Genomic DNA, 44,086 nt, shown 5'->3' with positions numbered 1-44,086 from the left:
CCCCTCGCGCGAGGGGCGGGGCCGCGGTGCGTCCCGGCGCTCTACGCCAGCCGCACCGGCAGCCGTTCCCAGCCGCGCAGCACCCGCGTGGTGGTGCGCCGCGCCCCGGGCGCGAGGCGCAGGTGGGGGAACCGCTCGAACAGCGCGCGCAGCCCCACCTGCCCCTCGAGCCGGGCCAGCGCCGCCCCCAGGCAGAAGTGCCGGCCGCCGGAGAAGGCGACGTGCTCGCGGGCGTTGGCGCGGCGCACGTCGAAGCGGGCGGGGTCGCGGAAGACGTCCGGGTCGCGGTTGGCCGCGCCCAGCAGCAGCACCACCCGGGCTCCCGCCCGCACCTCGCAGCCGGCGACGCGGGTGGTGCGCAGCGCGCGGCGGGAGGTCAGCTGCACCGGCGTCTCCACCCGCAGGGCCTCCTCCACCGCGCCCGGCCACAGCGCGGGGTCGGCGCGCAGGAGGTCGAGCTGGCCGGGTTCGTCCAGCAGCAGGCGGGTCGCGGAGCCGAGGAGGTTCACGGTCGTCTCGAACCCGGCGGCCAGCAGCAGCCCGGCGGTGGACCGCAGCTCCCGCTCGCTCAGGCGCGCCCCGCTGCCGTCGCCGTCGTCGTCGGTGGCGGCCACCAGCCTGCTGAGCAGGTCGTCGCCGGGGCGGCGGCGCAGCTGCTGCAGGTGCTCGCCGATCCAGGTGTCGAAACCGCGCAGGGCCGCGTCGACGGCCCGCACGTCGCGCCACGGGGCGGCGACCTCCAGGCTGCCGGCCAGGCCCGCGTCGAAGGCGCGCAGCTCCTCGCGCCGGTGCGGCGGCACGCCGAGGATCTCGGCGATGACGGCGACGGGCAGCCGCAGCGCGTAGTCGCGCACGGCGTCGACCAGCGGCCCGCGCCGGGCGAGCTCCTCGAGCAGCTCGTCGGCGATCTCCTGCACGCGCGGGCGCAGGCCCTCCACGGCGCGGGCGGTGAAGACCCCGGAGACCAGGCGGCGGTAGCGGGTGTGCTCGGGCGGGTCGACGGCGAGCATCGAGGGCGGCTCCACGGGGTGCGTGGGCCGGTCCCGGCCGGCCCACGCCAGCAGCGGCCGCAGGCGCGGCAGGGGGGCGTCGTGCAGGGCGCCCACGCCGAAGTCGGTGCCGGCGAGCACCTCGCGCACCACGGCGTGCGAGGCGCTCATGCAGGTGAAGCGGCCGGTCAGCAGCGGCCCGGCGGCGCGGACCCGCTCGTGGAAGGCGTACGGCTCGCGCCAGGTGGGCGGGTCGGCCAGCAGCAGGGACTGCAGGTCCCCGGTGCGCGCGCCGCGGCGCACCGCCAGGCGGGGCATGCCGTGCTGCACGCCCCAGCGCACCGTCCCGCGCACCTCCCGCACCACCGGGGACGTCAGCGAGGTCAGCGCCGCCCGCGCGCCGGCGGCGGTCACGGTGCCGCCTCCGGCGGGGCCCCCGGCGCGTCGACGGCGCCGCCGTAGCGGCGGTCGCGCTCGGCGTAGGTCTGGATCGCCGCCCACAGGGCGCGGCGGTCCACGTCCGGCCACAGCACGTCGGAGAAGACCATCTCGGCGTACGCGGACTGCCAGGGCAGGAACCCGGAGGTGCGCTGCTCCCCGGAGGAGCGCCAGAACAGGTCCACGTCGGGCATGTCGGGCTCGTCGAGGAAGCGCGCCACCGTGCGCTCGTCCACCCGGTCGGGGTTGATGCGGCCGGCAGCGACCTCGCGGGCGATGGCGCGCGCGGCGTCGGCGATCTCGGCGCGGCCGCCGTAGTTCACGCACATCGTCAGGGTGCAGACGGTGTTGTCCCTCGTCAGCTCCTCGGCGGCCTCCAGCTCGTCGATGACGCTGCGCCACAGGCGCGGTCGGCGCCCGGCCCAGCGCACCCGCACGCCCCAGGAGTGCATCTCGTCGCGTCGGCGCCGGATGACGTCGCGGTTGAAGCCCATGAGGAAGCGCACCTCCTCGGGGCTGCGCTTCCAGTTCTCCGTGGAGAACGCCCACGCCGAGACGTGGGTGACCCCGATCTCGATGGCACCGGCGACGACGTCCAGCAGCGACGCCTCGCCGCGCTTGTGGCCCTCGTTGCGCGGCAGCCCGCGCGCGTTGGCCCAGCGGCCGTTGCCGTCCATGACGATCGCCACGTGCCGGGGCACCAGCTCCGGCGGCAGCTGCGGGGGGCGGGCGCCTGAGGGGTGCGGCGGGGGCGCCTGGACGGCGCGGGGGGCGGGTGCCGCGGCGCGGCGCCCGAGGGTGCGTCGTGCGGGGGTGCTCACGAGGCCCGAGCTTCGCACGGGTGCGCCGGTGCGCTCGCTCAGACCCGCTCGACGTGCTCCAGGGAGCGGATGCCCCGCTCCAGGTGCCACTGCAGGAACGCGGCCACCAGCCCGCTGCCCTCGTCGCGGCAGCGCTGGTCGCTGGCGTCGGCGGTGTCCCAGTCGCCCGTCAGCAGCGCGGCCAGCAGTTCCAGGGTGCGCGGGTCGGGGGCGGCTGAGCCGGGCGGGCGGCACGCCGGGCACACCGCCCCGCCGGCGGCCACGTTGAACGCGCGGTGCGGGCCCGGATCGCCGCAGCGCGCGCAGTCGGCGAAGCTGGCGGCGTAGCCGGCCACGGCGAGGGACCGCAGGAGGAAGGCGTCCAGGACCATGGTGGCGGCGTGCTCGCCGCGGGCCAGGGTGCGCAGCGCCCCCACCAGCAGCAGGTACTGCTGGGTGTTGCTCTCCCCCTCCACCTCGGTGAACCGCTCGGCCGTCTCCAGCAGGGCGTGCCCGGCGGTGTAGAGGCCGTAGTCGGCGGCGATGACCGCACCCAGGGGGGCGAGGACGTCCACCTGCGTGACGATGTCGAGGGAGCGGCCGCGGTGCAGCTGCGCGTCCACGCAGGTGAACGGCTCCAGGCGGGCGCCGAAGCGCGAGGAGGTGCGGCGCACCCCCTTGGCCACGGCCCGGACCCGGCCGTGGTGGCGGGTCAGCAGGGTGATGACGCGGTCGGCCTCGCCGAGCTTGGCGGTGCGCAGCACGACGGCGTCGTCGCGGTAGCTGCGCGGCCCCCCGATCCCACTCACCCGGGCAGCGTAGGCCCCGGCACCGACACGGCGGCGCGGCGCCGGTGCCCGCGCGTCAGGCGAGCTCGATGCGGTCGCCGCCGGCGCGCCGGGCGCGCGTGCACGCCGCGTCGGCGGCCGCCAGGGCCTCGGCCGCCGGGGCGGGCCCGGCCACCCCCACGGACGCGCTCATCCGCAGCCCGGGGGCGAGGTGCGCCCACGGTTCCTGCCGCACCGCCGCCAGCAGCCGCTCGGCGACGAGGACGGGCGCCGGCCCCGGGCGGTCGGCGGGCAGCAGCACGACGAACTCGTCGCCCCCGTAGCGCACCAGCACGTCGTCCTCGCGGCAGCTCTCCACCAGCAGCGCGGCCACGCGCCGCAGCACCGCGTCCCCGGCCTCCGGGCCGTGCTCGTCGTTGGCCGCGCGCAACCCGTCCAGGTCGACGAGCACGGCGCTGTAGCGCTGGTCGGGCCGCTCCAGGACCTGCTGCAGGCGCCGCCGGTTGCCCAGGCCGGTCATGGGGTCGGTCAGGGCGGCGCGGCCCTGCCGCTCGTTCTGCTCGGCCATCTCGTGCTGGCGGATGCGGTCCTGCAGCGCCTCGAACCGGCTCTCGCGGTCCTCCCACAGCCGCGACAGGGAGATGCGCGCCAGTTCGGCGAGCGCGTCGGCGGCCTCGTGGCCGCCGTGGTGGCGCACGGCGTTGTCGGCGCGCACCTTCAGGGCGGTCAGGCCCCACACGTCCAGCTGGGTGCTGGAGGAGGTGCGCTGCACGGCCAGCAGCAGTTCCCGGGCCCCGTCCAGGTCGCCCTCGGCGGACAGCGACATCGCCAGGCCCACGCGCGCGATCTGGGTCTCCACCAGCTCCTCGCGCTGGCGGAAGGCGGCGGCGGCCACGCGCAGGCGCGCGGCGGCCAGGGCGGGCTCACCGGTGCGGTGCAGCACGAACCCCTCGATGGCGTCGGCGCGGGCGCGCATCTCCGGGTAGCCGACCTCCTGCGCCAGCGAGCGCATCCGGGCGGCGTGCCCGAGGGCCCGCGCGTAGTGCGGCCCGGTCTCGCCCGAGCGGCCGACGACGTCGAGCATCGCGCCCCAGGACACCTCCAGGACGGCGGCCTCCTGCACGACGTTCAGGCGCACCCGGGCCGGGGGGAAGGTCAGCGAGAGCATCAGCTCGGTCAGCTCGTCGGCCGGCTCGAACAGCGCCAGCGCGCGCAGCGCCAGGGCCACCGACATGGTGGCCGACAGGTGGTCGTAGGTGCGCACGGGCTGGGCGGTGACGATGAGCTGCGCCTCGGCCAGGTGGTCCATCGCCAGGGCCGTCATGCCCAGGTCCACGCGGGCCTCGGCCAGCAGCGACAGGGCCTTGGCGCGCCAGACCGGGTCGGCGCGCGGGCCCAGGCGCTGCAGCAGGTGACCGGCCTCCGCGGCGGCCTCGGCGGCGCGGCCGAGCTGCTGCAGGGCGACGCAGCAGATGAACTGCAGGTACCGCGCGGTGCGCTCGTCGCCGGCGGCCTCGCAGAGCACCAGGCCCTCGCGCGCGGCCTGTACGGCCCGCTCGCCGTAGCCGTCCAGGTAGAGGCGGTGCGCCTCCTCGGCGAGGGCGTCGAACGGCCCGAACGGCCCGGACGGCTCCAGCTCCCGCCCGGCCGGCCCGGCCGCGGCTGCAGCGCTGCCCACGTCGATCGCCCCCTGTCCCCCGCGCGGTCGAGCACGGATGGTGACTGATCCTAACCGTGAGCGGGCGCCGCGCAGCCGGAAGGGCCGGACGGTGCGCGCTCGACGACCCCCGGGGGGCGCTCCCCGGCCCGCCGCGCGCAGCGGCGGGCCGGGCGCCTCAGCGCAGGGCCCGGTTCACGGCCGACACGATCGCCTTCAGCGAGGCGGTGGTGATGTTGGCGTCGATGCCGACCCCCCACAGGACGCGCTGGCCCACGGCGCACTCGACGTACGCCGCGGCGCGCGCGTCGCCGCCGGCGGACAGGGCGTGCTCGGCGTAGTCCAGGACGCGCACGTCCACCGGCCCGGCGGGCAGCCCGGCCAGCGCGGCGCAGAACGCGGCGATGGGCCCGTTGCCGGTGCCGGCGACCGTGGTGGTCGTCCCCGCGTCCAGCAGGTCGACCTCCAGCGCGTCGACGCCGTCGACCTCGGAGACCGAGCGGGTGGCGCGCAGCGCCAGCCGGCCCCAGTCGGGCGTGCCGGAGGGCGAGGGCAGGTACTCGTCGGAGAAGATCTCGAAGATTTCCGCGGCCGAGACCTCCCCGCCGGCCGCGTCCGTGCGCTCCTGCACGACGCGGCTGAACTCGATCTGCAGCCGCCGCGGCAGGTCCAGCTGGTGCTCGCTCTTGAGCAGGTAGGCCACGCCGCCCTTGCCGGACTGCGAGTTGACCCGGATGACGGCCTCGTAGCTGCGGCCGACGTCCTTGGGGTCGATGGGCAGGTACGGCACCGCCCACTCGTGCTCGTCGACGCTCCTGCCGGCGGCGGCCGCGTCGCGCTCCATCGCCTCCAGGCCCTTCTTGATGGCGTCCTGGTGCGACCCGGAGAACGCGGTGAAGACCAGGTCCCCGCCGTAGGGGGCGCGCTCGCCCACGGGCAGCTGGTTGCAGTGCTCCACCGTGCGGCGGATCCGGTCGATGTCGGAGAAGTCGATCTCCGGGTCGACGCCCTGGCTGAAGAGGTTCAGCCCCAGGGTGACCAGGTCGACGTTGCCGGTGCGCTCGCCGTTGCCGAACAGGCAGCCCTCGATGCGGTCCGCGCCGGCCAGGTAGCCCAGCTCGGCCGCGGCCACGCCGGTGCCGCGGTCGTTGTGCGGGTGCAGGGACAGGACCACGTTCTCGCGCTGCGCCAGGTTGCGCGACATCCACTCGATGGAGTCCGCGTACACGTTCGGGGTGGCCATCTCCACCGTCGCGGGCAGGTTGACGATCACCTTGCGCTCGGGCGTGGGCTCGAACACCTCCACCACCGCGTCGCAGATGCGCCGGGCGAACTCCAGCTCGGTGCCGGTGTAGGACTCCGGGGAGTACTCGTAGTAGACGGTCGTGCCCGGGATCGTCTCCTCGTACTTGCGGCACAGCCGCGCGCCCTGCAGGGCCAGGTCGACGATGCCGTCCTCGTCCATCCCGAACACCACGCGCCGCTGCAGCACGGAGGTGGAGTTGTACAGGTGCACGATCGCCTGCTTCGCCCCGCGCAGGGACTCGTAGGTGCGCTCGATGAGGTGCTCGCGCGCCTGGGTCAGGACCTGGATGCGCACGTCGTCGGGGATCAGGTCCTGCTCGATCAGGGTGCGCACGAAGTCGAAGTCGGTCTGGCTGGCCGAGGGGAAGCCCACCTCGACGTCCTTGTAGCCCATCTCCACCAGCAGCTGGAACATCCGCAGCTTGCGCTCGGAGTTCATGGGGTCGATCAGGGCCTGGTTGCCGTCGCGCAGGTCCACCGCGCACCAGCGGGGCGCCTTCGTGATCCGCTTGCCGGGCCACGTGCGGTCGGGCAGGTCCACGGCGATCTGCTCGTGGAAGGGGCGGTACCGGTGGTACGGCATCGACGACGGCTTCTGGGTGTTCTCCACAGCTCAAGCTCCTCTACGCGGGACCGGATGTGCTCGGCCGGCGCGCACGACGAGGTCCCGCGACGGGGAGACCGGCCTAGCTGGCCCCGCCGCGGCGGCGAAGGAGGAGGGTCTCCCAGCGAGCCACGGCAGCACCGTACGCGCCCGGCCCCCGGCTCGTCCACGCGGGGGGGCGGGACGAGCCGGCGGCGCCGCACCGCCCGGGCCGGTGGCCGGCCCGGGCGGTGCGGGGCGTCAGCGGTCGTCGCGGGGGTTGAGCTGCTGCGGGTCGCCGTCGGGGTCGTCCTCGGCACCGGGGTCCTGCGCGGCCCCGTCGCCGGTCTGCACGCCCCGCAGGTCGCGCGGGTTCAGCTCACCCGGGTCGCCGTCGGGGTCGATGGGGTTGGTGGTCGGTTCGCTCATGCCTCCACAGTGCACCGGCCCCCCTCCCCCGGCACCCCGAGGCCACCGCGGCCGGCCTCACTTGACCGCCCCGCGGGTGACCCCGCTCATCACCCAGCGCTGGGCGAACACGTAGACGAGGATCGTGGGGGCCATCGCCATCAGGTAGGAGGCGAAGGCCACGTTGTAGTCGGTGGAGAACGCCAGCTGGAAGATCTTCTGGACGACGGGGATCGTCTGCAGCGTCTGGTCGGCGGTGATGAGCGAGGGCATCATGAAGTCGTTCCAGCTGGCCAGGAAGGCGAAGATGCCGACCGTGGCGTTCATGGGGGCCAGCAGCGGGAAGACGACCCGCCAGAACACCTGCCAGGTGCTCGCCCCGTCCATGCGGGCGCTCTCCTCCAGCTCCAGGGGGATGGAGCGCAGGAACGCCGAGTACAGCAGCACGCTGAAGGACAGCTGGAACATCACGTGCAGCAGCGCGACGCCGACGGGGTTGTCCAGCGCGAGCACCGCGGTGAGCTTGACCTGCGGCAGCGCCACCACGGGGAAGGGGATGAACATGGCGGCCAGCAGGTAGAAGTAGGAGTACCGGAACAGCCGGCGGTCCCAGTTGCGCACGATCGCGTAGGAGGCCCACGACGCCAGCAGCAGGCACCCGGCGACGCTGACGACGCTGACCAGCACCGAGACGGCGAAGGCCCGGGGGAAACCCGTCAGCGTCCAGGCGTCGGCGAAGCTGGCCCAGTTCAGCGGCCACGGCGGGGCGAAGCCGGTGCCGGCGACGGCCTGCTCGGGCGTCTTGAACGCCATGACGACGGCGAAGTACAGGGGCACCAGGACCGCCAGGGACGTCAGGGCCAGCAGCGCGGTCAGGCCCCAGCCGCGCCCGCGCAGGGGGGTGGAGCCGCGGCGGTTCCCGCGGGAGACCGCGGCGACGGTGGCGGGGTCGGCGGTGACCATCAGAGCGACACTCCTCGGCGGCGGATGATCTGCAGCTGCAGGACGGAGATGACCACGGCGAGGACGAAGAAGACCACCGCGTTGGCCATCTGGTAGGCGTAGTCGCCGTTGGTGAAGCCGGTGAAGATGGTCATGGCCACGCTGCGGGTCGCCGTCCCCGGGCCGCCGTCGGTCAGGCCCACGATGATGTCGTAGGCGTTGAGGAAGTTCTTGAACCCCAGCACGGTGTTGATGACGACGTACCCGGCGACCAGCGGCAGGGTGATCGAGGCGAACCGGCGCCAGGCGCCGGCACCGTCCAGGGCGGCGGCCTCGTAGACCTCCTCCGGCACCGCCAGCAGGCCGGCCAGGTAGATGATCAGCGCGCTGGGCACGGCCTGCCAGGCGGTCACCACCACGACGCCCACCCACGCCAGGTCGGGGTTGGCCAGGACGCTCTCCCGCAGCCACCCGATGCCCAGCGCGCCGCCCAGCGCGGGCAGGGAAGTGGACAGGAGGTGGTTGAAGACGAAGGCGATGACGATGCCGGAGACCACCATGGGGATGAAGAACACCGCGCGCAGCGCCGTCTTCAGCTTGATCTTCGCGCTCAGGCCCAGCGCCAGGGCCAGGGCCAGGACGTTGACCAGGAGCACCGTGACGACCGAGAAGCCCAGGGTGAAGCCGTAGGCGTGCAGGACGTTCGGGTCGGTGAACAGCACGGCGTAGTTGGCGAGCCCGATGAACTCCCACTCGCCGTACCCGACGTAGTCGGTGAGGCTGATGACCGCGCCGACCAGGGCGGGCAGCACGATGAACAGGGTGAACAGGGCCAGCGCCGGCAGCAGGAACAGGTAGGACACGGCGTCGACGCGGCGGCGCGGGGCGCGGCTCCGCACGACGGCGACGTCGGAGTGCGCGCCGCCGGCGGCGCGGCGCCCGCTCCGGGAGCGGTGCGGTGAGGTGGTGGCCACGAGATCTCCTTCGCTCTGCGGCGGCGCTCAGGCGGCCGAGCGGGTCGCCAGCCGCGCCCAGTCCTCGTCGATGCGGCGCAGCAGGCGCTCGCCGTCCCCGGAGCGCACGGCCTCCTGCAGGTAGTTGCCGACCGGGATCGTCAGCGGGATGTAGGTGTTGGCGCCCTGGTAGATGCGCCCGGCGTCCAGCGCGGGCTGCAGGCCGACCAGGCGCGGGTCCTGCAGGGGGGCGGCGCCCAGCAGCGGTGAGGTCGCCAGGTTGTCGGCGTTGTAGCGGGCGATGACCTCGTCGCGCATGAGCCACTGCAGGAACTCGCGCGCCGCGGTCTGGTGCCCGGAGGCCTCGGGGATCCACAGGGCCAGGTCGAGGTTGACCCGGGCGGCGGCCTGGCCTGGCTCGTCGCCCATCGGCAGCGGGAACGTGCCCACCGGCAGGTCGGGGTTCACCTTGGCGATCTCGCCCAGCGCCCACGGGCCCTGCAGGTACATGGCCGCCTGACCGCGGCCGAACGCCAGGTTGCCGTCGGCGTAGGCGCGGCTGGCCGCGTCGGGGTTGGAGTAGGAGGCCAGCTGCAGCATCTTCTCGACCGGCTCGGCGAAGACGTTCGAGAACGACACCTCCTCCTCGGGGCCGGCGTCCGCCCCCAGGGCGCGCAGGTCGGCGAAGAAGGCGGCCACGTCCAGGGCGCTGCCGGTGCAGTAGTCGAACAGGCCCTGCTGGATGGTCCACACCTCCTGGAAGGTGCTGTAGACGGGCGTGACCCCTGCGGCCCGGAAGGTCTCGCACGCCTGCACGAGCTCGCTCCAGGTCTGCGGCACGGCCACGCCGTTCTGCTCGAACAGCCGCGCGTTGTAGATCACCCCCGCGGAGGCGACGGAGTAGGGCAGCACGTTCGTCTCCCCCTCGTTGGTGGCGAACTGGTCGACCAGCACCTGGTACTTGGGGTCGACGCGCTGCGCCTCGGGCAGGTCCGACAGGTCCGTGAGCACCCCGGTCGAGACGTAGCCGCCGACCTCGAGGGTGTAGTTCCACGCAGCCAGGTCCGGCGGTGCGCCGCGCACGAACTGGGGCACCAGCGCCGTCTGGGAGGAGTCGTGGACGGCGAGCACCCCGGACTGCGAGGCGTTGAACTCCGCCACGAGGTCCCCGAAGTAGGCGATGACCTCCGGCTTGTTCTGGAAGAAGCGGACCTCCTCGCGCCCGCCGGTGCCGGCGGAGGACCCGCAGCCGGCTGCCCCGAGCGCGAGGGCGCCGCCCCGGCGGTCAGCAGCGAGCGCCGGCTCAGGGGCCCGGCGGCCCGCAGGGCGGGCGGCGCGGTGGGTGGCGGGGTGCGTGGCGGGGTGCGTGGCGGGGTGTGTGGCACGGTGGGTGGCACGTCGTCGTCCCTCCTCCTGGCTGCCGCGGGCACCGTCGCCTGCGGGTCCTGCGGGGCCGCGCGGGGGGTCTGCCCGCACGGCCCGGTCCGCCCGCCGGATCCGCGGGTGGCGCCTGCCTCGTCATCGAGCCGGACCGTGGTCTCGCCGTCCAGCAGCGTCTCCCCGATCGGGCCGCTGGACAAGACGACACGAGCGGCGAGCGCACCACACGGTGTGGCGCCCCCCCACCGCGGGTAGGGACCGGGCATGGCACCCGACCAGAGCACCCCCACCGACCCGACGACCCAGCACCCGCGGTCCCAGCCGGAGCAGTCGATCCCGCACCCCGGCCTGGAGGGGCAGATGGACCCGCCGCCGGACTACGGGCAGGACACGTACCGCGGCAGCGGCCGGCTCACCGGCAAGCGCGCGCTCATCACCGGCGGCGACTCCGGCATCGGCCGCGCGGTCGCCCTCGCCTACGCCCGCGAGGGCGCCGACGTCGTGATCGTCCACCTGCCCGAGGAGCAGGCCGACGCCGACGAGACCGTCGCGCTGGTCGAAGCCGCCGGGCGCAAGGGCGTCAGCGTGCCCGGCGACCTGCGCGAGGAGGAGTTCTGCCGGCAGGTCGTCCAGCGCACCGTCGACGAGCTCGGCGGTCTCGACGTGCTGGTGAACAACGCCGCCTACCAGATGGCCGTCGGCGGCATCGAGGACCTGAGCACCGAGCAGCTGCTGCGCACCTACACGACCAACGTGTTCGCGACGTTCTGGCTGTGCAAGGCCGCGGTGCCGCACCTGCAGCCCGGTTCCAGCATCATCAACACCGTCTCGATCCAGGCGTACCAGCCCTCGCCGTCGCTGCTGGACTACGCCTCCACGAAGGCGGCGCTGGTGAACTTCACCAAGAACCTGGCGCAGGAGCTGGGCGAGAAGGGCGTCCGCGTCAACTGCGTCGCCCCGGGACCGATCTGGACCCCGCTCATCCCGGCCACGATGCCCGCCGAGCAGGTCGGCTCCTTCGGCAGCGAGACCCCCCTGGGCCGCGCCGGCCAGCCCGCGGAGCTGGCGCCCGCCTACGTGTTCCTGGCCTCGCAGGAGTCCAGCTACATCACCGGCGAGCGCATCGGCGTCACCGGCGGGATGCCGATGCCCTGACGTGAGTCGATCCCCCCGGCGGGGGCCGCCCGGACCACCGGCCCGGGCGGTCGCTCACGAGGTGGCGGGCGAGCCCGTGCGCACGAGCTCGCCCGCCAGCAGCGAGCCGATCCAGCCGTCCAAGCGCTCACCGCGGTGCACGAGCAGCCCGCGCACCTCGCCCTCCCGCCGGAAGCCGCACTTCTGCGCGACCCGCCAGGAGGCGGTGTTGCCGACGACGGCCTGCCAGTGCACGCCGGCCAGGTGCAGCTCGTCGAAGCCCCACGCCAGGGCCAGTCGCACCGCGCGGGTCGTGACGCCGCGGCCCCGCGCCCAGGGCGCCAGGCCGAACCCGATCTCCGCCCAGCCGGCCGGGCGGTGGCGCAGGTCCACGGTCCCCGCGAAGCGGTCACCGGCCTGGACCGCCCACCCGGCGACCTCGCCGCGCTCCCACGCGGCGGCGAGCCCGGCGACGAAACCCTCCGCGTCCGCGCGCCCGTAGGGCGCGGGCACCGTGGTGAAGCGCACGGTGTCCGCGTCGCGGCACTGCTCGACGACGGCGTCGAGGTCGGCGGCGGTGTGCCGGCGCAGCAGCACGTCGCCGTCGCGCAGCTCCGGGTGCTCGGGCAGGTCCCAGGTCTCGTCCACGCACCGAGGCAACCGCAACGCGCCGGGGGCCGTCCACCGGGTTCCCGGTGGGCGGCCCCGGATCGCTCAGCTGCGGTTGCGCTTGACCCGCTGCTCCACCAGGCCCAGCAGCACGTCGGAGAGCTTGCCCAGGAGCGCCAGCAGCAGGATCGCCAGCAGCACCTGGTCGGTGCGGCCGACGTTCTGCCCGTTCGTCATCTGGAACCCCAGGCCCATCGCGCCGTTGAGGAACTCGGCCGCCACGAGGAACAGCCACGCCTGCGCCAGCGCCAGGCGCAACCCCGAGAGCAGCGACGGCGCGGTCGCCGGCAGCAGGATCTCGGTGAACAGCCGCACCCCGCTGCGGCCGTAGGCGCGGCCCACCTCCACCAGGGCGGGGTCCAGGTGGCTCAGCGCGGAGTGCACCGTGGTGTAGACGGGGAAGAACGCGCCGATCGCGATGAGCACGATCTTCGGGGTCTCCCCGATGCCGATCCACAGGCCCAGCAGCGGCACCCAGGCCAGCGAGGGCACCGCGCGCAGCGCCCCGATCGTCGGGCTCAGCAGCGCCGAGACGGAGCGCAGCAGACCGGTCAGCCCACCCAGCACGACCCCCAGGCCCGCACCCCACAGGAACCCCAGCAGGACGCGCTGCGTGCTGATGGCGATGTTCCGCTGCAGCTCCCCGGTGCCCCACATCTCCACCGCGGCGCGCAGCACGTCCGCCGGCGGCGGCAGCTGCACGCGCGAGAACACCTCCAGGGTCGAGCACAGCTGCCACGCCGCCAGCAGCGCCAGCGGGACCAGCACCCCCAGCAGCCACCGCCCGGAACCGGCGCGGCGGGCCGGCGCCTCCACCGCCGCCGGCCGCTCCGGCGCGCTCACGCTCACGCCGAGGCCGCCTGCTCGGCGAACTGCGGCGCGAACAGCCCGTCCAGGGCCGTGAGCGCCTCCTCCTCCGAGCGCACGTCGCCGTTGGCGGCCATCAGCGGGATGACGCCCTCCAGCACGGTGCGCTGCGCGTCGCCCGGCACCGGGTCGATGTCCAGGCCGGTGCGCTCGGTCAGCACCAGCGAGGCGACCTCGGGGTCCAGCTGCGCCTGCTCGGCGTACAGCGCCACGAGCTCGTCGGGGTTCGCCAGCGCCCAGGCGCGCGCCTGCTCGTAGGCGTCGACGACCTGCTGCACGAGCTCCGGGGAGCTCTCGATGAACTCCTCGCGGGCGTTGAGCACGCCGTAGGTGTTGAAGTCCACGTTGCGGTACAGCAGGCGCGAGCCGGCGCTGAGCTGGGTGGCGGCCATGTTCGGGTCCAGGCCCGCCCAGGCGTCCACGTCGCCGCGCTCCAGCGCCGCGCGGCCGTCGGGGTGCTGCAGGTTGACGATCTCCACGTCGGAGGCCGCCAGCCCCGCCTGGTCCAGCGCCTGGCGCAGGAAGAAGTACGGGTCGGTGCCGGTCGTGGCGGCGATGCGCTTGCCGCGCAGGCCCGCCACGTCGCTCACCGTGGAGTCGGCGCCGACGACCAGGGCGGTCCACTCCGGCTGGGAGTAGACGTCGACGGTCTGCACGGCCTGGCCGTTGGAGCGGGCCTGCAGCACGGCCGCCCCGGCGGTGGAGGCCAGGTCCAGGTTGTCGTTGCGCAGGAACTCGTTGGCCTTGTTGCTGCCGAGGGACTGCTCCCACTGCACCGTCAGGCCCGCGTCCTCGAGGATCCGCTGCTGGCGCACCACCAGGCTCAGCGGGTTGTAGTACGCGTAGTCGAGGCGGACGGTGTCCCCGCCACCGGACGCGGAACCGGCGGACGGCGCCGTTCCGGTGGAGGACTCCCCCTGCACGCAGCCGGCGGCACCGAGGGCGACGCCGCCGAACAGGGCACCCAGGGCGGTGCGGCGCGCGAGGGGGCGGGGGAAGTGGGACACGGTTCTCTCCAGGGGCAGGGTCGCCCGCACGAGCGGCGGACGACGGGGTTCGCAGGGGTCAGCAGGCGTGCCGCGGGGTTCGCGGGTGCAGCGGTGCCCGGGCCGGGGGCCGGGCGCTCAGGCGTGCGCGCGCGGCACGCCGAGCAGTTCGAGCAGTTCCACGCGCAGGTGGGCGAGGTCGGCGTCGCCCCGGTCGCGCGGGCGCGGCGGCCCCACGGCCAGGTCGCGCACGACGTGGGCGCCGGCACGGCCCTCGGTGGTTCCCAGCACCAGCACGCGGTCGGCCAGGTGCAGCGCCTCGTCGACGTCGTGGGTGACGAGCAGGACGGTCGCACCGGTACCGCGCTGCACGTCGTCCAGCAGGTCCTGCATCTTCAGGCGGGTCAGGGCGTCGAGCGCGGCGAACGGCTCGTCCAGCAGCAGGACACCGGGGCGGCGCACCAGGGCGCGGGCCAGCGCGGCGCGCTGGGCCATGCCGCCGGACACCCGGCGCGGGCGGTGACCGGCGAACCCGGCCAGGCCCACGGTCTCCAGCTGGTGCAGCACCTGCGCGCGCCCCTCGGCGCGGGGGGTGCCCAGCGGCAGCCCCAGGGCGACGTTGCCGGCCAGGTCCCGCCACGGCAGCAGCCGCGGCTCCTGGAACACCACGGCCGTGCGCCCGCCCACCCCGCGCACCGGCTCGCCGCCGACCTCCACGGTGCCGGAGGTGGGGGTGTCCAGCCCGGCGACCAGGCGCAGCAGGGTGGACTTGCCGGAGCCGGACGCGCCCAGCAGCGCCACGGTGCTGCCGGGCGCCACGTCCACGTCCACCCCGGCCAGGACGTCGTGCCTGCCGGAGCCGGTGGTGAACGAGCGCCCCACCCCCCGCAGGGCGACGCCGGCGGCCTCGACGCGCTGCGCCGCGGGCGCACCGCCGGGTGCTGCCACGGCGGGGCCGGGCACAGCGGGGCCGGGCACGGCGGCGCCGGACGTGGCTGGACTGGACGCGGGACGCGTGGGTACGGCCGACACTGCTCCTCCATCGCTCCTGGCGTGAGCACCGCACCGCCCGCTCCGGCCAGGGAGCTGATGGAGGTTGCTGCGGCGTCGTCGAGCCAGGTCTCTCGGCCGCTCTGGATGGTGGCGTCATCAAACGCGAGGACGCCCGCACCTGTCAAAACGGGTGGCCCCCGAGAGGGTGACGTGCGTTTTCACCACGGGGCGCACGCGCGCGACTACGGTGGACGAGCCATGCCGTTCTCCCGGACAGCCCCCCACCCCGCCCCCCGCACCGCGGCGCCGGGCGTGGCGGAACCGTGGACGACGACGGCGAACGCGGTCACCGCGGTGCGCACCGCGGTCGCGGTCGCGCTCGGGTGCGCGGCGGCCGCCACCGGCTCACCGGCGCTGCTGCTGGTGGCGTACCTGGCGTACTGGGTGGGCGACGTGCTCGACGGCGCCGTGGCGCGCCTGATGGACCAGGAGACGCGCCAGGGGGCGGTGCTGGACATCCTCAGCGACCGCGCCTGCACCGCCGTGCTGCTGACGACCTACCTCGGCTGGCACCCCTCCATCGCCGTGCCCGCAGCGGTGTTCCTGCTGCAGTTCATGGTCGTGGACTGCCTGCTGTCGCTGGCCTTCCTGCGCTGGCCGCTGGTCAGCCCCAACCACTTCCACCTCGTCGACCGGCGGGTCTGGCTGTGGAACTGGTCGAAGCCGGCGAAGGCGCTGAACACCTCGGGCGTGGTGGCGTGCCTCGTGCTGGGCTTCGAGGGGGCGGCGACGGCGGTCGCCGTGGCGGTGCTGGCCGTCAAGTGCCTCTCCGCCGTCCGGGTGGCCCGCCTGAGCCGGGCCCCGCGGTGACGCGCCCGTGGAGGACCTGAGGGCCACCGGTGTCGCGCTGGAGGTCCTCGCCGCGATCGCCGTGGGGGCCGTCTCGGCCGTCCTGCCCGTCGTCAACGCCGAGGCGGTGGTGCTCGCCGCGGCCGTCGGCAGGCCCCGCACGGCCGTTCCCGTGGTCCTCGGCGTGGCGCTGGGCCAGACGCTCGGCAAGGTGGCGCTGATGCTCGGCGCGCGCCACGGCGCCCACCGGCTGGTGGGTCTGCTGCACCGCCCCCGCGGCCGGGGGCGCACCGGCTCGGCGGCCGCGGGCGCCGAGCCCCCCGGCGCGGCGGCCCCGCGGACGGCGTGGTGGGCGCGGGCGGTGCGCCGCTGGGGCGAGCGCTGCCTGACGGCGCTGGACTCGGGGCGCTGGGCCGGCCCGGTCGTGCTGCTGAGCGCGACCACGGGCGTGCCCCCGCTGGCGGTGACGAGCATCGCGGCGGGCCTGCGCCGGACCCCGGTGCCCGTGTTCACCGCCTGCTGCCTCGCCGGGCGCTCGGCGCGGTTCCTCGCCCTGGGCCTGCCCGCGCTGGCGGTCGCGTGAGCGGCACCGGCTCGCGCGGCCGGGCCCCTCACCGGGCCGCCGGCACCCGCAGCAGCCCCGCACCGTCCAGGTCGAGCGCACCGCCGGGTGCCAGCAGCACCGCCCGGGAGGCGCCACCGGCCGCGACCGCCCGCGCGAACCGGCGCCCGGGGGCCGTCCACCGGTCCCCCATGGCCCGGGCCAGGCCCAGCGGCGCGAGCGTGCCCCAGTGCACCGGCACCGCCACGGCCGGTCCCACCGCGGTCACCTCCGCGGCCGCCTCCTCCGGGTCCAGGTGGTGCGGGCCCAGCGTGCGCCACCACCCGCCGACCGGCACCAGCGCCACGTCCGGGCACCGGCCGGCGGCGGCCAGCACGGCCGTGGCCAGCCCGTCGAAGGGACCGGTGTCGCCCAGCGCCCACAGCAGCAGGTCGGGCCCGCCGTCGGACCGCGCCCGCTCGGGGAACACCCCGGGCAGCCGCACCAGGTGACCGACGGCCACCGAGTCCACCGGTGCGCCGGTCACCCGCCCCAGGGTGCGCCCCCCGTCGTGGTGGGCGGGCAGCGCCGTCACCGCGACCGGACCCGACGGGCCGGGCAGGTCCAGCCACCGGCCCACGGCGGTCTCCACCACCGCGCTGCCGGTGCCGCGCAGCCGGTCCTGCAGCCACGCGGCGGCACCGGGCGGGGCCACCACCCAGCGCGGGCGCAGCCGCCGCAGGGAGGGCAGGTCCAGGTGGTCGTGGTGCAGGTGCGAGACCAGCACCAGGGCCGGGTCGGCGGAGTGCTCCGGGTCCGGCAGCGGCGGGCGCCGGCGCAGGTGCACCAGGCCGGGGCGCAGCACCGGGTCGGTGACCACTCGCACGCCCACCGCGTCGAGCACGGCTGTGGAGTGCCCCAGCCAGCGCAACCGCGCCCCGCCGCTCACCGGGCCTGCTCCCGCGGGCACGGCGCGCACACCCCTAGAAGCCCAGGCGCTGCAGCTGCTTGGGGTCGCGCTGCCAGTCCTTGGCGACCTTCACCCGCAGGTCCAGGTGGCAGCGCTCGCCGAGCAGCGCCTCGATGGAGCGGCGCGCACGGGTGCCGACGTCCTTCAGGCGCGCACCGCCGCGGCCGATGATGATGCCCTTCTGGCTCTCCCGCTCCACGTACAGCCACACGTGGACCTCCAGCAGGCCGCTCTCCCGGCGGGTCTTCTCCTCCACGACCACCGCCAGGGAGTGGGGCATCTCGTCGCGCACGCCCTCCAGCGCCGCCTCGCGCACCAGCTCGGCGACCATGACGTCCTCCGGCTCGTCGGTCAGCTCGCCGTCGGGGTACATCCGGGGCCCGGGCGGCAGGTGCGAGAGCAGCACGTCGGCCACCACGTCGACCTGCTCGCCGGTGACGGCGGAGGCGGGCACGACGTCGGCGAAACCGCCCAGCAGCTCCTCCCCCAGGGCGCTGACGGCGAGCAGCTGCTCGGCCACCCGCTCCGGGCGCACCTTGTCGGTCTTGGTGACCAGGGCGACCTTCACCGAGCGGGGGGCGGCGGCCAGCGCCTCGGCGATGAAGCGGTCGCCGGGGCCGATGCGCTCGTCGGCGGGCACGCACAGCGCGACCACGTCGACCTCGGCGAGCGTCTCGTGCACGAGGTCGTTCAGCCGCTGGCCCAGCAGCGTGCGGGGGCGGTGCAGGCCGGGGGTGTCCACGAGCACCAGCTGCGCGTCCGGGCGGTGCAGGACGCCGCGCACGGTGTGCCGCGTGGTCTGCGGCCGGCTGGAGGTGATGGCGACCTTCTGCCCCACCAGGGCGTTGGTCAGGGTGGACTTGCCGGCGTTCGGCCGGCCCACCAGGCAGGCGAACCCGGAGCGGTGCTCCGGGGCCCGCTCCTCCCCGCGCCCCTGGTCCCGCTGCTCACTCACGCCGACCTCCCGCACCGCTCACCAGTTCCCCCTCCTGCTCGTCCGCGCCGCCGTCCTCGCGCGCGGGCGCGTCGGCGCGGTGCACCAGGACCGTGCGGACCTGGTTGCGCCGGCCGCCGCGGCGCTCGGCCTCCAGGTGCAGCCCGTGCACCTGCGCCGCCGAGCCGGGCACGACGACCTCCCCGAGGGTCTTGGCGAGCAGCCCGCCGACGGTGTCGACCTCCTCGTCGTCGATCTCGATGCCGAACAGCTCACCGACCTCGTCCACGGCCAGGCGCGCCGAGACCCGGTAGCCGCCGTCGCCCAGCTCCTCCACGTCGGGGGCGCCGCGGTCGTACTCGTCGGCGATGTCGCCGACGATCTCCTCGATGGCGTCCTCGATGGTCACCAGCCCCGCCGTGCCGCCGTACTCGTCGACGACGACCGCCACGTGCGTGGTGTCGTGCTGCATCCGCTTGAGCAGGTCGTCCACCGGCAGGCTGTCGGGCACGAACGCGGCCGGGCGGGCGACGTCCTCCACGGGGGTGCGGCGCGCGGCGGCGGGGTCGTCGTGGAAGCGGCGGGCGACGTCCTTGAGGTAGAGCACGCCGAGCACCTCGTCGGCGTCCTCGCCCACGACGGGCGCGCGCGAGAACCCCGAGCGCAGCAGCAGCTCCTCGGCCTCGTGCAGGCCGGTGCCGCGGCGCAGCGAGACGACGTCGGTGCGCGGGACCATGACCTCGCGCACGCGCGTGTCGCCCAGCTCGAAGACCGAGTGGATCATGCGGTGCTCGCCGGCCTCGATGACGGCCGTCTCGCCCGCCAGCTCGACGATCTCTCGCAGCTCCGCCTCGGTGCCGAACGGGCCGTGCGGGGTGCCGCGGCCGGGCGTCACGGCGTTGCCGACGAGCACCAGCGCGTGCGCCACCGGGCCCAGCACCCGGCTCAGCGGCGCGAGCACGGGCGCGGCCAGCAGGCCCACGGTCTCGGCGTGCAACCGGCCCAGGGTGCGCGGGCCCACGCCCACGAGCACGAAGTCCAGGGCGGACATGCCCAGGCCCGCTGCGAGCAGGACCACCCACCAGGCGTCGGACCAGCTGGCGACCACGACGGTGACGCACACCGCCGCCAGGGTCTCGAGGACGACGCGGACCAGGGTGCAGACGGTCAGCACCGGTGCGGCCGACTCCAGCACCCGCAGCAGCGCACCGGCACCGCGCCGGCCGTCGGCCTCCAGCTCCCGGGCCCGGCGCCGGGACGTGCCCGCGACGGCGGACTCGGCGGCGGCGACCAGACCGGCGGCCACGACGAGGACGAGCGCCAGCAGCAGCAGCGGGACGGCGGGGGCCCCCACGGCGTCGGCCCTCAGCCCTCGGAGCCGGAGCCGGGCAGCGCGCGGTGCCCCACCGTGGGCGTCGGGTCGCCGGGACGGCCGATGCGGGCCAGGAACCCCAGCACCAGCCGGCGCTGCAGGGTGAACATCTCCCGCTCCTCCTCCGGCTCGGCGTGGTCGTAGCCCAGCAGGTGCAGGATGCCGTGGGTCACCAGCAGCAGGACCTCGTCGGCGGTTGCGTGCCCGGAGGCCGCGGCCTGCGCGGCGGCGACCTCCGGGCAGACCACGACGTCGCCCAGCAGGCCCGGCTCGGAGGTCTGCCCCTCGCGGCCGGGGCGCAGCTGGTCCATCGGGAAGGACATGACGTCGGTGGGGCCGGGCTCGTCCATCCACTGCTCGTGCAACCGGGACATGGCCTCGCCGTCCACCATGAGCACGGACAGGTCGGCCAGGGGGTGCACCCGCATCTCGTCCAGCACGTGCCGGGCGAGCGCGGCCACCTCCACGGTGTCCACACCGCGGCCGGCCGCGAAGCTGCTCTCGTCGACGACGTCGATGCTCACGCGGACCTCACCGGCGCCCGCGCTGCTGCGGCTGCTGCGCACGGGCCGGCCGGGCGTCCTCCCAGCGGCCGTACGCGTCGACGATCTCCGAGACCAGCCGGTGGCGCACGACGTCGGTGCTGGTCAGCCGGGAGAAGTGCACGTCCTCGATGCCCTCGAGGATGTCCTGCACCACGCGCAGGCCGGACTCGGTGCCGCTGGGCAGGTCGACCTGCGTCACGTCGCCGGTGACGACGACCTTCGAGCCGAACCCGAGGCGGGTGAGGAACATCTTCATCTGCTCGGGCGAGGTGTTCTGCGCCTCGTCGAGGATGATGAAGGCGTCGTTCAGGGTGCGCCCGCGCATGTACGCCAGCGGGGCCACCTCGATCGTGCCCGCCGCCATGAGCCGGGGGATGGAGTCCGGGTCGAGCATGTCGTGCAGCGCGTCGTACAGCGGGCGCAGGTACGGGTCGATCTTGTCCGTCAGCGTGCCCGGCAGGAAGCCGAGGCGCTCACCGGCCTCGACGGCCGGGCGGGTGAGCACGATCCGGTTGACCTGCTTGGCCTGCAGCGCCTGCACGGCCTTGGCCATCGCCAGGTACGTCTTGCCGGTGCCGGCCGGGCCGATGCCGAAGACGACGGTGTGGTCGTCGATGGCGTCGACGTAGTGCTTCTGGTTGACCGTCTTGGGGCGGATCGTGCGCCCGCGGCTGGACAGGATGTTCAGCGTCAGCACGTCGGCCGGGCGCTCGCTGCCGGTGCCGGCGGCCTGGGCGCGCAGCATCGCCACGGAGCGCTCCACGGCGTCCGGGGACAGCGGCTGGCCGGCGGCGAGCACGGCGAGCATCTGGTCGACGAGGCGCTCGACGAGGGCGACCTCGCCGGCGGACCCGGTGACGGTGATCTCGTTGCCGCGCACGTGGACGTCGGCGCGGGTGAAGGCCCGCTCCAGCACGCGCAGGAGCTCGTCGCGCGGGCCCAGGAGCGAGACCATAGAGACGTCGGCGGGCACGACGACGACGTGGCGGGCGGTCGCCGCCGGTTCGACGCCGGGCACGCCCTCGGCGGGGGTGGTGGGGTCGTTGCTGGCCATGGTCGGCCCGGTGGGCCGTTCGCCTCCGTTGTGGGGAGCTGCTGTCGCCCCGATCCTACCGAGCGGGCCCGACACCGCCCGTCCGCGCGCTGCGCCAGACTCCCCGGGGTGAGCAGCGCCCCTCCCCCCGCCGGACCCGTGCGGGCGCGCACCGCGGTGCTGGGCGGCGCGGAAGTGCCCTGGGACGCGCCGGTCGCCGCGGCCGACGACGCCGGCCCGGCCCGCGGGGACGGCGTCTTCGAGACCGTCCTGGTGCTCGGCGGGCCGCCGGTGCGGGTGGTCCACCTGGACGCGCACCTGGACCGCCTCACCCGCTCGGCGCTCGCCCTGGACCTGCCGGAGCCCGAGCGCCGAGCGTGGGAGGAGCTGGCCGCCCGGCTCACCGGGGAGGTGCCCGCCGGTGCCGAGGCGGTGCTGCGCCTGACCCTGACGCGGGGCGTGCCCGGCCGCGGGCCGACCGGGCTGGCGACGCTGCGCCCGGTGCCCGCCGGGGTGCTGCGCGCCCGCACCGAGGGGGTGCGGGTGGTGTCGCTGACGCGCGGCACCCCGGCGCGGGCGCACGCCGCGGCGCCGTGGCTGCTGGGCGGTGCGAAGGTCCTCTCGTACGCGCTGCACACCGCCGCGCTGCGCGAGGCCGCCCGGCGCGGCGCTGACGACGCGCTGCTGACCTCCGCGGAGGGCCTGGTCCTGGAGGGGGCCACGTCCAGCGTCGTGTGGGCGAGCGGGGGCCGGCTGCTCACCGCGCCCGTGGACGGCACCGGCGTGCTGCCCGGCACCACGCAGGCGGCGGTGTTCGCCGGCGCCGCGGCGGCCGGGGTGCCCACCGGCGCCGAGCTCGTGCCGCCGCGGCGGCTGCGGGCGGCGGACGCGGTGTGGCTGACCTCCAGCGTGCGGGGGGTGGTGGAGGTCACCCACCTGGACGGCGAGCCGGTGGCCCGGCGGCCGGAGCTGACGACCCGGCTGCGCGCCTGGGCGCTGGGCTGACGCGCGGCGCCGGGTCCCGGCGGGCCCGTGGCGGTGCGCGTCAGCAGTGGGCCTGGCCGTCGGCGTGGGCGTGGCCGTCGGCGTGGGCGTGGCCGTCGGCGTGGGCGTGGCCGTCGGCGTCGGCGTGGCCGTCGGCGTCGGCGTGGGCGTCGGCGTGGGCGTGGCCGTCGGCGTGGGCGTGGCCGTCGGCGTCGGCGTCGGCGTGGGCGTGGCCGTCGGCGTGGGCGTGGCCGTCGGCGTGGGCGTGGGCGTGGCCGTCGGCGTCGGCGTGGCCGTCGGCGTCGGCGTCGGCGTGGGCGTGGCCGTCGGCGTCGGCGTGGGCGTGGCCGTCGGCGTCGGCGTGGGCGTGGCCGTCGGCGTCGGCGTGGGCGTGGCCGTCGGCGTGGGCGTGACGGTCGGCGTGGGCGTGGCCGTGGCCGTCGGCGTCGGCGTCGGCGTGACGGTCGGCGTCACCGTCGCACTGGTCGGGGCGGCGGTCGGTGCGCTGGTCGAGGGGGTCGACGCCCGACGGGGCGTGGACGTGCGCGCCGGGTTCTGGCTCGAGGCGAGGGCACGCACCGCCGAACCGGTGGCGGTGGGCGAGCCGGTGGGGGTGGGGGTCCCCGTGGCCGCGGGCTCGGCCGCTGCCGGCGTCGGCAGGGCGGAGGGCTCGACGGGGGTGGGGGTGGCGCTCGCGGTCGCGCTCGGCCCTGGGGTGCGCGGCACGGGCGCGCTGGTCACGTCGGCCACGTCGGTGGTGTCCACGGGCTGCGCGACGGCGGCCACGTCCGCGGGAGCGGCGGCCAGCGCCGCCGCGGCCGTCACGCCCGCACCCACCCCGACCCCGGCGGAGAGCACGGCAGCCAGCACCTGCCCGCCGGCGGTCTGCGCGACCGTGGAGGCGGCCGACAGGGCCTGGGCGGGGGCGATCCCCACCCCGGGCAGGGCTGCCAGCAGGGTCGCCGGACCGGCGACCAGCCGCAGCCGGCCGATGCCGACGGAGAGGAACGCGCGGACGACGTCGGGGTCGAACTGGGCGCCGGCGCAGCGGGTGATCTCCGCCCGGGCCTGCTCGGCCGTCATCGGCTTCTTGTAGGCGCGGGCCGAGGTGATCACGTCGTAGGTGTCCGCGACGGCGATGACGCGCGCCGCGAGGGAGACGTCCTCGCCGGCCAGGCCCCGCGGGTACCCGCCGCCGTCCCACCGCTCGTGGTGCTGCTCCACGCCGTCGAGCCACGGGCCCAGCCACGTGCGCAACGGCTGGACCAGCCGGCCGCCGTGGCAGGGGTGCTCCTGCAGGGTGGCCCACTCCTCGTCCGTGGGCCGGCCGTTCTTGTTGATGATGTCGACGGGGACGTGGACCTTGCCGACGTCGTGCAGCAGGGCGGCCCAGCTGAGCCGGTCGACGTCCTCGGCGGGCAGCCCCAGTTCACGGCCGATCAGCGCGGCGTACGCCTGGACCCGCTCGCCGTGCGCCCGGGTGCGCGCGTCGTGCGCCGCCAGGGTGCTCACGAGCGCCAGCAGCCACTCGGCGGACCCCCGGTCGGCGTGCGTGGCGTCGTCCACGGCCTCCAGGGCCGAGGGGGACCAGGTGCGGCGGGCGACCTCGAAGCGGCTGGGGACGCGGTCGGGCAGGACCAGGCTCAGCCGGAGCAGCGCGGAGAGGGGGACCAGCCGGCGCAGCCAGGTGGAGAGGACGACCAGCGCACCGGAGGAGACCCCCACGACGAGCAGCAACCACACCGTCGCGGGCAGGCCGAGCCGCGCGGCGGGCAGCCAGTGCGCGGCGCCTGCGCCGATCCCCAGGGCGAGCAGCAACGGCCCGGTCGAGGCGGTCGCCCGCACGAGAGCGGCCAGGACGGGTCGAGGCCGCCAGGTGGTCGCGACCCCGTCCCCGTAGTTCTGCGTGGGTCCCATGGCCATTGACCCGGGGTCGGGACGCGGGCGGGGCGGGTTGAGCCGCCGACGGGGGGGGTTCACCCGCCTGCTGGGCGCGCACCCCCCGGACGGGGGACGTCCACCCCGGCGCCGCCCGGCGGCGGATCCAGCAGCGCCCGCAGCGACGCACCGGCCTTGAGGACCATCTCGGCGAACTCCTCCTCGGGGTCGGAGTCGAGCACCACGGCCCCGCCGGCGCCGGCGGTCCACTCCCCCCCGGCGCGCACGAGGGTGCGAATGACGACGGCGAGGTCCGCGGCGCCGGTGAGGGAGAGGTACCCCAGCGCTCCGGAGTACACGCCGCGGGCACGCCGCTCCAGCGCGTCGACGACCTCGCAGGTGCGCAGCTTGGGCGCCCCGGTCATCGACCCGGGCGGGAAGCACGAACGCACGGCGTCCAGCGCCCCCAGCCCGGTGCGCAGCCGGCCGCGGACGGTGGACACCAGCTGGTGGGCGGTGGCGTAGGTCTCCGTCGCCATCAGCGCGGGCACCGACACCGAGCCGACCTCGCACACCCGCCCCAGGTCGTTGCGCAGCAGGTCGACGATCATGAGGTTCTCGGCGCGGGTCTTGGGGTCGGTGGCCAGCGCGCGGCGCAGCGCCGCGTCCTGCACGGCGTCCGCGCCGCGCCGGGCAGTGCCCTTGATCGGTTTGGCCTCCACCCAGCCGTCGCGGTCGACCCGCAGGAACCGCTCGGGCGAGGCGCAGACGACCTCCACCCCGGGCAGGCGCAGCAGCGCCGCGTAGGGGGCGGGGTTGACGCGGCGCAGGCGGTGGTGGGCGCTCAGCGCGTCCACCGGGTCGGCCGAGCGGGCCTGCGCGGTCAGGCAGACCTCGTAGCTCTCCCCCGCCCGCAGCACCTCGCGGCACTCCTCGACGGCGGCGAGGTACTCCTCGCGGGTGCGGTCCAGCAGCGGCAGCACCTCCTCCTCCGGCAGCGGCGGCACGGGTGCCGGTTCCGGGCGCGGCGGGGCGCCGGGCAGCGCGGCGAGCGCTCGGGCGGTGCCCTCCAGCCACGCGCGCGCGTCCTGCTCGGCGGCCGCGACGTCGGGCGCGGCGGGGTCGGTGCGCACCAGCGCGACCAGGTGGGTGCGGTCGTCCTCGTGGTCGACGGCGACGAACCGGTCGGCGAACGACCAGGCCGCGTCGGGGGTCGCGGAGCGCCGGGTCGTCGGCGAACCGCAGTCGGCGCGCACCTCGTAACCGAGGTAGCCGACCCAGCCGCCGGCGAGGTCGAAGGGCAGCTCACCGGGGTCCTGCCCGTCCCCGCCGCCCTCCAGGCGCCGCCCGCCCAGGTGCTCGAACACCGAGCCGGGCAACCGCCGCTCACCGTCGCGGTCGCGCAGCACCACCTCCCCCTCGGCCACGCGGTACGTCAGCAGGTCCGCCTCGGGCCCGGCGGAACCGCCGACGAAGGAGAAGCGGCCGGTGCCCGGGCCGGGGCGGGCGCTGTCCAACCAGAACGCGGGCGCGTCCGGCGCCGTGAGCGCCTCGAACGCCGCCCCGGGGTCGACAGCACGCTCCAGGACGCGCGTGCGCAGCCGGTACGTGCGCTCCGGCGCCGGGGCGACGGCCGGTGACGCGGCGCGCACCGCCGGACGGGCGCTGCGCAGGAAGTTCCCGACGACCGTGGCGCCGTGCTCGCTGCCGACGGACTCGGGGTGGAACTGCACGCCGGTGAACGGGCGGGTGGTGTGCCGCAACCCCATGACGACGCCGTCCTCGGCCCACGCGGTGGCCAGCAGCGGCGCGGGCAGCGGTTCGGTCACGCACAGGGAGTGGTAGCGCACCGCCGCGAAACCCTGCGGCACCCCGGTGAACACCCCGGCCCCGTCGTGGCGGACCCGGGTGACGTGACCGTGCCGCGGCTGCGGCGCGCGCACCACGGGCGCCCCCGCCGCCAGGGCGATCCCCTGGTGCCCCAGGCAGATCCCCAGCACGGGCACGCGCGCGCGGGCCAGCACCTCGGCGCTCAGGCCGAAGTCGCGGACCTCGCCCGGGTGCCCCGGACCCGGCGAGATGACGACCGCGTCGAAACCCGCCAGGTCCAGCTCGGCAGGTGCCACGGCGTCGTTGAGGACCACGACCGGCTCCGCGCCGGCGAGGCCGGCGAGCAGCTGGAACACGTTGTACGTGTACGAGTCGTGGTTGTCGACGAGCAGGACGCGCACTGCTCCCCCGGCGCCTGCGCCGCTGCCCGGGCCGCCGGCTCAGGCGCCGGCGCGCTCGGGCACGACGGTGCGGTCCACGGGTTCCAGCTGCGCCGGCTGCACGCTGTCGGAGGGGAAGTCGGCCAGGTCGCCGTGCTCAGCGCGGTCCCACTCGTCGAAGGTGAGCCCGCTCTGCAGGTACACCACCAGCAGCCGCGCCAGCGCCACCAGGCCGTCCAGGTGGGTGCGCTCGTGGCCGTGGCTGGACTCCAGGCCGAAACCCAGCAGCGCGGCCCGGGCCTCCATGCCGGCCTCCAGCGCCGGGGCGGCGTCGGAGCGGTAGTGCCGGTAGACGTCGCGCACCGCGGGGATGTCGTGGTCGCGGGCCAGGGCGTGCAGCCGGCGCGAGAGGTGGTAGTCGAACGGGCCGGTCATGTCGAGCATGCCGACGCTGACGTGGTCCTCGCGCGACGTCTGCCCGTCGGCGACGACCGCGTTGTCCACCGCCACCAGCTCGGCCAGCTCGGGAGCCAGTCCGTGGGTGGCGCCGAAACCGACCTCCTCGCCGATGGTGACGAGGAGCTGCGCGGTCACCGCCAGGGGGAGCTCGGCGTCGCGCAGCGCCTTCAGCGCGGCCAGGCAGGCCGCCAGGCCGGCCTTGTCGTCCAGGTGGCGCGACTTCACGTAGCCGTGGCGGGTGATCTGCGGGGCGGCGTCCAGGGCGACGAAGTCGCCGACCTGCACACCCAGGGCGTGCACGTCGGCGGCGCTGGCGACCGGTTCGTCGATGCGCACCTCGACGACCTGCCAGCCCACGCCCTGGGTGTCGATCTCGTCGCCGAAGGTGTGCCCGGAGCTCTTCAGCGGCAGCACGGTGCCCGTGTACACCTCGTCGAGGTCGTCCGTGAAGATCGTCACGTGGGCGCCCTCGGAGAACCGGGCGCTGTGGCTGCCGACGGGCACGACCTCCAGGCGGCCGTTGTCCTTCACGCGCTTGACCATCAGCCCGATGGTGTCGGCGTGGACCACGACGGCTCGGCGGACCACGTCGGTGCGCCCGCGCAGGGTGGCGCGCAGCATGCCCCGGCGCGTGAGGTCCACCGGCAGCCCGAGGGCCTCGATGTGCTGCCCCACGACCTGCATGACCGCGTCGGTGCGCCCGGAGGGGCTGGGCACGCGCAGCAGCTCCATGAGGGTGGACGTCAGGTAGTCCACGTCGACCGGTGCGTCGACGACGCCGGTGGCGGTGTCCTTGCCGGCGGTGTGGGTGCGGTGCTGGGGGCGGTCGGTGGGGCTCACGGGCCGATACTGCCGCCTGCCGGGGCCACGGTCCCAGCCGGGGCGTGTGCCGCGGGCGGAGCGCCCTGGCGGGGCGGGGCGCAGCGGGGCGGGTGGCGGGGGCGGGGGGCGCGGTTACGGTGGGGCGGGTGCAGCGCGACGACGCCCCCGGCCGCGACCTCGACGTGGTCGTCTTCGGCGCCACCGGTTTCGTCGGCCGGCTCGTCGCCGGCCACCTCGCCGAGCACGCCCCGCCGGGGACCCGTGTCGGGCTCGCCGGCCGCTCGGCGCAGCGCCTGGAGCGGGTGCGCGCCGGTCTGGGGAGCGCTGCCGAGCGCTGGCCCGTCCTGACGGCCGACGCCACCGACGAGGCGTCGCTGCGCGAGCTCGCCGGCACCGCGCGCGTCGTCGTCAGCACGGTGGGGCCGTACCTGCGCCACGGGCTGCCCCTGGTCGCCGCGTGCGCGGCTGCGGGCACCCACTACGCCGACCTGACGGGCGAGACGCTGTTCGCGCACCGCAGCGCCAGGCGGTTCCACGCCGCCCGCGACAGCGGCGCGCGGATCGTGCACTCCTGCGGCTTCGACTCGGTGCCCTCCGACCTGGCGGTGCTGCTGACGCACGAGCGCGCCACCGCCGACGGCGCAGGTCCCCTCACCGACGCCGTGCTGGAGGTGCGCTCGGCGCGCGGCGGGGTCAGCGGCGGCACGGTGGACTCCCTGCGGCTGCAGCTGGACACCGCCCGCGGGGACGACGCGGCCCGGCGGTTGCTGGCCGACCCGTACGCGCTGAGCCCCGACCGCGACGCCGAACCGGACCTGGGCCGTCAGCGCGACGTCTTCCGCCCGCACCGGCGCGCCGAGGACGGGGCGTGGGTGGCACCGTTCGTGATGGCCCCCTACAACACCCGCGTGGTGCGGCGCAGCAACGCGCTGCTCGGCCACGCGTACGGGCAGCGGCTGCGCTACCGGGAGGTCGTGGCGTTCACCGGGCGGGCGGCACCCGTGGGTGCGTTCGCGGTGACGGGCGCGCTGGGGGCGCTGGCCGGGGCGCTGGCGCTGCGACCGGCCCGTCCCCTGGTGGACCGGCTGCTGCCCGCCCCCGGCAGCGGCCCGTCCGAGCGGACCCGGCGCACCGGGCGGTTCCGCGTGGTGCTCGACGCGCGCACCGCCGGCGGGCGCCGCTACCTGACGACGGTGGCCGCGCAGGGCGACCCCGGGTACGCCGCCACCGCCGTCATGCTCGGCGAGAGCGCGCTGGCGCTCGCGCTCGACGGGGACCGGCTGCCGGACGCGGCCGGGGTCCTGACCCCCGCCACGGGTGTCGGCACGGTCCTCGCGAACCGGCTGCGCGATCGCGGTTTCACCCTCCGCACGGACGTCGCTCCCCGTCCCCCGGTGTGACCCCGCGTCGGGAACCAGGAGGGGTGGTGGCGGGTGCGGAGGCCGGCGTCCGGACCCGCCTCGCGCACCCGGCCGCAGCGGTGCACCCGGCAGCGGGCGGAGAGCCGGCCGCAGCACCCGCCACCGCCCCGCCGGGGAGGCAGGACGCGCGCTTCAGCGCTGCTCGGCGCGCCGCGTCTCCGGGAAGAGCAGGTCCAGGAACCGCTGCGCCGTGGGCCGCGGCTGGTGGTTGGCCAGGCCGGGGCGCTCGTTGGCCTCGATGACCACGTGCTCGGGCCCGGACACGTCCGGCACGAGCAGGTCCAGCCCGGTCACGGGGATGCCGAGGGCGCGGCTGGCGGCCACCGCGGCGTCCACGAGGTCGGGGTGCAGGTCGTCGGTGACGTCCTCGATGGTGCCGCCGGTGTGCAGGTTCGCGGTGCGGCGCACCTCCAGGCGCTCTCCGCGCGGCAGCACGTCGTCCATGCCGAAACCCGCCTCGCGCACCACCGCCTCGGTGGTGGCGTCCAGCGGGATCCTGGACTCACCGCCGGTGGCGGCCTCCCGGCGGCGGCTCTGCTTGACCACGAGGGTGCGCACGTCGTCGCTGCCGGTGCCGATGACGGCGGCGGGGCGGCGCACGGCGGCGGCGACGACCTCGTGGTCGATGACGACGATCCGCAGGTCCTGGCCGGTGACGAACTCCTCCACGAGGACGTCGGGGCAGTTCGCCGACGCCTCGGCGACGGCGCGGCGCAGCGTCTCGGCGTCGCGGACCCCGATGGTGATGCCCTTGCCCTGCTCGCCCCGGGCGGGTTTCACCACGACCGGGCCGGTCTCGGCGATGAGGCGCTCGGCGGCGGCCAGGCCCTCGCCGTCGGCCAGCGCCGGGGCGGCGAGCTCGACGCCGCGCGGCACCCGCACCCCGGTGGCCGCGAGCAGCCGGCGCGTGACGCGCTTGTCGTCGCAGCGGCTCATCGCCACCGCGCTGGTCAGCTCCGAGAGCGACTCGCGCGTCAGCAACGAACGGCCCCCGAACGTCAGGCGCATCTCCCCGCTGGGGGCGTCGGTCACCTCCACCCGCACCCCGCGGCGCAGCGCCTCGTCGGCGATGATGCGCGCGTAGGGGTTCAGCTCGCCGAGCTGCTCCGGCTGCGGGGAGAACAGCGGCCGGTTGATGGGGTTCTTGCGCTTGACGACGACCGGCGGGGCGGGGCGGAAACCCAGCCGGCGGTACAGCGCGATGGCCCCGTCGTTGTCGTGCAGGACGGACAGGTCCAGGATGGCGCGCCCGCGGGCGACGTAGCGCTCGGCGAGCACCCGCACCAGCGCCTCCCCCGTGCCGCGCGGCGCGCTCTGCGGGTCCGCGGCCAGGCACCACAGGCTGGCGCCCTCGTCGGGGTCGCCGAACGCCAGCACGTGGTCGACACCGGTGACGGTGCCGACGATCGCCCGCGTGCGGGTGTCCTCGGCGACGAGGTACGTGAACGTGCGGGTGCGGTGGTTCGCCCACATGACGTCCGGGTCGGAGGTCACCATGCCGTTCGCCGCGTACAGGCGGTTCACGTCCTCCAGCTCGGCGCGGTCGCGCACCATCCGCACGAACACGTCGGGGTTGCGGTCCCGCGGCGGGCGGTAGCGCGACAGCGGCAGGCGGAACGTGATGGACGGGTCCATGAACAGCTCGTGCGGCGCGAGCCCCACGAGCACCTGCGGTTCGGGCACGTACATGGCGATGTCGCGCTCGCCGGACTCCTCGGCGCGCAGGGCGGCGACGACGTCGCGCTGGTCGGCGAAGGTGTGGCCGAACACCAGCCGGCCCCACCCCATGTCGAGCACGACGTCGCTGGCCATGTCGCGCGTGAGGTGGCTCGGCGGCCGCTGCCAGTTGCGGCTGGAGATGGTGGGCGCGTCCTGGCCGCGGTGCCGCAGCCCGGCCACGTTCGCCCGGCGACGGGTTCCCACGGTGCTCATCGTCCTCCCCCGCGGTTCAGTCGATCCCGTGCTGCTGCAGCCACAGCTCCAGCAGGCCCAGCTGCCACAGCTTGTTGCCGCGCAACGGGGTGAGCTCGGCGTTGGGGTCGCGCACGAGCTCGGAGACGTACTCGGGGCGGAACAGCCCGCGGCGGCGGGCGGCCTCGCTGGTCAGGGCGTCCTTGACCAGGCCGAGGACCTTGCCCTGCAGGTGGGTGATCGCCGGCACGGGGAAGTAGCCCTTGGGCCGGTCGATGACCTCGCGCGGGATGACCTTGCGGCCCACGCGCTTGAGCACGCCCTTGCCGTCGTCGGACAGGTGCAGCTCCGGGGGGATCGCCGCGGCCAGCTCGACGAGCTCGTGGTCGAGGAACGGCACGCGGGCCTCCAGGCCCCAGGCCATCGTGGTGTTGTCGACGCGCTTGACGGGGTCGTCGACGAGCATGACCTCGGTGTCCAGGCGCAGCGCGGCGTCCACGGCGGTGTCGGCGCCGGGGGCCGTGAAGTGCCGGCGCACGAACTCGCGGGAGACGTCCGAGCCGGTCAGCCACTGCGGCTGCAGGACCTGCGCCATGCCGGCGTGGTCGCGGTCGAAGAACGCCTTCGCGTAGGCGTCGACGCCCTGCTCGGGGCTCAGGCCCGCCAGCGGCGGGTACCAGTGGTAGCCGCCGAACACCTCGTCGGCGCCCTGCCCGGACTGCACGACGCGGATGGACTGCGACACCTGCTGGGAGAGCAGGTCGAAGGCGACGACGTCGTGGCTGACCATCGGCTCGTGCATGGCGCCCACGGCGTGGCCCAGGGCCCCGACGAGCTCGTCGCCGGTGACGCGGATGCGGTGGTGGTTCGTCGCGTAGCGCTCGGCGATGACGTCGGAGTAGGCGAACTCGTCGCCCTCGCGCCCGCCGACGGACTCGAAGCCGATGGAGTACGTGGCCAGGTCGGTCTGGCCGGCCTCGGCCAGCAGGCCGGTGATGAGGCTGGAGTCCAGCCCGCCGGACAGCAGCACCCCCACGGGGACGTCGGCGACGGTGCGCCGGCGCACCGCGGCGCGCAGGGAGTCCAGGACGGCGTCCTCCCAGTCCTCGGCGGAGAAGCCGGCGAACTCCTCGCGGCGCACGTGCCGGGCGTTCCAGTAGCGGTGCTCCCGGCTGGTGCCGTCGGCCTCGATCACGCGCACGGTGGCGGGCGGCAGCTTGCGCACGCCCTTGAGGATCGTCAGCGGGGCCGGGACGACGGCGTGCCAGCTGAGGTAGTGGTGCAGCGCGACCGGGTCGATGGTGGTGTCCACGTCCCCGGCGGCCAGCAGGGCCGGCAGCGAGGACGCGAAGCGCAGCCGCCCGGGCGTCTCGGCCAGGTACAGCGGCTTGATGCCGAGGCGGTCGCGCATGAGCACCACGCGGCCGGAGTCCCGCTCGTGCAGGACGACGGCGAACATGCCCTTGAGGTGGTCCACCACGTCGGTGCCCCACCGGTGGTAGCCCTTGAGGATGACCTCGGTGTCGGAGGTGGAGCTGAACCGGTACCCGTGGCCGGCGAGCTCCTCGCGCAGCTCCCGGTAGTTGTAGATGCAGCCGTTGAAGACGGCGTGCAGGCCCAGGTCGGGGTCCACCATGGGTTGCGAGCCGCACACCGACAGGTCGATGACCGACAGCCGGCGGTGCCCGAAGGCCACCCGGCCCTGCGCCCAGTAGCCCTCACCGTCCGGCCCGCGGGGCGCCAGCGGCTGCGACATCCGCTGGACCGCCCCGATGTCCGCGGGCCGACCGTCGAACGTGACTTCACCGCACAAGCCGCACATGGGACCCCATCCAACCCCCTGATCAGCCGGGCGGCCAGGTGAAGGCCCGGCCGCCCAGGACGTGGCCGTGCACGTGGGGCACCGACTGGCCCACGTCCTCGCCGCTGTTGAAGACCAGGCGGAAGTGGCCGCCGCAGCGCTCGTCGGCGATGCGCTGGGCCACCTCGACGAGGCGCGCCAGCGTCGCCGGGGCCGCGGCGGCGAGCGCCGCGACGGTCTCGTGGCGCTCGCGGGGCACGACCAGGACGTGCACGGGCGCCTGGGGGTCGACGTCCTCGAAGGCGACCACGAGCTCGTCGGAGTGCACGATCGTCGCGGGCAGCTCCCCGGCGACGATCCTCAGGAAGAGGTCGGCGGGGGCGCTCCCGTTGCGGCTGGCGCTCATGGCGGCACGGTACCGGCGCCGCCGCGCGCCCGCCCGCCTCCCCCGTCCGGCGGATCCCCTCCGCTTGGATGTCAACCGTGACCGTGCGCTGCTCGTCGTACCTGTGTGGAGATGCTCAGAGCGCGGCGCGCCGTGGCTGACCGGCAGGTCGGCCGCGGGCTCGGCGTCGTGCGCGGCGGGCCCGGCGGGCACGACGCCGACCCGGACGACCCCCGCGGCTGGGACGCGGACACGGCCGTGAGCGTCCTGTACGCCGCGCACTGGCGCCGGCTGGTCGCCCTGGCGGCGGAGTTCACCGGGGAGACCTCCACCGCCGAGGAGGTGGTGCAGGAGGCGTTCGTGGCCCTGCACCGGCGCTGGCGGCGGCTGGACGACCGCGCCGCCGCCGTGGCGTACCTGCGCCGGGCGGTGGTCAACGGCGCGCGCGACGTGCTGCGCCACCGGGCCGTCGCCGACCGCAAGCGCCCGCTGCCGGACCCCGCGCCGGAGGGCCCGGAGGAGCGGGCGGTGCGCTCGGCCGAGCACCGCCTGGTGCTGGCCGCGCTGGACGCCCTGCCGGTGCGCCAGCGCGAGGTCCTCGTCCTGCGCTACTCCGCGGACCTGTCCGAGCAGGACATCGCCGAGACCCTGGGCATCAGCCGCGGGGCCGTCAAGACGCACGCCCACCGCGGGCTGGCGGCGCTGCGCGCCGGCCTGGGCCGCCAGGAGGAGACCCCGTGAGCCACCGCCACCCCGGCCCCGCGCCGGACCCCGACGACGACCCGGTCAGCGCCGGGCCGCTGCCCGACCCCGCCACCGACCCCGCGGCGCGCGCCCTGCGCGACGCCCTCGCCGCCCGCGCCGACACCGTGCACCCCGCCGACCGCCTCCAGGAGATCCGCATGAGCACCACCGCCCGCCGCCGCACCACCCGCGCCTGGACCGCCGTGGCGACCACCGCCGCGGTCCTCGTCGTCGGCGGCAGCGCCTTCGCGCTGACCCGCGAGGACGACGAGTCGGTGCGCACCGTCGCCTCCGCCCCCACCAGCGCGGCCGGGCGCAGCAGCGAGCCCGCCCCGGCGACCTCGGAGCCGAGCGGCGCGGGCAGCGCCACCGGCACCGCCACGGGCACCGCGCAGGAGCCGGCCGCCGAGGAGGCGTCGCCGACCGGGACCGAGACCGGGTCCGCCACCACCACCGGCGGGTCGCTGCCGGCCGGCTCGGCCACCGTGCCGGTGTACTGGCTGGGCGGGCAGCCGCAGCTGCTCTTCCGCGAGTACGTGCCCGCCGGGGACGCGGCGGACGACGCGACGAACGCGCTGCGGGCCGTGCTCGGCGGGCAGCCGAGCGACCCGGACTACTCGAGCCCGTGGGGCCCGGACGAGTCCGCGACCGTGACGGCCCGGGACGGGCGCCTGGTCGTCGACATCGCGGCCTCGGCCGCTTCCGGGGACGCCGAGGCGGGGGACGTGACGGCCGCGGTGCAGCAGCTCGTGTACACGGTGACCGCGGCGGCCGGCGAGGACGTGCCCGTCGAGATCCGCGTGGACGGCGAGGCGGAGCCGCTGGTGTTCGGCTACGCGGTGCCGGAGACGGTCTCGCGCGCGCCGCAGGCGGACGTGCAGGCCCCGGCGTGGATCACGTCCGTCGACACCGGCACCCCCGGCCAGGTCGTGGTGGAGGGCGTCGGCAGCGCGTTCGAGGGCACGCTGCTCTACACGGTCACCGACGCCTCCGGCGCCGAGGTGACCCGCGGGCCCGCGCAGGCCGGCGCGAACGGGACGTTCGCGGAGTTCTCCGTGACGATCCCGCTGCCGGCGGGCGAGTACACCGTGCTGGTGGAGCGCCCCGACGAGTCCGGCGGCGCGGCCGGCGCGCAGCCCGCCGGCGACACCAAGAGCTTCACCGTGCGCTGAGGCTCTCCCCGATCCGGTGCGGTGAGGGCCCTCGGGGGGGCCTCACCGCACCGCCGTGCCCGCCCCCGGGTGCCGTCGCGGGGAGCGGACCGGGCGCCGGCGCCCCCGGCGGCAGGACCCGCACCGCCAGGGTCAGGGCCGCGGCGGTGACGGGGACCACCGCGAGCGCGCCGAGGGCGGCGCAGACGACCGCGCGGCGCGCGGTGAGGTCGCCGCCTCGGACGGTCCCGGCCAGCACCGTCGCGGACGCCGCGAGCAGCGCGGGTGCGGTGCCGCTCCCGGCGTTGTACCGCCGCGTCAGCGCCGCGCGCCCCAGGTGGGCGGCGGCATTGCCGCCCAGGGCCCCGGTGAGCGCCGCGACGGCGGCCTGGCGACCCGTGGCGGACGGGCCGCCGCGGCGGGCGGCGGCCAGGACGGCCCCGGAAGCGGCGGTGAGCGCACCGGCGGCCAGGGCGAAGCGGTCCGGCCGGTGGGCGTCGGCCGGCAGGCCGAGGCGCTGGAGCACTCGCGGGTCGACGGGCGGGGCGGCGCGGGCCAGCGCGACCTCCTCGGCGTTGTGGAGGGTGAACACCGCCAGCAGCGCCCGGTGCACGTCCGGTCCGGTCACCGGGGGCTCGTCGGGCGCCCGGCGCCCTCGGGCACCCGGTACCGGGTGAACCCCAGGCTGAGCGCCCACAGCAGCAGGCCGGCGAGCCAGGCCCCGAAGACGGCGAAGAACCACCACGGCAGCCGGCCGGTGCCCGTCAGCGCCACCTGCACGATCGCGCCCTCCACGGCGGTCAGCAGCAGCATCGTCGCCGTCCCGACGGCCCACAGGTCGCCGAGGGTGCGCCGGCGCAGCTCGGCCTCGTGCTCCGGCGCCCTCCAGTACCAGGCGTTCGGCACGTTGATCATGCCCACCGGCAGGCGCCGCACCCCGGCGGCCAGAGCCGCGAACAGCGCCGCGAGGGCTGCGCCGACCAGCGCGGAGACCGCGACCGCCCCGGCGCGGCTGCTCCAGTCGTCGGCCCGGCCGTCGCCACCGAAGTGGGTGGGCACCCGCTCGGGCAGCACCAGGGCCGCCACGACGACGGCCGCGGCGTAGAGGACCACCGACCCGGCGAACAGCTTCGCGCGCACGCCCCCACCCTGCCGCAGGGGCGTGCGCCGGGCGTCAGCGACCGCCGAAGCGCTCGCGCAGCTTGGAGAACACGCCGTGGTGGGCCGGGGACAGCTTCCCGGCGGGGCGCACCTCGCCGCGCACCTCGGCCAGGCGGCGCAGCAGCTCCTCCTGCTCCTCGTCGAGGTCGCGCGGGGTGGCGACCTCCAGGGTGACGAGCAGGTCCCCGCGGCCGGCCGAGCGCAGGTGCTCGACGCCCTTCTGCTTCAGGGTGACGACCTCGCCGCCCTGCGCGCCGGGACGGACGTCGACCTCCTCGGTGCCGTCGAGGGTCTCCAGCGGGATGGAGGCCCCCAGCGCGGCGGCCGTCATGGGGACCTCCAGCGTGCACAGCAGGTCGTCGCCGCGGCGGGTGAAGACCGGGTGCGGGCGCTCGTGGATCTCCACGTAGAGGTCGCCGGGCGGGCCGCCGGCGGTGCCGACCTCGCCCTGGGCGGCGAGCTGGATGCGGGTGCCGGTGTCCACGCCGGCGGGGATGCGGATGTTCAGCGGCCGGCGGGCGCGCACCCGCCCCTCCCCGGAGCACTCCAGGCACGGGGAGGGCAGGACGGTGCCGAAGCCGTGGCACGTCGGGCACGGCTGGCTCGTCATGACCTGGCCCAGCAGGGAGCGCACCACGCGCTGCACCGAGCCCTGCCCGTGGCAGATGTCGCAGGTGGCCGGCTGGGTGCCCGGCTGGCAGCAGGTGCCCTTGCAGGTGGGGCACAGCACGGCGGTGTCGACCTGGATCTGCCGCTCGCCGCCGAAGGCGGCCTCGGCGAGGTCGACGTCGACGCGGATCAGGGCGTCCTGGCCGCGCTGGGTCCGGCTGACCGGGCCGCGCCCGCCGCCGGTGCCGCCCTGGCCGAAGAAGGCGTCCATGATGTCGGAGAAGCCGAAGCCCTGACCGAAGCCGCCGCCGGGCCCGCCGGGCCCGCCGGGCCCGCCGCCGCGGTCGTACTGCGCGCGCTTGTCGGGGTTGGACAGCGTCTCGTAGGCCTGGGAGACCTCCTTGAACTTGTCCCCGGCGTCCGGGTCGGAGGTGACGTCGGGGTGGAGCTTGCGCGCCAGCTTGCGGTAGGCGCGCTTGATGTCCTCCGCCGAGGCGTCCCTGCTGACGCCCAGGACGTCGTAGTAGTCGCTCACGAGGTGCTCAGGTCTCCCGTTCGGTGGTTCGTCCGGTCGGTCACTGGGACAGGATGCGCGAGACGTAGCGGGAGACCGCCCGCACCGCCGCCATCGTGGTCGGGTAGTCCATGCGGGTGGGCCCCAGCACGCCCAGGCGCGCCAGCACCTCCCCCTCGCCGTAGCCGCTGGTGACCACGGACGTCTCCGGCAGGCCGAGGTGGAGGTTCTCCGCCCCGATGCGCACGGTGAGGGCGCCGCTGTCGCCGCCGCCCTCCTCGGCCATCTCCTGCACCAGCCGCAGGAGCACGACGTGCTCCTCCAGCGCCTCCAGCACGCTGCCGAGAGAGGCGGCCAGGTCGTGGGCGCCGGAGCGCACCAGGTTGGCGGTGCCGGCGATGACGACGCGCTCCTCCAGCCCGGCGCTCAGGCAGTCGCCCAGCGCGGCGACGACCTCGGCGGTCACCGCCATCTGACCGGGCGGGCTGGTCTGCACGACGGCGGTGAGCTCCTCGCGCGCCTGCTTGAGCCGCTTGCCGGCCACGGCCGCGTTGACGCGGTCGCGCAGCACCGCCAGGGCCTCGGGCAGCGACTCCACGTCGGTGGCCGAGCGCACGTCGACGACGCGCTGCTCGACGCGGCCGGTGTCGGTGATGAGCACCAGCAGCGCGCTGCGCCCCCCGACCGGCACCACCTCCACGTGCCGCACCGCCGCGCGCGAGAGCGAGGGGTACTGCACGACGGCGGCCTGGCGGGTGATCTGCGCCAGCAGCCGCACGGTGCGGTCCACGACGTCGTCGAGGTCCACGGCGCCGTCGAGGAAGGCCTGGATGGCGCGGCGCTCGGCCGGTGACATGGGCTTGAGGTTGGCGAGGCGGTCCACGAACAGGCGGTAGCCCTTGTCGGTGGGGATGCGCCCGGCGCTGGTGTGCGGCTGGGCGATGTACCCCTCCTCCTCCAGCACCGCCATGTCGTTGCGGATCGTGGCCGGGGACACGCCGAGGCGGTGGCGCTCCACCAGCGCCTTGGACCCCACGGGCTCGTGGGTCGAGACGTAGTCCTCCACGATGGCGCGCAGCACCGCGAGCCTGCGGTCGTCGCTCACACCCACCTCCGTCCCCGCCGTTCCTGGCACTCGTCCTGGCGCTCGTCCTGGCACTCGCCGAACCCGAGTGCCAAGTCTACGCCGAGCGCGCCTCCACCGCGCCGCGCGCACCGCTCGTTAGCGTGCCGCGGGTGAGCCCCAGGCACCCGTCCAGCGACCGCTACGGCAGCGACGTGCTGTCCGCGAACCCGCACCCGCAGCGGCCGGTGCACCGCGAGGAACCCGCCGTGCGCGGCCTCGTCGTGGAGGACGTGGAGACCGGCTGGGTCGGTGCCGTGGTGCGCGTGGAGAAGAGCGGCGGCGTGCACGTCGTGGTCCTGGAGGACGCGAGGGGCCGTACCCGCACGTTCCCGCTGGGCCCGGGCTTCTGGGTGGACGGGCAGCCGGTGCGGCTGGTCGCTCCGAGGGGCCCGGCCGCCCCCGCGGCACCCACCCGCACCGCCAGCGGCTCGGTGGCCGTGGCCGGCGCCCCGGCCCGCACCGCCCGCGCTTCGCGCATCCTCGTGGAGGGCCGTCACGACGCCGAGCTGGTGGAGAAGGTGTGGGGCGACGACCTGCGGGTGGAGGGCGTCGTGGTGGAGCTGCTGGAGGGCGTGGACGACCTCGACGCCGCGGTGCGCTCCTTCGCCCCCGGCCCCGGCCGGCGCATCGGCGTGCTCGTGGACCACCTCGTGCCCGGCAGCAAGGAGTCGCGCATCGTCGCCGCGGTCGCGAAGAGCCCGCACGTGCTCGTCGTCGGCCACCCGTTCGTCGACGTCTGGCAGGCCGTGCGCCCGCAGCGCCTGGGCTGGCGGCAGTGGCCGACCATCCCGCGCGGCACCTCCTGGAAGCACGGGGTCCTCGCCGAGCTGGGCTGGCCGCACGCCACGCAGGCCGACGTCGCGCACGGCTGGAAGCGGATCCTGGGCACGGTGCGCACCTACGCCGACCTGGAGCCGGCGCTGCTGGGCCGGGTGGAGGAGCTGGTGGACTTCGTCACCGCGGACGCGGCGGACCGCTGAGGCGCGGGCCTCCTCCCCTCGTCGCACGCGGGTCCACCCCCCGGGTGGACGACACCGCCCCGCCGTCCGCGGGAGGATCGACGCGAACCCGAGACCCACCCACTCACCGACCCGCGGAGGACCCCGTGAGCGACCCGCACCAGCCGTCCCGGCCGGACTTCACCAAGGAGCCGCACGGCTCCCCCGCCGACGGGCAGCAGCAGCCCGGCTGGACGCCCGGCTGGCGCCCGGACTGGCGGCCCGAGCAGGAGGCGCCCCGGCAGCAGCACCCGTACCCGCCGCCGGCGCCCTCCCCGCAGCGCCCGCCGGTGTCGGTGCAGGACGAGCGCACCTGGAGCGTGCTGGCCCACGTGGGCACCCTGCTCGTCTGGATCAGCCTGCCGGTGATCGCGCCCCTGGTGGTCTTCCTCGTCTTCAAGGACCGCAGCCGCTTCGTGCGCGAGCACTCCGCCGAGGCGCTCAACGCGAGCATCTCGCTGCTGATCTACGTGGTCGCCCTCAGCGTGGTCGCCACGGTGCTGACCGTCGTGACGCTGGGGCTGGCCGCTCCCCTGTTCGCGGTCCCCGCGCTCCTGGTGGTCGCGGCGAGCGTCTGCGCGGTCCTGGCGGCGGTCGCGGCGAACTCCGGCCGCCCGTACCGCTACCCGCTGACCCTGCGCCTGGTGCGCTGAGGCCTCACCCCGCCAGCGCCCGCACCGCCGCGACCCGGTCGGCGAGCGCGGGCGCCTGCGGCACGAGGGCGCAGGTGGTGACACCGGCGCGCGCGTAGTCGTCCAGGCGCGCGCGCAGGCTCGCCACCGGCCCCACCAGGCAGGTCGCCTCCAGGAAACCCGCCGGCACCGCGGCGGCCGCCTCGCGGTGCCGGCCGGCGAGGAAGTGCTCCTGCACCTCGTCGACGGCGTCGGAGAACCCCAGGCGGCGGGCCAGCGACGCGTAGAAGTTCTGCGAGCGCGAGCCCATCCCGCCCAGGTAGAGGGCGACGTGCCGGCGCACCGGGGCCTCGGCCCTGCGCCGATCCTCGCCGGTGGCGTCGGTGACCAGCAGCGGCACGGAGGCGCACACGTCGAACTCCCCCGCCGGCGGCTGCCCGGCGCGGCGCGCCCGGCCGGCGGCCAGGTGCGCGAACTGGTCCGCGCACGACTCGGGCGCCAGGAAGACCGGCAGCCACCCGTCGGCGACCTCCCCGGCCAGCTCCACGTTGCGCGGGCCGACGGCGGCCAGGTAGACGGGCAGGTCCGGGCGGGGTGCGGGCAGCATCAGGCGCAGCGGCACCCCCGGCCCGTCCGGCAGCGGCAGGTGGACGTGCTCGCCGGCGAAGCGCACCGGCCGGCGCGCCAGGACCTCGCGCACGACCGCGACGTGCTCGCGGGTGCGTGCCAGCGGCGCGGCGAACCGCTGCCCGTACCAGCCCTCGGAGACCTGCGGGCCGGAGACGCCCAGGCCGAGGCGGAACCTGCCGCCGGAGAGCGCGTCGAGGGTGGCGGCGGCCATCGCGGTGGCGGCGGGGGCGCGGGCGGGGACCTGCAGCACCGCTGAACCCAGGGCGATGCGCGAGGTCTGCGCCGCCAGCCAGCCCAGGACGCTGACGGCGTCGGAGCCGTACGCCTCGGCGACCCACGCGCTGTCGCAACCGGCGTCCTCCGCCGCGCGCACCAGCGCCAGGGCGTCCGCGGCCGCCGCCGCCGCGTCACCGCCGGTCAGGTAACCGAGGTTCACTGCCAGGCGCACGCCGCGAACCTAACCCACCGGCGCCGGACGCGCCGTTCCTCGTGGGGCGGTCGCCGCGCAGCGGCTGGCCGCGCACCCCGGGCACGCCGGGGTGGCTGGTGCGCGGGCGCCCGCCCCGGCGGGGGCCTCAGCCCCGCAGGAGCCCGAGCTCGCGCAGCCCTGAGGCGACGAGGCCGGCGACGGCCCGGGCCCCGGACGCGGACAGGTGCGTGTCGTCGCGCTCACCGTCGGGGAACCCGGGCCAGCGGCCGGGTTCGAGCCACAGGAACGACGCCTTGCTGCCCTCGGCCCCCTGCTCCTGCCACAGGGCCCGGCTGGCCGCGGTGAGGTCCACCAGCGCGATCCCGTCGGCGGCGGCGAGCGCCCGCACGGCCGAGGGGTAGCCCCCGTGGGTGGAGCGGGCTCGGCCCCGCTCGTCGAAGCACCGGCGTTCCACCGGGGTCAGCAGCACCGGGGTGGCGCCCCGGGCGCGGGCCCCCACGGCGAGCCTGCGCAGGTTCGCCGGGTAGGCGCGGTGCACGTCGGCGAAACGCTCCCCCTCCTTGGGGTCGTTGTGCCCGAACTGCACCAGCAGCAGGTCCCCGGGGAGCGTCCGGGCCAGGGCGTCGTCGAGCGCGCCGGACTCGATGAAGCTGCGGCTGCTCGCTCCCGAGATCGCCAGGTCCAGCACCTCGGTGCCGGTCAGCTCGTGCAGGACCTGGCCCCACCCGGTGCGCGGGGCGCGCTCGGGCGGGTACGGCGAGGCGGTGGAGTCGGAGACGACGACGATCCGCCCGGTCGGGGCCGGGAGCCCGTCCCACCCGGCCAGCCACTCGCCGGGAGTCGCGGCGGCTGCCGCAGGGATCCCCGGCCGGCCGGGCGCGGCACCGGGCCCGGTGCTGCCGCGCTCGCCGAAGCGGGCCTCGTGCCGGCTGAGACCGCCCGTGTCGTCCCAGGCGTCGGTGGCGACGTGCTCGCCGAGGTGGCAGTCGACGAACCACGCCTGACCCACCGCGTCGGGTTCGCCGCCGGGGTGCCAGGGCCGGCCCAGCCGCACGCTGCCCGGTTCCACGCCCGGCCCGGTCAGCCGCACGCCGTGGAACAGGAACCCGCGGGGGTTCTCCCGGGCGGTGCTGGGGGCGCTGACCCGGCCGGGTCCGGTGCTGCGGACCTCCCCGCCCTCGACGACGGCGGTGGCCCGGCCGTGCACGAAGTCCACGTCGCCGGTGATCAGGCAGTCGCGCAGGTGGACGTGCCGCACGTCGGCCCACCCCGGGGCGTCCAGCAGCAGGGTGCCCTGCCGGCCGAGGATCCGGCAGCGCTCCACACGGACCCGGTCGCCCAGGGTGCGCAGCGCGATCGCCTGCGACTCCGGCAGGCCCGGGTCCGCGAACCGGTCGAAGGTGTTCTCCACCGTGAGGTCGAGCAGGGTGACGTCGTCGGCGGCGATCGTCAGCGTCGCGCAGTCCTGCCCGTGCGGCAGGCCGGTGCGGTCCCGGTCGCCCTGGCGCAGGTCGAAGGAGACGACCACGTCCTCGGCCCGGCCGGTGGCCGAGCGGATCGTCAGCGGCGCGCGGCGCGGCTCGATGCGCAGGTGCTCCACGTACCGGCCGGGCTGCACGACGACCTCGGTGGCGTCCGGGTCGGCGAGCGCCGTGGCGAGGTCCGGGAGGAGGTCGACGTCGTCGCCGACGGTGAGGGTGCGGGGCACGGCCTCAGCCTAGTAACCGGTTTCCCGCCGATCCAGCCCGTTCGGCACCCCGCCCGCGGCGCTCAGGGCGCGTCGACCAGGTCCCGCTCCCGCGCGTCGCGGGGACGGGCTCCGGTCGACGACCGGACGAGCACGCAGGCCGCCGCCACCCAGAGCGCGGCGGCGATCCACGGCGAGAGCGCGCCGAGGGAGTCGGCAGCGGCGCCCAGCGGGGTGGGCAGCCCGACGCGGTCGAGCAGCCAGCCGACGGCCGCCAGGGCGGTGAGCAGCGCGGCGGCGACCCGCAGCGGGCCGTACACGGCCGTGCGGGCGAGCACGACCAGCGGGGGCAGCACCAGCAGCACGATCGCGAGCTGCACGGCCTCGATGCCGAGGTTGAAGCCGAGCAGGCTCAGCGCGAGCTGCCCACCGGTCAGGTTCAGCGCGGAGAGCGTCGTGGAGAACGCCATGCCGTGCACGAGGCCGAAAGCACCCGCGACGACGGGTTCGCGGCCGGGGAACAGCGGTCGCACGGCGTGGACCGCGGCGATGAGGATGCTCACGGCGATGAGCGCCTCGACGGGCTGCTGCGGCACCGGCAGCCCGATCGCGCCCAGGGCCAGGGTCAGGGAGTGCCCGATCGTGAAGGCGATGGTGGTGGCCGTGATCCGGCGCACGGCCCGGCCGGCCGGTGCGACCTCCCGCCAGCGGCGGCGCCCGGCGACCGGGACCGCGAGCAGGGGCGCGGGCAGCAGCAGGGTCAGCAGGAACAACTGGTGGTCGGTGCCCTCGGCGATGTGCGAGGTCCCCAGCGCGAACATCCCCGCGAACCCCCGCCAGGCGCTGCCGTCCTCCAGGTCCACGAGCAGGGGCGGCACCGTGCCGCTGACGGTGTCGAGGGTGATGGCGCCCAGGCTGCGGGCCGTCTCGACCTCGCCGGCCGCCCAGTCGCTGCGCAGGACGACGAAGACGTCGGCCGTGACCACCTGGTGCAGGACCGCGTCGTACTCGAGCGTGAACGTGCGCAGGTCCTCCGCGCTCGGCGGGGTGAGCGTCGCCGTGGCGGTGACGGCGTCGAACGCACCGGTCCCCCACTGCTCGACCTCGGCGGCGCCGACGTCGCCGACCTCGACGGTCCACTCCCCGCCGCCGGAGGAGACGCCGAGGTGGTCCTCGACGTAGGCGGCGATGTCCTCCGCCGTGGCGGCGGGGACCGTCCCGCCGTCGGGGACGTCGATGCCGGACGCGGTGACCAGGTCGGCCGTCGGCAGGATGCTCCTATGGTTCGTCAAGCGGCTGCAGCGAGGGGGTCGGTGGCTGCAGACGGCTGCAGAAGGGCGAAGACCTCACGGGCGATGTAGCGCTTGAGGCAGCGGATGATCTCTGACTTGCTCAAA

General features: G+C 76.0%; 40 protein-coding genes, 1 pseudogene and 1 riboswitch. Of the genes and pseudogenes, 10 read left to right on the top strand and 31 right to left on the bottom strand.

Going from position 1 to position 44,086, the window contains the following annotated elements:
• Positions 1–41 precede the first annotated feature (41 nt).
• From ACRYM0_RS08690 to ACRYM0_RS08650, 9 genes are all read right to left on the bottom strand, one after another.
• Positions 42–1,307, bottom strand: coding sequence for a cytochrome P450 (locus tag ACRYM0_RS08690; RefSeq protein ID WP_432504086.1), 1,266 nt, complete (start codon positions 1,305–1,307; stop codon positions 42–44).
• A gap of 92 nt (positions 1,308–1,399) precedes the next feature.
• Complete coding sequence (locus ACRYM0_RS08685) at positions 1,400–2,248, bottom strand: isoprenyl transferase (RefSeq protein ID WP_432504069.1); 849 nt, start codon at positions 2,246–2,248, stop codon at positions 1,400–1,402.
• A 38-nt stretch (positions 2,249–2,286) separates the two neighbouring features.
• Positions 2,287–3,036 (bottom strand): DNA repair protein RecO, encoded by a 750-nt coding sequence (gene recO, locus ACRYM0_RS08680; RefSeq protein WP_432504067.1) that lies wholly within the window; start codon positions 3,034–3,036, stop codon positions 2,287–2,289.
• A 55-nt stretch (positions 3,037–3,091) separates the two neighbouring features.
• The gene (locus ACRYM0_RS08675; RefSeq protein WP_432504065.1) at positions 3,092–4,693 is read right to left on the bottom strand and encodes a GGDEF domain-containing protein; all 1,602 of its coding nucleotides are present in this window, start codon (positions 4,691–4,693) and stop codon (positions 3,092–3,094) included.
• Positions 4,694–4,850: 157 nt separating this feature from the next.
• On the bottom strand, positions 4,851–6,560 hold the full coding sequence (gene leuA / locus ACRYM0_RS08670) for a 2-isopropylmalate synthase (protein ID WP_432504084.1): 1,710 nt from the start codon (positions 6,558–6,560) through the stop codon (positions 4,851–4,853).
• A gap of 261 nt (positions 6,561–6,821) precedes the next feature.
• Positions 6,822–6,989 (bottom strand): hypothetical protein, encoded by a 168-nt coding sequence (locus tag ACRYM0_RS08665; RefSeq protein ID WP_432504063.1) that lies wholly within the window; start codon positions 6,987–6,989, stop codon positions 6,822–6,824.
• Positions 6,990–7,046: 57 nt separating this feature from the next.
• Positions 7,047–7,931, bottom strand: coding sequence for a carbohydrate ABC transporter permease (locus ACRYM0_RS08660; RefSeq protein ID WP_432504061.1), 885 nt, complete (start codon positions 7,929–7,931; stop codon positions 7,047–7,049).
• Positions 7,931–8,884, bottom strand: coding sequence for a carbohydrate ABC transporter permease (locus ACRYM0_RS08655; RefSeq protein ID WP_432504059.1), 954 nt, complete (start codon positions 8,882–8,884; stop codon positions 7,931–7,933). Before ACRYM0_RS08655 ends, ACRYM0_RS08660 begins: the two co-directional genes overlap by 1 nt.
• Positions 8,885–8,911: 27 nt before the next feature.
• Positions 8,912–10,339 carry an ABC transporter substrate-binding protein gene (locus ACRYM0_RS08650; RefSeq protein ID WP_432504056.1) on the bottom strand — a complete coding sequence of 476 codons (1,428 nt, stop codon included), beginning with the start codon at positions 10,337–10,339 and terminating at the stop codon, positions 8,912–8,914.
• A 168-nt stretch (positions 10,340–10,507) separates the two neighbouring features.
• Here ACRYM0_RS08650 and ACRYM0_RS08645 point away from each other — a divergent pair, with 168 nt between their 5' ends.
• Entirely contained in the window at positions 10,508–11,398 is an 891-nt protein-coding gene (locus ACRYM0_RS08645) for an SDR family oxidoreductase (protein WP_432504055.1), read from the top strand.
• 54 nt (positions 11,399–11,452) lie between these two features.
• Here ACRYM0_RS08645 and ACRYM0_RS08640 read toward each other — a convergent pair whose 3' ends face one another.
• The 4 genes from ACRYM0_RS08640 to ACRYM0_RS08625 all read right to left on the bottom strand — a co-directional run bounded on the left by ACRYM0_RS08640 (position 11,453) and on the right by ACRYM0_RS08625 (position 14,847).
• Positions 11,453–12,025 carry a GNAT family N-acetyltransferase gene (locus ACRYM0_RS08640; protein ID WP_432504053.1) on the bottom strand — a complete coding sequence of 191 codons (573 nt, stop codon included), beginning with the start codon at positions 12,023–12,025 and terminating at the stop codon, positions 11,453–11,455.
• A gap of 66 nt (positions 12,026–12,091) precedes the next feature.
• Positions 12,092–12,895 (bottom strand): ABC transporter permease, encoded by an 804-nt coding sequence (locus ACRYM0_RS08635; RefSeq protein ID WP_432504051.1) that lies wholly within the window; start codon positions 12,893–12,895, stop codon positions 12,092–12,094.
• The gene (locus ACRYM0_RS08630) at positions 12,892–13,920 is read right to left on the bottom strand and encodes an aliphatic sulfonate ABC transporter substrate-binding protein (RefSeq protein ID WP_432504049.1); all 1,029 of its coding nucleotides are present in this window, start codon (positions 13,918–13,920) and stop codon (positions 12,892–12,894) included. Before ACRYM0_RS08630 ends, ACRYM0_RS08635 begins: the two co-directional genes overlap by 4 nt.
• A gap of 117 nt (positions 13,921–14,037) precedes the next feature.
• Positions 14,038–14,847 carry an ABC transporter ATP-binding protein gene (locus ACRYM0_RS08625; protein WP_432504082.1) on the bottom strand — a complete coding sequence of 270 codons (810 nt, stop codon included), beginning with the start codon at positions 14,845–14,847 and terminating at the stop codon, positions 14,038–14,040.
• Between the two features lie 88 nt (positions 14,848–14,935).
• Positions 14,936–15,043: riboswitch (SAM riboswitch) on the bottom strand.
• 107 nt (positions 15,044–15,150) lie between these two features.
• On the opposite strand from ACRYM0_RS08625, the gene ACRYM0_RS08620 reads away from it, so the two are divergent.
• Together ACRYM0_RS08620 and ACRYM0_RS08615 are read left to right on the top strand one after the other, a co-directional pair.
• The gene (locus tag ACRYM0_RS08620) at positions 15,151–15,762 is read left to right on the top strand and encodes a CDP-alcohol phosphatidyltransferase family protein (protein WP_432504047.1); all 612 of its coding nucleotides are present in this window, start codon (positions 15,151–15,153) and stop codon (positions 15,760–15,762) included.
• 7 nt (positions 15,763–15,769) lie between these two features.
• Positions 15,770–16,324, top strand: coding sequence for a hypothetical protein (locus tag ACRYM0_RS08615; RefSeq protein ID WP_432504045.1), 555 nt, complete (start codon positions 15,770–15,772; stop codon positions 16,322–16,324).
• Positions 16,325–16,352: 28 nt separating this feature from the next.
• Here ACRYM0_RS08615 and ACRYM0_RS08610 read toward each other — a convergent pair whose 3' ends face one another.
• From ACRYM0_RS08610 to ACRYM0_RS08590, 5 genes are read right to left on the bottom strand one after another with little or no spacing between them, the layout of a single operon-like run.
• The gene (locus tag ACRYM0_RS08610; RefSeq protein ID WP_432504043.1) at positions 16,353–17,231 is read right to left on the bottom strand and encodes an MBL fold metallo-hydrolase; all 879 of its coding nucleotides are present in this window, start codon (positions 17,229–17,231) and stop codon (positions 16,353–16,355) included.
• A 34-nt stretch (positions 17,232–17,265) separates the two neighbouring features.
• On the bottom strand, positions 17,266–18,207 hold the full coding sequence (gene era, locus ACRYM0_RS08605; RefSeq protein WP_432504041.1) for a GTPase Era: 942 nt from the start codon (positions 18,205–18,207) through the stop codon (positions 17,266–17,268).
• Positions 18,200–19,540, bottom strand: a complete 1,341-nt coding sequence (locus ACRYM0_RS08600) for a hemolysin family protein (RefSeq protein ID WP_432504039.1) — start codon at positions 19,538–19,540, stop codon at positions 18,200–18,202. Before ACRYM0_RS08600 ends, era begins: the two co-directional genes overlap by 8 nt.
• Before the next feature lie 11 nt (positions 19,541–19,551).
• Entirely contained in the window at positions 19,552–20,082 is a 531-nt protein-coding gene (ybeY, locus tag ACRYM0_RS08595; protein ID WP_432504079.1) for an rRNA maturation RNase YbeY, read from the bottom strand.
• Between the two features lie 7 nt (positions 20,083–20,089).
• Positions 20,090–21,157, bottom strand: a complete 1,068-nt coding sequence (locus tag ACRYM0_RS08590; RefSeq protein ID WP_432504076.1) for a PhoH family protein — start codon at positions 21,155–21,157, stop codon at positions 20,090–20,092.
• 108 nt (positions 21,158–21,265) lie between these two features.
• Here ACRYM0_RS08590 and ACRYM0_RS08585 point away from each other — a divergent pair, with 108 nt between their 5' ends.
• Together ACRYM0_RS08585 and ACRYM0_RS08580 are read left to right on the top strand one after the other, a co-directional pair.
• Positions 21,266–22,141, top strand: a complete 876-nt coding sequence (locus ACRYM0_RS08585; RefSeq protein ID WP_432504075.1) for an aminotransferase class IV — start codon at positions 21,266–21,268, stop codon at positions 22,139–22,141.
• 46 nt (positions 22,142–22,187) lie between these two features.
• A complete protein-coding gene (locus ACRYM0_RS08580; RefSeq protein ID WP_432504088.1) occupies positions 22,188–23,216 on the top strand; it encodes a hypothetical protein in 1,029 nt (342 codons plus the stop codon).
• On the opposite strand, the pseudogene ACRYM0_RS08575 reads toward ACRYM0_RS08580, so the two are convergent.
• The 3 genes and pseudogenes from ACRYM0_RS08575 to ACRYM0_RS08565 all read right to left on the bottom strand — a co-directional run.
• Positions 23,198–24,037, bottom strand: a pseudogene (locus tag ACRYM0_RS08575) (HD-GYP domain-containing protein); the annotation flags it as partial. The gene ACRYM0_RS08580 and the pseudogene ACRYM0_RS08575 overlap by 19 nt on opposite strands.
• A 59-nt stretch (positions 24,038–24,096) precedes the next feature.
• Complete coding sequence (gene pabB / locus ACRYM0_RS08570; protein WP_432504038.1) at positions 24,097–26,229, bottom strand: aminodeoxychorismate synthase component I; 2,133 nt, start codon at positions 26,227–26,229, stop codon at positions 24,097–24,099.
• A 39-nt stretch (positions 26,230–26,268) separates the two neighbouring features.
• Positions 26,269–27,423, bottom strand: a complete 1,155-nt coding sequence (locus ACRYM0_RS08565; protein ID WP_432504073.1) for an osmoprotectant NAGGN system M42 family peptidase — start codon at positions 27,421–27,423, stop codon at positions 26,269–26,271.
• A 212-nt stretch (positions 27,424–27,635) separates the two neighbouring features.
• Here ACRYM0_RS08565 and ACRYM0_RS08560 point away from each other — a divergent pair, with 212 nt between their 5' ends.
• The gene (locus ACRYM0_RS08560; protein ID WP_432504036.1) at positions 27,636–28,889 is read left to right on the top strand and encodes a saccharopine dehydrogenase family protein; all 1,254 of its coding nucleotides are present in this window, start codon (positions 27,636–27,638) and stop codon (positions 28,887–28,889) included.
• 153 nt (positions 28,890–29,042) lie between these two features.
• On the opposite strand, the gene ngg is transcribed toward ACRYM0_RS08560, so the two are convergent.
• From ngg to ACRYM0_RS08545, 3 genes are read right to left on the bottom strand one after another with little or no spacing between them, the layout of a single operon-like run.
• Positions 29,043–30,842 carry an N-acetylglutaminylglutamine synthetase gene (gene ngg / locus ACRYM0_RS08555; RefSeq protein WP_432504034.1) on the bottom strand — a complete coding sequence of 600 codons (1,800 nt, stop codon included), beginning with the start codon at positions 30,840–30,842 and terminating at the stop codon, positions 29,043–29,045.
• 16 nt (positions 30,843–30,858) lie between these two features.
• Complete coding sequence (locus ACRYM0_RS08550; protein WP_432504032.1) at positions 30,859–32,643, bottom strand: N-acetylglutaminylglutamine amidotransferase; 1,785 nt, start codon at positions 32,641–32,643, stop codon at positions 30,859–30,861.
• Between the two features lie 22 nt (positions 32,644–32,665).
• Positions 32,666–33,028, bottom strand: a complete 363-nt coding sequence (locus ACRYM0_RS08545) for an HIT domain-containing protein (RefSeq protein ID WP_432504030.1) — start codon at positions 33,026–33,028, stop codon at positions 32,666–32,668.
• Positions 33,029–33,196: 168 nt separating this feature from the next.
• Between ACRYM0_RS08545 and ACRYM0_RS08540 the strand changes: the two genes are divergently transcribed.
• Positions 33,197–33,748: an RNA polymerase sigma factor gene (locus ACRYM0_RS08540; protein ID WP_432504071.1), complete on the top strand. Its 552-nt coding sequence runs from the start codon at positions 33,197–33,199 to the stop codon at positions 33,746–33,748.
• Positions 33,745–34,923, top strand: a complete 1,179-nt coding sequence (locus ACRYM0_RS08535) for a Gmad2 immunoglobulin-like domain-containing protein (RefSeq protein WP_432504028.1) — start codon at positions 33,745–33,747, stop codon at positions 34,921–34,923. The genes ACRYM0_RS08540 and ACRYM0_RS08535 overlap by 4 nt, the downstream gene beginning before the upstream one ends.
• On the opposite strand, the gene ACRYM0_RS08530 is transcribed toward ACRYM0_RS08535, so the two are convergent.
• Genes ACRYM0_RS08530 through hrcA form a run of 4 tightly spaced genes read right to left on the bottom strand, consistent with a single transcriptional unit; the run spans position 34,910 to position 38,291 of the window.
• Positions 34,910–35,530 carry an HXXEE domain-containing protein gene (locus ACRYM0_RS08530; protein ID WP_432504025.1) on the bottom strand — a complete coding sequence of 207 codons (621 nt, stop codon included), beginning with the start codon at positions 35,528–35,530 and terminating at the stop codon, positions 34,910–34,912. The two genes, ACRYM0_RS08535 and ACRYM0_RS08530, sit on opposite strands and share 14 nt — an antisense overlap.
• Entirely contained in the window at positions 35,527–36,042 is a 516-nt protein-coding gene (locus ACRYM0_RS08525) for a DUF1648 domain-containing protein (protein WP_432504023.1), read from the bottom strand. The genes ACRYM0_RS08530 and ACRYM0_RS08525 overlap by 4 nt, the downstream gene beginning before the upstream one ends.
• A gap of 34 nt (positions 36,043–36,076) precedes the next feature.
• Positions 36,077–37,207 carry a molecular chaperone DnaJ gene (dnaJ, locus tag ACRYM0_RS08520; RefSeq protein ID WP_432504020.1) on the bottom strand — a complete coding sequence of 377 codons (1,131 nt, stop codon included), beginning with the start codon at positions 37,205–37,207 and terminating at the stop codon, positions 36,077–36,079.
• Positions 37,208–37,247: 40 nt separating this feature from the next.
• Positions 37,248–38,291 (bottom strand): heat-inducible transcriptional repressor HrcA, encoded by a 1,044-nt coding sequence (hrcA, locus tag ACRYM0_RS08515; RefSeq protein ID WP_432504018.1) that lies wholly within the window; start codon positions 38,289–38,291, stop codon positions 37,248–37,250.
• A 131-nt stretch (positions 38,292–38,422) separates the two neighbouring features.
• Here hrcA and ACRYM0_RS08510 point away from each other — a divergent pair, with 131 nt between their 5' ends.
• The gene (locus ACRYM0_RS08510; protein WP_432504015.1) at positions 38,423–39,292 is read left to right on the top strand and encodes a DUF3097 domain-containing protein; all 870 of its coding nucleotides are present in this window, start codon (positions 38,423–38,425) and stop codon (positions 39,290–39,292) included.
• A gap of 125 nt (positions 39,293–39,417) precedes the next feature.
• Positions 39,418–39,963: a DUF4870 domain-containing protein gene (locus tag ACRYM0_RS08505; RefSeq protein ID WP_432504013.1), complete on the top strand. Its 546-nt coding sequence runs from the start codon at positions 39,418–39,420 to the stop codon at positions 39,961–39,963.
• Positions 39,964–39,967: 4 nt separating this feature from the next.
• On the opposite strand, the gene ACRYM0_RS08500 is transcribed toward ACRYM0_RS08505, so the two are convergent.
• The 3 genes from ACRYM0_RS08500 to ACRYM0_RS08490 form a co-directional block, all read right to left on the bottom strand.
• The gene (locus tag ACRYM0_RS08500) at positions 39,968–41,020 is read right to left on the bottom strand and encodes an LLM class F420-dependent oxidoreductase (protein ID WP_432504011.1); all 1,053 of its coding nucleotides are present in this window, start codon (positions 41,018–41,020) and stop codon (positions 39,968–39,970) included.
• Between the two features lie 127 nt (positions 41,021–41,147).
• Positions 41,148–42,710 carry a pectinesterase family protein gene (locus ACRYM0_RS08495; RefSeq protein WP_432504009.1) on the bottom strand — a complete coding sequence of 521 codons (1,563 nt, stop codon included), beginning with the start codon at positions 42,708–42,710 and terminating at the stop codon, positions 41,148–41,150.
• Between the two features lie 62 nt (positions 42,711–42,772).
• The gene (locus ACRYM0_RS08490) at positions 42,773–43,981 is read right to left on the bottom strand and encodes a HupE/UreJ family protein (RefSeq protein ID WP_432504007.1); all 1,209 of its coding nucleotides are present in this window, start codon (positions 43,979–43,981) and stop codon (positions 42,773–42,775) included.
• Positions 43,982–44,086 lie beyond the last annotated feature (105 nt).

It is taken from the genome of Kineococcus arenarius subsp. arenarius (assembly GCF_050871845.1).
Taxonomy (GTDB): Bacteria; Actinomycetota; Actinomycetes; order Actinomycetales; family Kineococcaceae; genus Kineococcus.
The sequence above is the reverse complement of the archived record's forward strand: the minus strand, read 5'-3'. Positions and strand labels throughout refer to the sequence as shown.

Bases quoted from the DNA above. Each gene is read 5' to 3' on its own strand.
- ngg (WP_432504034.1), bottom strand. From the start codon at position 30,842: ATGAGCACCGTGGGAACCCGTCGCCGGGCGAACGTGGCCGGGCTGCGG.
- ACRYM0_RS08550 (WP_432504032.1), bottom strand. From the start codon at position 32,643: ATGTGCGGCTTGTGCGGTGAAGTCACGTTCGACGGTCGGCCCGCGGAC.
- ACRYM0_RS08590 (WP_432504076.1), bottom strand. From the start codon at position 21,157: ATGGCCAGCAACGACCCCACCACCCCCGCCGAGGGCGTGCCCGGCGTC.
- ACRYM0_RS08645 (WP_432504055.1), top strand. From the start codon at position 10,508: ATGGCACCCGACCAGAGCACCCCCACCGACCCGACGACCCAGCACCCG.
- leuA (WP_432504084.1), bottom strand. From the start codon at position 6,560: ATGCCGTACCACCGGTACCGCCCCTTCCACGAGCAGATCGCCGTGGAC.
- ACRYM0_RS08665 (WP_432504063.1), bottom strand. From the start codon at position 6,989: ATGAGCGAACCGACCACCAACCCCATCGACCCCGACGGCGACCCGGGT.
- ACRYM0_RS08620 (WP_432504047.1), top strand. From the start codon at position 15,151: ATGCCGTTCTCCCGGACAGCCCCCCACCCCGCCCCCCGCACCGCGGCG.
- ACRYM0_RS08660 (WP_432504061.1), bottom strand. From the start codon at position 7,931: ATGGTCACCGCCGACCCCGCCACCGTCGCCGCGGTCTCCCGCGGGAAC.
- ACRYM0_RS08690 (WP_432504086.1), bottom strand. From the start codon at position 1,307: ATGCCCCGCCTGGCGGTGCGCCGCGGCGCGCGCACCGGGGACCTGCAG.
- ACRYM0_RS08545 (WP_432504030.1), bottom strand. From the start codon at position 33,028: ATGAGCGCCAGCCGCAACGGGAGCGCCCCCGCCGACCTCTTCCTGAGG.